Origin of the sequence: Micrococcus sp. Mcc28 (assembly GCF_024519775.1) — a bacterium.
GTDB classification, from domain to species: domain Bacteria; phylum Actinomycetota; class Actinomycetes; order Actinomycetales; family Micrococcaceae; genus Micrococcus; species Micrococcus luteus.
In genome coordinates this window covers 57672-103089 of record NZ_JALJRH010000010.1, presented here as the reverse complement: position 1 = coordinate 103089, position 45418 = coordinate 57672, and the positions used below count along the sequence as shown (strand labels likewise).

The window sequence follows — 45418 nt, the reverse complement described above, 5'->3', positions numbered from 1 at the left end:
CCGTCAGCGGGTCATTCCCTGGCCACCTATGGGCAGCTTTTCATGGCCGCTTACAATCGTCGTCTTGCCGGTCCCGGGTGGGCCGTTCACACCCATCAGACCTGGCCCGCCCGCCTCGACGACCTCGGCCCGCGCGATGACATCAATGCGGGCGGCTTGCAGATGCCCCGTGTGCTCGCGGGCAGTCATATTCGAGGAATTCAGCGGTGACTGCTGTGCCTGGATGGCGCACTTGCCCTCCTCCCCGAGGCTCGGCGGGGGCAATCCATCCCCCCTCCCGTCTGCCCTTCGCTCTCTCCCCCCGGACAACGACGTCCGTTCAGTTCCGGTTCAGCCCGAACCGGCGCGTCATCAGAGCGTCCTTGTAGTGCTTCTCCGCGGCGTCGATCTGGGCCTGCGGGGTATTGGAGCCGAACACGCGCAACAGGCTGAACGTGTACCGCTCCGGCTGGTCGGGGTCGAGCTCCAGGGCATCCCGGAGGGCGACGTTCCCACCATGCCCGTCACGGGCGTAGGCCTCCCACCGTCCGAGCACACCACGCTCACCGTCGGCCTTGCCGACGTGGCACCGGCCCGCGGTCTCGTCGGCGATCAGGTAGATCCCGCGTACGGCCTCCAGGGCGGTGCGCCAGCCTGCGTAGCGAGTCTCGGTCACCATTGACTGCAGGTCCCCGTAGCTGAGCAGCACATGGTCGAAGCCGGGGAACGCCTCGGTGGTGGGGTCGGCGATCTCGAGGACGGGGAAGCGCGCCGCCAGGGGGCCGCGCTTGGCCCAGTTCACGGGGTCTGCGGACCACTCCACCACCAGGCGCTCCTCGAGGGAGGCCAGCAGCGGCACCGGCGCAACGTCGTAGTACCGGTACCGCTCCGTGCGCTCAGCCACGACCTCCCCGCGGTTCTCGTACACGGCGGTGAGGCGAGAACGACGTCCTCCCTCCCCCATGAAGATCAGCCAGTGGCGGGCGGGCTCCTTCGGGAACTTCCCCACGTGGTGCTGCTCCCGTGTGTAGGCGAGCACCCGCTCCGGCGTGGCCGCCGCCCGCGATGGCAGCCCCGACTCCTTGTAGGTGTGGCGGATGGCCAGGATGGTGGATGAACTCATTGACCGGGCCAACGAAAAAAAGACCTCGAGAACCAACGTTTCCTCGCCGGTCTGGCCCACGAGCAAATGCGTGCGGTCCTGAGCACCACGGGCCTAGCCCATTGGCACAGCAGGCATCATCGCAGTCGCCGCCATCACTGGTCCGGATGGGCTCAGACAGATTGGTCAGATGTTGCCCCAGGTCGCTCAGCGCGCCGTCCGCAAGTAGTCCGTCCTCAGGCCACCTTCCCCGCTTCCACCTCGGCCCGCGCCCGCACCTCGGCCAGTACGGCCACCACGGCGTCCGCAGCATCCTGCGGATACACGGCATCGACGCCACCCAGTGCGAGATACGGGTCCTCGTAGAGCCGACCCGGGTCCACCACGCCGTTGCGCACCAGGTCGTCCACGAGCATGCGGGTGAAGCGGATCTGGCGCGTGGTCCACCTGCCCTCGTCCAGGAACGCGGCCAGCGCCTCTTCCGCGGCCCGCCGCTCCAACCCCACAAGACTGCGCACGAAGACGCCCAGCTCGGCGCCGGCGTGCTCACGCACCCAATCCAGCTCCGGCCGGTCAGATCCGCCCGCCGCCACCAGCATGCGACCGAGCTCCTCGAGATCCGTGGCCGTCAGCGGCTGGTTGCCGCGGAGCTTCCGCAACGCCAGGGTGTCCTCCTCGGCGCGCAGGAAGGCCATGGCCTTCTCGCGGTAGCGCTCCCAATTCATGCCCGGCCGTGCCGGCACCACGACCACCTCGTCGATCTCCCCCAGGGTGTCCACGAAGTCCGTGTACACCGGTGAGGAGCTCAGCCTCGGCAGGAACACCACCAGTCCGCGCAGGCTCTCCCGCAGCGCCTCCACGTCAACGACGCCAGCGCCTTCCCACCACAGGTCTTCCGCAACGGAGCGCAGCAGGGACTCTTCCACCTTGACGGCTGGGATAGCCAGCTGACTCAGCAACGCACCCGCGACCTCCTGGACGGATCTGCGGCAACGCTCCGCCAGGGCGGCATCACCGTCCAGGGTGGCCAACTGCCAGCGCAGGGTCACGAGGTCGAAGCGCTTCGCTGCTTCGTCCGGGTCACGCAGCGTGGAGGGCAGTCCGGCCACATGGTCGGCGAGTTCGTCGACATCCTCGGCGGTCACCGCGGCCCACGCATCGGGCTCGGACCAGCGCTCCACGTGGCGCCGGTGCTTGCGCACCAGCAGGTTCTGCATCGGCATGCCCTCCACGTAGGAGTGCAGCCAGGTGGCGTGGGCCTGGCGTACGACGCTGGCCGAGCCCGCCTCCCCATCGCCCTCGCGCGCATCCAGGGCCGCCACAATCCCGGCCCGTGCCTCGAACAACCGCTGGGTAAGGGACTTCTGCACGGAGGACCCCGGCTCGGGGAGATCCTGGTTGAAGTAAGGCAGGTTCTCTCCGAAGTCGAAGACGGTGAAGTTCTTCTTGTCCTGCCCGGGCCCGAACAGATCGGGACACAGGCGGGTGCCGCGGCCGATCATCTGCCAGAACTTGGTCTTGGAGTGGACCACCTTGAACAGCACCAGGTTCACCACCTCAGGGATGTCCACCCCGGTGTCCAGCATATCCACGCTGATGGCGATATGTGGGGCCTTGTCCGAGTCGGAGAAGTCATCCAGCAGTGCGTCGTTGAACGCGGTCTTGCTGGTGATCACCCGTGCGAACGTCCCGCCCAGCTCGGGGAACCGCGCGTTGAATCGACGCTCGATGAAGTCGGCATGATTCTGGTTCTTCGCGAACACGATGGTCTTGCCGAGCCGGTCACCGCCGGCCACCTTCTGACCGCGCTCCATGAGCAGCTCCAGGACCTTGTCCACGGTGTCTTCGTTGAAGAGGAACCTGTTGACCTGCTCGGAGTCCACGCTGTCCGGGGGGCCGTCCTCGCCCCAATCCAGCGCGTCCCACTCGGCCTTCTCCTCGTCGGAGAGGTCGGCGTAACGGATCCCCTGGCGCAGGAACTCCGTCCCCGCGGACACCCCCAGCGGCGGCACCAGGTACCCCTGCTCCACGGCCTCCTCAAGGTCGAAGGCGAAGGTGGGCACCCCGTCCTCGAGGTGGAACAGCCGGTAGGTGTTGTGGTCCACCTCGTCCTTGGGTGTAGCGGTGAGGCCCACCAGCAGGGAGTCGAACCAGTCGAAGATCGCGCCGTACTTCTGATAGACGGAGCGGTGGGCCTCGTCGATGATCACGAGGTCGAAGTACCCGGCGCCGAACCTCCGCGTCCCACCGTCCTGCCCGTCGTGCTCCAGCAGATTGAGCATGGTCGGGTAGGTCGCGGTGTAGACCCGCCCCTCCCCGCGCTTCTCGTCCTGCAGGTTCACGACGGCGGTGTCCGGCAGGTTCGCGGCAAACGCCCGTTTGGCCTGCCGTACCAGGGCCGTCCGGTCCGCGAGGAACAGGACCCGCTTGACCCAGTTCCCCCGAATCAGCTGGTCCACGAGGGCGATGGCGGTCCGGGTCTTGCCGGTGCCGGTGGCCATGACCAGCAGGGCATCGCGCTGGCGGGCGGCGAGGGCCTGCCCGACGGCGGAGATCGCCTCCAGCTGGTATGGCCGTCCCGCGATGTCCACGTTGACCGGCACGTCCGTAAGGTCCTGGCGGACGGTACGCCGCTGGATGAGGCGCTCGAGCTCGTCGGCGGTGAAGAACCCTTCAATCTCACGGGGCGGGTAGCCGCCGGCCTCGCCGAAGGCCGCATCGTCCCAGAACCAGTGGTCATAGCCGTTGGTGTAGAAGATCAGCGGGCGGCGAGCGAACTGCGCTTCAAGGGCGTCAGCGTATCGGCGGGCCTGTTCCTGGCCTTCGAGCGCGCTCTTGGTGGTGCGCTTGGCCTCCACCACGGCCAGGGGCAGACCATCGGCTCCCCAGAGAACGTAGTCCACACGCCCGGTGCCGCCGGGGGTGGGCAACCCGGTGACGGGGTACTCGCGGTCGCGAGCCTGGTCGAGGGGCCACCCGGACTCGGCGAGGAGGAGGTCGATGAAGAGAGAGCGGGTCTCCGCCTCTGCGTAGTCGTAGTCGTGAAGGTCGGGGAGTTCGCTGGTGGTGGCGGCGGCCTGGGCGGCGGCGATCTGCTCCCGCAGGGCCTGGATCTCGGCCTCGTACGCGGCGGCCTGCTGCTCGTTCTGCTCGCGGAGACGGGCGTTGTCCTCGTCCTGCTTCTTGAGCCGGGCAATCACGGCGTCGAGCTGCTCCACGCTCATGGCGGCCTTCTGCGGGGCAAGTGCGTGGTCGAACTGCGCACCGGTGGGCACGGCCTCCGGGTGCGGGCCGTGGTGGAACGCGGCCCAGACGAGCACGTGGAACAGCTCGCGCAGGATGGTGAGGGCGGCGCGGGCATCCAGCACGGAATCCTTGTGAACGGCGTTGTTGCCGGCCTTACGGAGGAAGTTGAGCTTGTCCACCACCGGGCGTCCGGCCAGGCCGGTGAAGGCTACCCCGTTGATGAGGCCGGAGAGGTCGGTCTTGTACGGGTCCTCGAGGCGATGGGTGGCGTAGACGAACTCGACGACCCGTTCGACGCAGCGCCGGGCATAGAACGCGGCCGCGCGCGGGTCGGTGCTCATGTAGCCCTCGGCCTGCGCAGCGTCCTCGTGAGCAACGGGGAGCGCCCGCTCCACCCAGTCCATGTTGCCTGCCATCAACACCCTCTCCGGCAGCTCACCACCGAGCCGCCCACTGTCATCCTGCCGGATTCACAGCTCCCCGCGGAATGCCCTGTGTTGGAGCGACGCGAACAGCTCGTCCTCCAACGCCAGTGCCCGCTCGACACGCGCTCGCTGCACGTCGATCTTCTCGACGACGGCGGCGAATTCTCTCTGCATATCGAGAGACACGTCCGGGATACGCAACTGCAACGTCCGTTTGATGTTGAGGTTGCTGATATTCGTCGTCTTATTGCCAAAGCTTCGCACGGTCGCTTGGACTCTGTCACTGTTGAACCAGGCGTAGAGGAAAGTCGGGTCGACGTCGGGGCCGGGACGAAGCGCTGAAACGAATCCGCCGATAGCCGACGGCTCCGGCAGGGAGTCAACGAAACAGCATTTTCCTACGAGGTTGTAGCTGTTCGCACTGGACACTAAGGTGTCCCCCTCTTGCAGATACTTTGCCTCGTTCTTGATGAGCTCTGCCGGGATGCGAATAAGATCCGAACTGTCCAGGCGCTTCTGCACATTCTTCGTACGCATCACGGGGACACCTGACTCAGCCACATCTTCGGGCTTGAAGGTGACGCCTCGTACGAAAGACGCAAGCTCCGATAGGGGCTGCCCGGGACCGGCCTCCCGGACGCGATCAGCGAACGCCACCTGGACAAGAGCAGCCAGTCGCTCGAGTTGCGCCCGCCGGCGCGACCGCTGCTCGTCAGCCTGGTCCAGAATCGCCGAAATGCGCCTTTGCTCCTTGAGATCAGGAAGCCTAATCGAGAGACGATACACATCATCCCGATTCAATCCTGGCACTGCCGCTGATTTATTCATTCCCTTGAGACCGAGAGCGCTAAGGATCCAATACAGCCACCGAAGATCGACGCCCTCCCCGAGAGGCACCGCCTCGTAGGCAGTATCTATAGGCCAAACATCACCGGGCACCCAGGTGACCGACCCGATTGACCCCTTCCTTCCTACGACAATCGCGGGGCCCGAACTGAGGGCTTGATCATGGAACCCCACGACGCCACTGGAGCCCACGACGGCAACAGGCCCCCCTCGGCGATCACCCTGTTTCAGCGCTTTCCCGTACTTAAGGGAAACAATGTCACCCAGCTTCACCGTCTTCACCGCAGCATCCCCTTGAGCTCCGCAGTCCCAGCGGCAATCTCGGCGTCGAGCTGTTCGAGGTCGACGAGGATCTCCAGCGGGTCCCGGTGCTCGACCTCCTCGATCTCCAACTCCTTGTACCGGTTCAGGGAGAGGTCGTACCCCTGCTCCACGATGTCCGCCTTGGGCACCAGGAAGGACTGCGCGGTCCGCGGCCGGTCCTTCTCTCCTGCCGGGTTCTGCCACCGCTGAACGAGGTCCGGCAGGTCGTTGGCCTCCACCGGCGTGCGCTTGTCGTCCAGCGAGAACCCATCGGCGCGGACGTCGTAGAACCAGACGTCGTCCGTGCTGCCGGGACCGTCGTTGCGGAAGAAGAGGATCGCCGTCGAGACCCCTGCGTAGGGCTTGAACACACCCGCAGGCAACTTCACCACCGCCTGCAGGTGATGGTCCTCCACCAGCATCCGGCGCAAGTCCTTGTGGGCCTTAGACGAGCCGAACAGCACCCCCTCCGGGACGATCACCGCCGCACGACCGCCCGGCTGCAACAGCCGCAGGAACAGGGCCAGGAAGAGCAACTCCGTCTTCTTCGTCTTCACCACGCGCTGCAGGTCAGAGCTGACGCCCTCGGCGTCGAGGGACCCGGCGAACGGCGGATTGGCGAGGATCAAGCTGTATTTGCCAGCGTCGCCGTCGCTAGCACCCTGGGCCAGGGAGTCCCGGTACGCGATGTCCGGGGACTCCACCCCGTGCATGAGCATGTTCATGCTGGCGATGCGCAGCATGGTGCTGTCGAAGTCATATCCGTGGAACATGCGCCGGTTGAAGTGCAGCCGCTGGTTCATGTCAAAGAAAAGTTCCGGGTGTTCCTCCCGCAGATACTCCGACGCGCCGACGAGGAACCCTGCCGTGCCACATGCCGGGTCCACGATCACGTCCTCCGGGGTGGGCGCCGTCATCCGCACCATGAGGTCGATGATGTGCCGCGGCGTGCGGAACTGGCCGTTCCGTCCCGCGGTGGAGAGCTTGGAGAGGAGGTATTCGTACAGGTCACCGGTGGTGTCCCGGTTTGTGAGGGGAAGCTTGTCGATCAGATCCACGGCGGTGGCGAGCATGCGCGCGTTGGGGATGGTGAAGCGGGCGTCTCGCATGTGGTGCGCGTAAGTGGAGTCCTCCCCTCCAATCTGCTGGCCGAGACGGCGCAGGAACGGGAAGACCTCGCGGTCCATGCGGGCGAAGAGTTCGTCCGAGGCGACGTTCTTCAGCTGGTGCCAGCGGAGGTGCTGGTGGTCGGCGTCGAAGATCGTCGTCTCCACCGGTTGGTTCGTGCGGCGCGCCTTGGCCTCGGCTTGCGTCTGTGCCTCATCCAGGCGACGCAGGAACAGCAGGTAGGTGATCTGCTCGATCACCTCAAGAGGGTTGCTGATGCCACCCGTGGCGAAGGCGTCCCAGACGCGGTCAACCTGGTTTTTGAGAGTTCCGGTGATCACGACGCGAGTGTACGGGGTGGGGCTTACAGCGTCCGAGGCGATGACTAGGCTGAGCACAGGGCGACACAAAGTCGCCCCGGCCCAGGGAGGAGGCGGTCCATGCCCACGGTGCGCGTCGACGTCGAGCCGGCCGTCCTGCGCTGGGCCCTCGAACGTGGGGGCATCGACCTGGCCAGCGCTACTACCGCACACCCCGACCTCGAGGCCTGGCTCAGCCGGACGAAGAAGCCCACCATGAAGCAGCTGGAACGGTTCGGGCAGAAGGTCCATGTGCCCTTCGGCATGCTGTTCCTCAGCGCTCCCCCGGCGCCGGCACCCATCCCCATCCCTGACATGCGCACGCCGGGCAGCCAGGGCGTGGATCACCCCTCCGCCGAGCTGGTGGACGTCCTGCGGGAGTGCCAGCTCCGCCAGGACTGGTACCGGGACCACATGCTCGCCATTGGCGCCAGCCCCGTGCCCCTCGTGGGCAGCGCCACGCTCCAGAACGATACAGAGGATGCCGGAACACGCCTCCGGGAGATCCTCCACTTGGACGCCCTGTCCGGCGCCGGTGACGCCTTCCGCAGCGCGCTCGTGGGCGCCTTGGAAGAGGCGGGGGTGCTGGTGATGATCAGCGGCTACGTCGGCAATGAGACCCGAAGGCCCCTGAACCCGGACGAGTTCAGGGGCTTCGCCCTGGCCGACGACCTCGCTCCACTGATCTTCGTCAACGGAACCGAGGCCAAGACCGCCCAGCACTTCACCCTCCTCCACGAGACCGCTCACCTGCTCCTCGGACACAGTGCGCTGTCTGATGCCCGCCCCGGACGCCACGCACCCTACGAGGAGGCCTGGTGCAACCGGGTGGCCGCCGCAGCCCTGGTGCCCCGCGTCGTGCTGGAGCAGCAGCAGGAGCGACTCAGCACGGAGTTCGACGAGGTGGTCGCCGATGTGGCCAAACGCTGCCAGGTGAGCCGCGCCGTCGTGGTTCTCCGGATGAAGACCTGCGGACTGATCACCCCTGCGGCCGCCGACGCGCAGCTCGCAGCGCTGGCCCGCATCCCTCACCCCCAGACCCCGGCGCCGAAGGGCGGAGGGGGCGATTATTACCGCACCGCCCGCTACCGCCTCGGCGTCCCGTTCACCACTGCCGTGGTGGCCAGCGCCCGGGAAGGCGGAACCAGCTACCGGGACGCGTTCCGCCTGCTCGGAACCCACAAGCGTGAGGTTATGGACACCCTGGCTCAGAAGATGGCGGCCGCATGATGTTCCTGCTCGACGCCAACACCTTCATCACGCCGAAGAACAGTTACTACGGGTTCGATCTCGCCCCGGGGTTCTGGACGTGGCTGGAGCGCGCTCATGCGGCAGGCTGGGTCGCCAGCGTGGAGGCCGTGCGGCAGGAGCTATGCCGGGGCGGGGATGAACTCGCCACCTGGGCGTCAAACCATCCGCAGCTCTTCCTCCCACCCACGTCAGAGGTGCCCCAGCGCATCGGCGAGTTGGCCCAGTGGACCCTGACCCGTCAGCCCGCGTATCAACAGGCCGCGCAGGACGAGTTTCTGGATGACAGCGCCGATCTGCTGTTGGTGGCGCAGGCTGCATGCATGGACGCCACCGTGGTCACCTTCGAGGTGCCCGCCCCTCAGGCGCGCAAGCGCGTGAAAATCCCTGACGCCTGTGCCGCTCTGGAGACCCGCTGCGTCGACCTGTGGGAATGCATGCGCCAGACCAGACCCCGGTTGACGCTCGACCTCGTGCCCTGAAGAACGATGCACGTCACTGATGCCGTCAGTCGACACAGTGAGTGCCTCACTCGAGTGAGTGACAGGCTCTCTGCACTCACTGACGGGGCGGTTTGGCGTCAGTGACGGCCGTCAGAACCCACCCGGGCCACCACCCGCATCACTCGCCAGGTTCGAGAACCGCGAATAGTGACCCTGGAACCCCACCACAATGGTCTTCGTCGGCCCGTTGCGGTGCTTGGCCACGATCAGGTCGGCCTCGCCGGCGCGCGGGGACTCCTTGTCGTACACGTCCTCGCGGTGCAGCAGGATCACCATGTCCGCGTCCTGCTCGATCGAGCCGGACTCGCGCAGGTCGGACACCTGCGGCCGCTTGTCCGTCCTCTGCTCGGACCCACGGTTCAACTGGCTCAACGCGATCACCGGCACGTCGAGTTCCTTGGCCAGCAGCTTCAGGGCACGCGAGAACTCGGCCACCTCCTGCTGACGGGACTCGACCTTCTTGCCCGAGCTCATGAGCTGCAGGTAGTCCAGCACCACCATCTTGAGGTTGTTCTTCTGCTTGAGCCGCCGGCACTTGGCGCGGATCTCCATCATGGTCATGTTCGGGGAGTCGTCGATGAAGAACGGCGCCTCGTTCAGCCGCCCCACGGTCGCGGCGATCTTGGACCACTGGTCATCCCGGATGGTGCCCTTGCGCAGGTCCTGCAGCGCGATCGTCGCCTCGGCGCTCAAGAGCCTCATGGCGATCTCGTTCTTGCCCATCTCGAGGCTGAAGAACACGGTGGCCATGTTGTGGTGGATGGCCGCGGCCCGCGCGAAGTCCAGCGCGAGCGTGGACTTGCCGACGGCGGGGCGCGCCGCGATCACGATCATCTGCCCGCCGTGCAGGCCCTGCGTCAGCTCGTCGAAGTCGTAGAAGTCGGTGGGGACGCCCGTCAGGCCCTCCCCCTGGTTGCCGGCCGCCTCGATCTCGTCGACGGCGTGCTCCATGATCTCCGCGAGGCGCACGTAGTCCTCGGACTGGCGGTTCTCCGCCACCTTGTAGATCTCGGACTGCGCCTCGTTGACGATCTCCTCGACCTCGCCGTCGCCCTGATACCCCAGCTGGGTGATCTTGGTGCCGGCGGTGACGAGACGCCGCAGGACGGCCTTCTCCGCCACGATCTCCGCGTAGAAGCTCGCGTTGGCGGCGGTGGGCACGGACTGGATCAGCTCGTGCAGCACGGCGGGGCCGCCCACGCGGCTGAGCTCCTGGCGCTTGTTCAGCAGGTCCGCCACGGTGACGGCGTCCGCGGGCTCACCGCGGCCGTAGAGGTCGATGATCGCCTCGTAGATCATCTCGTGGCTCGGCCGGTAGAAGTCGTGGCCGCGCAGCAGCTCCACCACGTCCGCGATCGCGTCCTTGGAGAGCATCATGCCGCCCAGCACCGAGCGCTCCGCCTCCAGGTCCTGGGGCGGCAGGAAGCGTTCAGAGGAACGGCCGCCGTCGTAGGAGCCCGAGTCTCCGTAGTTCTCAGTCAACGTCCGGAGACTCCCTTCCCACAGCCCGCACGACGGCGGCCCTCGCCGGTCTTCCCGGCCCTGATTCCTCTGTTGTCACCGCCCGTGCCGCCGCACCCTCCTGCAGGCGGACGCTGCGACGGTCCCCGGGGCGACGGTCCGAGCGGATGCGCGCCTGTCAGTGGTCACCTGCGGCCAATACCCGCCCTCGCGTTGGGGATACCACGCGACACTACGCGCGCCGTGGAGGCTGGGCAACCGCGTTTCCCACAGGCCTTGTGGACAACGTGTGGATTCGGCGGCGTGTCGTGTGGATCGCCTGGGGACCACGCTGGGGACAACCGCTCGGCCAGTCCCAGAATCCGGCTCTGACCTGGGACGATGCGATCCCCAGCGCTGTGGAGGAAGATTCTCCGCCCCCCTTTGGCCCCGGCCGCGGGACTTGACAGCACCCTCGTTTGCGCCCTCATCACACCGCCTGGTACATGCCTATCCACACCGTCGTCCACACCCGCCACATCTGTGGACAACTCCTGTGGACAAGGTGTCCGAATCTGGGGACGGCGAAGTTGACAGCCTCTGCCCGCGGCCCCGGGTCCTCCCCGTGCCCACCTCTCCCGGCCGCCCCGGACCGCCCGGCGCCGATGACTCACGCACGTCAGTGACCCGCCCCAGAGTCAGTGGACGGAACGCGAGCACGGTGCTTGGGTGGAACCCGTCGTCGTGTCGTCCGCCACAGTGAGGAGTCCGCCGTGACCCCGGCCACCACCGCACCCTCCCCGGCCTCGCTCCCCCTCGACGGCGTCCTCGTCGCCGACTTCTCCCGCGTCCTCGCCGGCCCGCTCGCCACCATGACGCTGGCGGACCTCGGGGCGCGCGTCATCAAGGTGGAGCACCCCGAGCGCGGCGACGACACCCGCGGCTGGGCCCCGCCCCGCTCGGCGACGGGCGCCACCTACTTCGAGTCCGTGAACCGCAACAAGGAGTCGGTCGGCTGGGACCTGAAGGACCCCGAGGACCAGCGGCGGGCCGCCGCCCTGGCCGCCCGGGCCGACGTCGTGGTCCACAACCTCAAGCCCGGCACCATGGAGCGCCTCGGCCTGGGCTACGACGACGTCGCGCGGGAGAACCCGTCCGTGGTCTACGCCGCCGTCTCCGGGTTCGGCGACCGCGAGGGCCGGGACCTGCCCGGCTACGACTTCATCGTCCAGGCCGCGGGCGGGCTCATGAGCATCACCGGCGAACCGGACGCCCCGATGAAGGCGGGCGTCGCCCTCGTGGACGTGCTCACGGCCAAGGACCTCACCGCCGGCGTGCTCGCCGCCCTGCTGCGCCGCGAGCGCACCGGGGAGGGCGCCCACCTGCGGCTGAACCTGCTCTCCTCGCTGCAGGGGGCGCTCGCCAACCAGGGCCAGGCCTGGCTCGGCGCCGGCGTCGTCCCGCGGCGGATGGGCAACGACCACCCCTCGATCGCCCCCTATCAGCTGCTGGCGTGCCGGGACGCGCTCTCGGCGCAGACGGCCGCCCACTGGCGGGACGTGCTGCAGGCCGAGCGGCTCCCGGTCGGCCTCGTGTCCACCGTCGCCGAGGGCGTCGAGCTGGCCGAGTCCCTCGGCCTCGAGCCGACCGTCGAGGTCCAGGACCGCTCCGGCGCCCCTGCCGGCCGGCAGTTCCGCCACCCGGTGCAGTGGGACCCGCCCGTCGCGCACCCGCGCCACGCGCCCCCCGCGCTCGGCGCGGACACGGCGGCCGTCAACACCTGGCTCGACGCCCGCTGACCACCCCGCAGAGAGGCCCCCCCGCCATGACCACCCCGTTCCACGCCGAAGCCGACTCGTTCCTCGGCCGCGCCGACGTCGTCGGCCTGGACTCCCTGTTCTTCGCCGAGGAGAAGGCCGTCGCGCTGCAGGTGCGCGGCTTCGTGGACGAGCACATCCGCCCGCACATCGCCCGCTGGTACGACGACGCCGTGTTCCCGCGCGAGATCGTCCCCGAGCTGGGCCGCCTCGGCGTGCTCGGCATGCCCTACGAGGGCCACGGCATGCCCGGTCGCTCGGCGGTGGAGTACGGCCTCGCCGCCCAGGAGCTCGAGGCCGGCGACTCCGGCCTGCGCACCTTCGTCTCCGTGCAGGGCTCGCTCGCGATGGGCGCGATCCACAAGCACGGCTCCGAGGAGCAGAAGGCGCAGTGGCTGCCGCGCATGACCACCGGCGAGGCGGTCGGCTGCTTCGGCCTCACCGAGCCGGGCGCCGGCTCGGACCCGGCCTCCATGACGACGACGGCCCGCCAGGAACCCGGCGGCGACTGGGTGCTCGACGGGGTCAAGCGCTGGATCGGGCTGGCCACCCTGGCCGACGTCGCGATCATCTGGGCGCAGACCGGCGAGCCCGGCGACGGGCGCGGGGTGCGCGGCTTCGTGGTCCCCACGGACACCCCCGGCTTCCGCGCCGAGGCGATCACCCAGAAGCTGTCCATGCGGGCCTCGGTGCAGTGCGAGATCCACCTCGACGGCGTGCGCCTGCCCGCCTCCGCGATGCTGCCGGCCGACTCCGCCGTCGGGCTCAAGGGCCCCTTCCAGTGCCTCAACGAGGCCCGCTACGGGATCATCTGGGGTGCGATGGGCGCCGCTCGCGACTCCTTCGACGCCGTCCTCGACTACGCGATGGAGCGGCAGCAGTTCGAGGTGCCGCTGGCCTCCCACCAGCTGACGCAGGCCAAGCTCGCGGACATGGCCGTGGCCATCGGGAAGGGCTACCTGCTGGCGCACCAGATCGGTCGCGCCAAGGACGCCGGCCCGCTCACCCCCGCCATGATCTCGGCGGGCAAGCTGGACAACTGCCGCGTGGCCATCGGCATCGCCCGAGAGGCCCGCGAGATGCTCGGCGGCAACGGCATCACCCTGGAGCACTCGCCGCTGCGGCACGCGAACAACCTCGAGTCCGTGCGCACCTACGAGGGCACGGACGAGGTCCACCAGCTCACGCTCGGCCGGCACCTCACGGGCATCGGCGCGTTCGCCCCGGCCCGCTGAGCCCCGCCCCCGGGCTCAGGCGTCGTCGGCGGGCGCCTCGGGCGCCGGGGCCTCCTCGGCCACGGAGGCGAGGATCGGGGTGGCCGGCAGCTTCCGCACGCGCTTGGGGCGGCGGGCGCGGGCGGGGATGAGGGCGCGCATGTTCTCGGTCTTGCCGAAGCAGAGCAGCCGGTCGCCCTCCTCGAGGACCTTGGTGTCCGCGGGGTTGGGGAACACGGAGGTGCCGCGGTGCAGGGTGAGCACCTGCAGGTCCTTCGCGAGCAGCCCGGAGTCCTCGATGGACTGGCCCACCCAGCCGGAGCCGGCGTGCACGGTGATCTCACCGACCCCGTACCCGGTGGACACGGCCAGGCGCTGGCGCACGTCGATGTCCGGGAAGCCGGCCTGGTCCGCCACGTAGTCGATGATGGCGCCGGCCACGTCCAGGTCCGTGGCGGCCTCGATGCCCTGCAGCCCCGGGGAGGAGTTCACCTCCATGACCAGCGGGCCGTGCTCGCCCTCGAGCATGTCCACGCCGGCCACCCGCAGGCCCATGATGTGGGCCGCCCGCACGGCGGTCTCCGCGTACTCGGGCGAGAGCTCGACGCGCTCCACGGTGCCGCCGCGGTGCACGTTGGAGCGGAACTCGTCCCCCTGGGCCCGGCGGCGCATCGCGGCCACCACGCGGTCCCCCACCACGAGCGCGCGGATGTCCTTGCCCTTGGACTCCTCCACGAACCGCTGGATGAGCACCTGCTGGTTGGTGCCGTGCAGCGTCTCGATGATCGCCTCGGCCACCTTCTTGGTCGGCGCCAGGATCACGCCGATGCCCTGGGTGCCCTCGAGCAGCTTGATCACCACGGGCGCCCCGCCCACCATGTCGATCGCCGTGGAGACCTCGCCGCGGTTGCGCACGAACACGGTGGCGGGCATGTCGATCTCGTGGCGGGAGAGGATCTGGGTGGCCCGCAGCTTGTCCCGCGAGTTCATGATCCCGGCGGCCGTGTTGGGCGTGTAGACGTCCATCTGCTCGAACTGGCGCACCACGGCGGTGCCGAAGTAGGTCACCGAGTTGCCGATGCGCGGCAGCACGGCGTCGTAGCCGGAGAGGGGGCGGCCGCGGAACATCAGATCGGGCTCGTCCGAGCTGAGGTCGATGCCGAAGCGCAGGGTGTCCAGGACCTTCACCTGGTGGCCGCGCTCGAGCGCCGCGGTCTTGAGGCGCTGCGTCGAGTAGGCGCGCAGGGAACGGGAGAGGATGGCGAGCTTCATGACCGCTTTCCTGGGAGGATGAGGGGCGTGTCTGAGTCTAAGCACACGGCCCCGACCCCCCACGGCGTGCCCCCCACCGACGACGGCGCCGCTTGCCCGGGGCTGGTGGGCTGGCGCGAATGGGTCGGCCTGCCCGCCGCCCACACCCCCTGGATCAAGGCCAAGATCGACACCGGTGCCCGCACCTCGGCGCTCCACGCCTTCGGCATCGAGCGGTTCACCCGCGACGGCGCCGCGTGGGTCCGGTTCGAGGTGCACCCGTGGCAGACCTCGGCCGCGGACGCGCGGACGGCCGAGCTGCCGGTGGCCGATCTGCGCACGGTCCGCTCCTCGAACGGCGAGGCGCAGGAGCGCGTCGTCGTCGTGATGCCGCTGACCCTGGCCGGCCGCACGATCGAGGCGGAGGTGACCCTGACCCACCGGGACGAGATGGGCTTCCGCATGCTCGTGGGGCGCACCGCGCTGGCCGCCGGCGGCCTCCTCGTGGACCCCGCCGCCTCGTACGTGGGCGGGCAGCCGCCGCGCGGCGTGCGCCGCAGGAACCGGGGGCGCGCGTGAGCCGTCGCCCCGCCCGCGCCCCCTTCGCGTTCGGCGGGGTCGAGGTGCCGGCCGGCCGCCGCCACGAGCTGTCCCTGCCGATCTCCCAGCTCGTCACCGGCGCGGACGTCACCCTGCCCGTGCACGTGCTGCACGGCCGCGAGGACGGGCCCACCGTGTGGGTCTCCGCCGCGATCCACGGGGACGAGGTGGCCGGCGTCGAGATCGTCCGCCGCGTCCTGGAGCGGCTGCAGCCCAAAAACCTGCGCGGCACCCTGCTGGCCGTGCCCATCGTCAACGTGCTCGGCGTGATGGCCGGGGACCGCTACCTGCCGGACCGCCGCGACCTGAACCGCTCCTTCCCCGGCTCCGCCCGGGGCTCGCTGGCCTCGCGCATCGCGCACCTGATGATGACCGAGGTGATCGCCCGCTGCACCGTGGGCATCGACCTGCACACCGGCGCGGACCGCCGCTCCAACCTGCCGCAGATCCGGTGCGACCTGGAGGACCCCCAGACCCGCGCGCTCGCGGAGGCGTTCGGCGCCCCCGTGCTCTTCCACGCCCGCCTGCGGGACGGCTCCTTGCGCGCCGCGGCCCGCGAGACCGGCGCGCGCGTGCTGCTCTACGAGGCCGGTGAGGCCTGGCGGTTCGACGAGTACGCGATCGCCCCCGGCGTGGACGGGGTCCTGCGCGTGCTCGCCGCCCTGGACATGGTGGACCCCACGGACGTCGGGCTCACCGAGCCCGGGCCGGACGCCGTCGTCGACGCCCCCGGTCCGCTGCCCGGCGAGGTCCCCGAGGAGCGGACCACGGACGTGCCCGAGGCGACCGACGCCACCGGCGAGGACACCGCCGCCGTGCACCCCGACGTCGTCGACGGCGAGCAGGACGCCCCCTACCTGGTGTGGCAGTCCACGTGGGTGCGCGCCCGCGCGGACGGCCTCGTGCACCTGGACGTCTCCCTCGGCGAACGCGTGAGCGCCGGGGACCGGATCGGCGCGCTCTACAACTCGTTCGGCCGCCGCCTCGCGCACGTGAAGGCCGAGCTGACCGGCGTGGTCATCGGCCGCACCGAGGCACCCCTGGTGCACCGCGGCGACGCCCTCGTGCACATCGGGGGATGGGACGCATGAGCAGCCGCGGGGCGTTGGCCGCGCGCCGGAGCCGCCCCGCTCAGGCCGGGGACGGGCGCCGGGCGATGGCCCGGCCGCCGTGCACGAGCCGGTAGTAGAGCAGCAGCGCCAGCACCGCGTAGGAGACCGCCATCCCCGCGAGGATCGGGTAGACGACGGCGTTGTCCCCGTGCCGGTCGTGCAGCACGCCCACGACGGCACGGCCCACGATGGTGCCCGCGGCGAAGAGCAGGAAGAACAGGCTCGGCACCATCGCCGGGTAGCCCTGCTGCTGCGCGAACGTGGCCATGAACGCGAGGATGCCGCCGTACATGAACCCGGAGGCCAGGGCCACGCCCGCCGCCGGCGCCACCTCCGCGGAGAACACGTCCGCCCGGTGCAGCCGGAACCGGCCCGCCAGCGGCGGCTCGGGCACGCGCAGGAACAGGGCGATCAGCAGGGCCATGCCCGTGAAGCCGATGCACGCCCAGAACAGGGCGTCGTAGCCGACGGCCGTGCTCAGCTGCAGGGCCACCATCGGCCCGACGGCGCCCGCGAGCGTCATCGACGTGGAGAACCAGCCGGTGCCCTCGGAGCGGCGCACGGGCGGGACGATCCGCTGCACGGCCGTGGCCAGCACGGTGCCGGCCGCGCCGAAGCACATGCCGTTGAGCAGCCGTACCACGGTCAGTGCGGCCAGGGAGTCCGCCCAGAGGTACGCCGCCGTCGTGAGGACGTAGCAGGCCAAGGCGACGAGCAGGACCCGCCGCCGCCCCCACGCGAAGGTGGCGGGCGTCGTCGTCATGCGGGTGAGGACCGCGCCCAGCACGAACGCCCCCACCACGACGCCGGCCTCCGCGTCCGACGCGCCGAAGGACGTGACGGCGTAGAGCGCCATGGCGGTCATGAGCGTGTAGAAGATCATCGCCACGAACAGGTAGGTCGCGCTGACGAGGATGAACGGGCGCGTCCACAGCGGCGGGCGCGGGACCGCCGCCGAGCCGGCGAGGTCGGAGGGCGGTGGGGCGGAGGGCATGACCTCCATGTTCCCCCACGGCACGAGGCCCCGGCCCGCTCGTGAAGAGCGGACCGGGGCCTCGGGTGCGCGTCGCGGGCGCGACGGGCTCAGAAGCGGATGATCACTTCTTGGCCTTGGCGGCCACGACCTGCAGCTGGACGGTCGCGATGACGTCCTCGTGCAGGCGGACCTGGGCCTCGTGGTTGCCCACGGACTTGATGTGCGCCGGCAGGGTGATCGAGCGCTTGTCCACGGAGCCGAGGCCGGCGGCCTCGATCGCCTCGGCGACGTCGGCGGTCTGGACGGCGCCGAACAGGCGACCCTCCGCACCGGCGGTGCGCTCGAGCTTCACGGTGGCGGACTGGAGCTGCGCGGCCTGGGCCTGCGCGTCCTCCAGGTTCGCCACGGCGCGGGCCGCGCGGGCCTTCTGCAGGGACTCGACCTGCTTCTCCCCGCCCTTGGTCCACACGGTGGCGAAACCGCGCGGGAGCAGGTAGTTGCGGGCGTACCCGTTCTTGACCTCGACCACGTCACCGGAGGTGCCGAGACCGGCCACTTCCTGGGTCAGGATGAGCTTTGCCATCTGGGTGTTCCTTCCTTCGCTCGCTCGATCAGCCGCGGCCGGCGCCGGCGTAGGGCAGCAGGGCCACCTCGCGGGCGTTCTTGACGGCCTGGGCGATCTTGCGCTGCTCCTGGACGGTCACGCCGGTCACGCGACGGGCACGGATCTTCCCGCGGTCGGAGATGAACTTGCGCAGCAGGGCCACGTCCTTGTAGTCGATCTCGGTGATCTTGGCGGCCTTGAGCGGGTTGGACTTCGGTTTGGGCTTGCGGAGTTCAGCCTTCGCCATCGTGGTGCTCCTTCAGAGTTCTCTGGAGCCCGCAGAACGGTTCTGCGGGATGGGATCACGCGGCGTCCCGTGCCGGGCACGGGGCCGTGTGCAGTGCGGCCCGGCGGTGCCGGGTCGCGGGTGGGATGGGCCACCGGGGGGCGGCCCTCCGGGCGACGCGCGCCCGGACGGAGAGGTCCGTGGTGTTCCGTGTCCGTCGCGGCCGTGGGGGCCGCACCCGGTCAGTGCAGGATCAGAACGGGGGCTCGTTGGAGGACGGGGTGTCCCATCCGCCGCCACCGCCGCCGGACCAGGGGTCCTGCGGCGCGGCCTGGCCGCCGCCCTGCTGCTGGCCGCCCCAGCCGCCGCCCTGCTGGGCGCCGCCGAAGCCGCCGTCGTTGTTCCCCCCGAAGCCGCCGCCGGCCGGGGCGCCGCCGAAGCCGCCCCCCTGCTGGCCGCCGCCGAAGCCACCGCCGCCGCCACCGCCGCGCTGGGCGCGGGTGACCTTGGCCGTGGCGAACCGCAGCGCCGGGCCGACCTCGTCCACGTCCAGCTCCCAGCTGGTGCGACGATTGCCGTCCCGGTCGTCGTAGGAGCGCGCCTTGAGGCGGCCCTGCACGATCACGCGCATGCCCTTGGTCAGCGACTCCGCCACGTTCTCCGCGGCCTCGCGCCAGACCGAGCAGCGCAGGAACAGTGCTTCGCCGTCCTTCCACTCGTTGGTCTGGCGGTCGAACGTGCGGGGCGTGGACGCGACGGTGAAGTTCGCGACGGCCGCGCCGTTCGGGGTGAAGCGCAGCTCCGGGTCGGCGGTGAGGTTGCCGACCACGGTGATGACGGTCTCGCCTGCCATGGTCACTCCTGTCTTCGGGGGTTCTGCCGGTCAGTGACCGGATCCGGGGATCCGGGACTGCTCAGCGGGGTTCCGGTGGGGGCGTCGGGGACTGATCCGATGCTCTCAGACCCTCCGGACACGGTACGAGGATCACTCAGCGGTGATCTTCTGCTCCTCCGGACGGATGATCTTGGTGCGCAGGATCGTCTCGTTGAGGTTCAGCAGACGGTCCAGCTCCTGGGTGGCGGCCGGCTCCGACTGGAAGTTGACGACCACGTAGATGGCCTCGGACTTCTTCTGGATCTCGTAGGCGGTCTTGCGGCGACCCCACACGTCGATGTTGTCGACGGTGCCGCCGGCGTTCGTGACGACCTCGAGGTACTTCTTCAGGGTCGGCTCCACGGTGCGCTCGTCGACCTCAGGGTCGATCAGCACCATCAGCTCATAAGCACGCATGCGAACCCACCTCCTCTGGGCTTGCGGCCGCGGTCTCTCCGCGGCAGGAGGTTCTGTGCTCGTCGTCCGTGCGATGCTCCGCGCTCTTCGGCGGCACACAGACAACCTGATCCATCCTAGCAGTTCGACGAAGGGGCCCTGGCGCGGTGCTGGCGCCGCGTCCACGCGCGCGGGCGCCTCCCGCGCCGACGCCTCCCGCGCGTCGAGCCCGCGAGCCAGATGATTCAGTCGTTTTCCGGCCGCTTCTCCGACCGAAATCTCTGGCTCGCGGCCATCCAGGAGCAGAAATCTCTGGCTCGCCCCCGCCCCCCACGCGCAGCCTCACACCCCGCGGAAGAACTCCCGCACGGCCGCCGTCAGGTGCTCCACGTCCCGCACGCCGCACATCTCGCGCGCCGAGTGCATGGACAGCAGGCCCAGGCCCACGTCCACGGTCCGGATGCCCAGGCGGGTCGCCGAGATCGGGCCGATGGTGGAGCCGCAGGGGACGTCGTTGTGGGAGACGAACTCCTGGAACGGCACCCCCGCCACGCCGCACCAGCGGGCGAACGCGGCCTCGCCCCCGGCGTCGGTGGCGTAGCGCTGGTTGGCGTTGATCTTCAGCAGCGGGCCGTGGTTCACGCGCGGGTGGTTCACGGGATCGTGCCGCTCGGCGTAGTTCGGGTGCACCAGGTGGCCGGCGTCCGCGGACAGCAGCCAGGACCCCGCGATCGCCCGCGCCCGGCCCTGCCCGGCCACGCCGAGCGCCTCGAGCACGCGCCCCATGACCTCCTCGAGCAGCGGGCCGGCCGCCCCGGACCGCGACGCCGACCCCAGCTCCTCGTGGTCGAACGCGGCGAGCAGCGGGATCACCGGGGCGCCGGCCGCCACACCGGCCACCCCGCCCGCGACGGTCCCCTCGTACGCGATCGCCCCCTCGGCGCCACCGTGCTCGCGCGCCAGCTCCTCGAGCGCCACGAGGCCCGCGTGCACCGAGCTCAGGTTGTCCAGCCGGCCCGACGCGAAGAACTCGCCCGCCAGCCCGAAGAGTCCGGGCGCCTGGGCGTCGGCCACCACGACGTCGTGCCCGCGCACCGCGGCCGGGTCCACACCGGCGGCGGCCGCGAGCGCGGTCAGCACGTCACCGGGCACGCGGGCGGCCAGACCGTCGGCCTCCGCCTCGCCGGCGCCCTCGCCGCGCGGGACGAGCGCCCCCACGACGGGGTTCGTGTGCCGCTGCCGCTTCAACGTCAGCCCCTCGTTGACCTCGCGGTCCAGGTGGATGGCCAGCTGCGGGATGCGCCCCACGGGCCCGGTCGCGGCGAGCACCTGCGTGCCGTCGTCGAGGGCGAGACGCCCGGCGAACCGCAGCTCACGGTCCAGCCACGAGTTCAGCAGCGGGCCGCCGTACACCTCGACGCCGGCCTGCACCCAGCCGTCGGCCGTCACGGTGGCCGGGTTCGGCTTGAGCTTGAACCCCGGCGAGTCCGTGTGTGCGCCGAGCACGCGGAACACCGGCACGACGCCGGCGCTCTGCCCCGCCTCGTCCGGCCCGGCCGCGCGCGCCTCAGCACCCTCGTGGCGGCCCAGCGCCCGGGCACCCATCGGCACGATCCAGGCCACCGCCGCGCCGTCGCGCACCACCACGTAGCCGCCCGGGGCCGCCGGGAAGTCGGCCGTCTCATCCAGACGGGTGAAGCCCACGGCCTCCAGGCGGCGTGCGACCTCCTCCGCGGCGTGGTAGCTGGAGGGCGAGGCGGTCACGAACTCGGCCAGGTCCCGCAGGTGGGCGGGCAGCTCGGCGACGGTGTCACGGGTCACGGGGGTCATGCCCCGACCGTACCGCCCCCACCACCCCGTCCGACTACCCTGGCCCGAAAGCGGCCCCGGCCGCATCGCCCGCCCGTCAGCGCAGGAGGAGCCCGCCGTGGACATCATGATCGCCGTCGCCGTGGGGGTCTTCCTCCTGGTGGCGTGGACCGTGGGCGGCTGGGCCATCGTGCGGATGGGCTTCACCCGGGACGGGGACGCGGCCCGCACCCCCGCCCACGACGACGGCGCCGCGCGTCCGGCGCACCCCGGCGCGGCCGCGGACCCGGCCACCGACCCCCACGTGATCTGGCGCGAGCAGATGAAGGCGGCCACGGCCGCCTCCGGGGCGCCGTGCGTCTGTCCGCCGCCGCCCCGCGAGGGCGGCGCCGCCGAGGCGGGGACGAGCGCGCCGCCGTCGTCCCCGGACTGCCCGATCCACCGCTGGGACTACGCCTGAACCGCGGCCGGCCGGCCTGAGCGCCCCCGGGCCGGGCCGGCGTACGCGCCGGCGAGCGGGTCGGCGTCCGGGTGGCCGCCGTGGTCGCGCTTCACGAGGTCCTCGGCCGGGTGCAGCATCTCCCACACGACGCGCCCGCACAGCCACAGCACCGCGAGGATGTGGGCGAGGATCGCGGCCACGTAGACGGAGTCGTCCATGGAGTGCTGCGGCGGGGTCTCGGCCACCCCCTTGGCCAGGTACATCCACACGGCGAAGAAGTGCAGCGCCTCCACCGTCTGCCACACCCAGAAGTCCCGCCAGCGCGGCAGGGCGAGCGCCAGGAGCGGGATCAGCCAGACCACGAACTGCGGTGAGTACACCTTGTTGGTGAGCACGAACGCCGCCACCACCAGGAACGTCAGCTGGGCCAGCCGCGGGGTGTGCCGCACCCGCACGCCGAGCACGAAGATCCCGAGGCAGCACACCGCGAAGGTCCCGTAGGCCAGCAGGGTGAGGGAGTCCTCCGGCACGAACGCCCACCCGGCCTGCGCGGCGGTCACGTCCCACGCGTGCCACACGCTGGACAGGCCCGGCCCGCGCTCGCCGGAGAAGGTGAAGAACACGGACCACGCCTGGAAGTTCACGGCCATGAGCGGCACGTTGACCGCCGCCCACGCCGCCACCGTGCCCCCGGCCGCGAGCAGGAACGGCCGCCACCGCCGCGAGCGCACCGCCAGGATCAGCAGCGGCCCCAGGATCAGCAGCGGATACAGCTTCATGGCCGCGCCGAGGCCGAACAGCACCCCCGCCGTCAGGGACCGGCCGCGCGACCACGCGTACATGCCGCACGCCAGCAGGGCCACGGCCCACAGGTCCCAGTTGATGGTGCCGGCCAGCACGATCCCCGGGGCCACGGCCACCATGAGCCCGTCCGTCCACCGGCGCCCCGCCATCCGGACGGTCAGCACCGCGACGACGGCCCACAGCACCACCACGAACCCGAGGTTCACGAGCCAGAACACCACCGTGCCCTGCTCCGGCGAGAACGGCAGCGCCTGCGTGATCCAGGCCGCCACCGAGCCCACGACGGACATCAGCACGGGGTACTCGAACGTGGAGCCCGCCCGGAACGGCGCCCACGGGTCCGCCGCGAACCCGCGCCCGCCGTAGAGCGCGGCCCAGTCCGAGTAGCAGCCCGCGTAGTAGACGTCCGGGGCGCCCCAGCCGTGCAGCAGGCACGGCGACTTCTGCAGCACGGTCACGACGGCGGCCAGAGCCACCAGCAGCCCCGTCAGCGCCACGGGCCCGGCCCAGGAGCCGGTCCCCCGTCCGGGGCCGTTCGCCGCGAGGCCGCCGGCGAGCTGGAAGCGGCCGCCGCGCTCGCCGGGGGCGGGCAGGGTCCCGGACGGTGCGCTGTCAGCGGAACGCCCGGCGGGGGCGCCCGGGGCGGTCACGGCGTCGCTCGGGGCGCCGTCCGCGGCGTGAGTGGGCGGCTCGCTGGGGGTCGCGGCGTGCGCGGGGGCCGGTCTCATGCCCCCATCCTAGGAAGCCGCCCGGACACCGGACGGGCGGGGCCGCCGTCGTCGGTCGTAGACTGGCGTGGTTGATCCCCGGGTGAGCGCCCCGCCGGACGGTGTGGGCCCCCCTGCGCGCGCCGCGTGCCCGCACCCGTTCCGGACAGTCGAGGAGAGAACCAGACCGTGGCCACCAACCCCATCCGCGTCGCCATCGCCGGCGTGGGCAACTGCGCAACATCCCTCATCCAGGGCGTGGAGTACTACCGCGAGGCGAAGGCCACGGACACGGTCCCGGGCCTGATGCACGTGCAGTTCGGCGACTACCACGTGTCCGACCTCGAGTTCGTGGCCGCGTTCGACGTGGACGCGAAGAAGGTCGGCCTGGACCTGTCCGAGGCCATCACCGCCTCCGAGAACAACACCATCAAGATCGCGGACGTGCCCCACGCGGACGTCACCGTCCAGCGCGGCCCCACCCTGGACGGCCTCGGCAAGTACTACGCCGAGACCATCGAGGAGTCGGACGTCGAGCCCGTGGACGTGGCCCAGGCCCTCCGCGACGCGAAGGTGGACGTGCTGGTCTGCTACCTGCCCGTCGGCTCGCAGCGGGCCACCGAGCACTACGCCCAGGCCGCGATCGACGCCGGCGTCGCGTTCGTGAACGCCCTGCCCGTGTTCATCGCCGGCACCCCGGAGTGGGCCGAGAAGTTCACCGCCGCGGGCGTGCCGATCGTGGGCGACGACATCAAGTCCCAGATCGGCGCCACCATCACCCACCGCGTGATGGCCAAGCTGTTCCAGGACCGCGGCGTCACCCTGGACCGCACCTACCAGCTCAACGTGGGCGGCAACATGGACTTCAAGAACATGCTCGAGCGCGAGCGCCTGGAGTCCAAGAAGATCTCCAAGACGCAGGCCGTCACCTCCAACACCTCCGCGCAGCTGGGCGAGAAGGACGTGCACATCGGCCCGTCCGACTACGTGGCCTGGCTCGACGACCGCAAGTGGGCGTTCGTGCGCCTCGAGGGCCGCAACTTCGGCGACGCCCCCGTCTCGCTCGAGTACAAGCTCGAGGTGTGGGACTCCCCCAACTCGGCCGGCGTGATCATCGACGCCGTGCGCGCCGCGAAGATCGCCCTGGACCGCGGCATCGGCGGGCCGATCCTCTCGGCCTCGTCCTACTTCATGAAGTCCCCGCCCGTGCAGCACAACGACGACGCGGCGCACGAGCTTGTGGAGGCCTTCATCCGCGGCGACATCGAGCGCTGACGAGCCCGGTCCCCGCGGACCGTGCACGACGCCGGCCCGTCACCTTCCCCGTGGAGGTGACGGGCCGGCGTCGTCGTGGGGGCGCGTGCCGCCCCGGCCACCGCGCTCAGCGCCGCGCGCCGAGCCGGTCCTCGATGGTGAGCCGGACGAGCTGGGCGTACATGGCCTGGCCGTCGGCGCGGGGGTGCACGCCGTCGGCGGAGAAGTCCGTGACGTGCTGCTTCGCCGCGGCGTCCCAGTCCGCCAGGACGATCCGGTCCGGGTGGGCCTTGGCCTGCGCCGCCATCTGCACCTGCACGTCCGCGATCCAGTCCATCGGGCCGTGCGGCACCACGAGCACGAGCAGCCGGTCCTCGCCGACGGCCGCCAGGATCTTCTCCCAGTCGCCCCGATGGGTGGTGCCGTTGGCGCCCAGGGCCACCACGACGACGTCGCTCAGCTGGCCGTCCGCCTTGAGCTTCTCGAGCTCGTCCGCGGCGTCCCAGATCTGGTAGCCCACCTCCGCCTCGAGCAGCATCCCCGGCAGCTCCTCCATGAGCGTGGGCGCGGCCGAGAGCGAGACGGAGTCGCCGATCAGGGTGACGTCCGTGCCGAGCTCGGACGGCGGCAGGGCCGCGGTGAGCTGCTCCTTGGAGTACGTGGGGCGCGTGACGGCCGGGTCGCCGAGCCCGAGCCCGGACGGCTCGGCGGACGACCCGGGCGAGGACGTCGCGCCGGCGGAGCCCTCCGCGTCCCCGGGGGCGGCCGAGCCGGGTGCCCCCGAGGCCGACGCCTCGGCCCGCTTCGACTGCTCCGCCGCGCGGGACTCGCGGGCCGCCTGCTGCGCCGCCTGGGCGGCCTTGAGGGACTCCTCCGCCCGAGCGATGTCCTGCTCGAGCTGGGTCTGCGCGGGCGAGTGCACCACGGCGGCCACGGCCGCCGCGGGCACGGCCACGAGCCCCAGCGCCGTGGCGGCGGCCGCGAGCCGGCCGATCGGCCCGGCCCCGCCCGTGAACGCCCGCCGCGCGGCCGCGCCCCAGCGGCCGAAGGCGCCCCTGAACCCCTCGTGGAGGATGGGCTCCTCGATCAGCCGGGTGCTCAGGTCGGCGATCAGGGCGGTCAGCAGCAGGATCGCGCCGGCGGCCACGGGCTCGACCCACCCGGGGGCGTCCACGGGCACCATCACGCGCATGATCACGAGCAGCGGCCAGTGCCACAGGTACGCGGCGTAGGAGCGGCGCCCCCACCAGCGCAGGAACCCGTTGCCCAGCACGCGCGAGAGCGAGTCGCGCCGGTCGCCCTGCACCACGTGCCAGACGATGAACGCGACGACGGCGGACAGGCCCGCCAGCACCCCGCGGTACGTGCTCGCGTGGCCGCCGTCGACCAGGGCGAAGCCCGCCGCGAGCACCGCGACGGCGCCCCACGCGACGGCCACCCGCGGGGCCGAGGTCCGCGGCGCGGGGCCGCCGTGCTCGGGCCGGGGCACATGGGCCAGGCCGATCGCCACGCACGCGCCGAACAGCAGGCCGAAGGCGTGGGTGTCCGTGCCGAAGTAGAGGCGGGCCTGCTCGAACCCGTGCCACGAGCCCCAGGCCATCCACGCCGCGGAGGCCACGGCCGCGACCGCGACCGCGAGGATGCGACGGCGGTCCGCCACCCGCCCCGAGTTCACCGTGCTGCGCGGCGGCCAGGTGAGCAGGAGCAGCCCCCAGAGGAGCAGGGGCCAGAGGATCTAGAACTGCTCCTCGATCGCCAGGGACCACAGGTGCTCGAACAGTGGCGGCGAGGCGCGGTTGAAGTAGTCCCCGCCCTCGAGGATCATCACCCAGTTGCTGGTGTAGGTCAGGGCGCCGAACCATTGGCGGCCCAGGCCCGCGGGGAACTCGTCCACCGCCAGCCACGCGAGCGCGGTGGTGCCCACGAGCGCCATCAGCATGGCCGGGATGAGGCGTCGGACGCGCTTCATCCAGAAGGTGCCCAGCGCCACGCCCCGGCCCGCGTCCACACCGCGGACCAGGCCGGTGGTGATGAGGAAGCCGGAGAGCACGAAGAACATGTCCACGCCCACGAACCCGCCGCGCAGGAAGGTGGGCCAGGCGTGGAAGACGAGCACGGCGAGCACCGCGATCCCCCGCAGCCCGTCGAGGGCGGTCACCCGGCCGGGGCCGCGGCTGACCCGTGTGCCGACCTTGACGGCGGGCGCGCCGTCCTGGGGCGACAGGGCATGGCGGGGCACGGGCGCGGTGCGCTGGTCGGAACTCACAGCGGTCGATCATCCCATCCGGACCTGGATGGGCCAAAGCCTCCGGCTATCCCCACCCACCCACCGCGTTGGGGGCGGTTTCCGGCGGTATTCCGCTCCCAAAGCACCGGGTTCCGCCCCCGGAAGCGGGGGTGCGGGCGCCGGTCAGTGGTCGCGCAGCGCCTCGATGAGCTCGTCCTTGGTCATGGTGGAGCGGCCCTCGATGTCGAGTTCGCGGGCCCGCTTCGCGAGCTCGTCCTTGGTCCAGTCCTCGTAGGAGCCGGCCTCGCCGCCGCGCTCGGCGACCTCGTCCCGGCCGTCCCGGGCGGACGCGTTGGCGATCCGCGCGGCCTTCTCCTCACTCGCGCCCTCGCGGCGCAGCGCCTCGTAGACCTCGGGGTCCTTGATGCTGGAGGTGCCGGGGCCCATGGGGGCACCGTTCTTCTCGGTCTTCTTCTCAGCCATGCGGCCAGTGTGGTCCCGGCCCGACGACGGGTGGAAGGCCCGCCGCGCCGCCTCAGTCCTGCCGGGCCTCCGGCTGCTCGGCCCACCAGCGCCGCAGCTCCGCCTCGGCCTCGGCCGGCTCATGCGGGCCCTCGTCGAGGCGCCACTCGAGCAGGTGGTTGTACGCCCGGCCCACCACCGGGCCCGGGCGGATCCCCAGCAGCGCCATGATCTGCTGCCCGTCCAGGTCCGGCCGCACGGCGGCGAGCTCCTCGGCCTCGGCGATCTCGGCGATGCGCCGCTCGAGGTCGTCGTACGCGTGGGCCAGCCGCTCGGCCTTGCGCCGGTTGCGGGTGGTCACGTCCGAGCGGGTCAGCGCGTGCAGGCGGGGCAGCAGGTCGCCGGCGTCGTGGGCGTACCGGCGGACGGCGGAGTCGGTCCAGCCGGCGTCGCCGTAGCCGTAGAACCGCATGTGCAGCTCCACCAGACGGGCCACCGCCTTGATGGTGTCGTTGTCGAACTTCAGGGCACGCAGCCGCTTGCGGACGAGCTTGGCCCCCACGGTCTCGTGGTGCCGGAAGGTGACGGCCCCGCCCTTCTCGAAGCGGCGCGTGGCCGGCTTGCCGACGTCGTGCAGCAGCGCCGCCAGGCGCAGCACGGGGTCGGGGGTCGACGGCGCGTACTCACCCTCCAGCTCCATGGCCTGCTCCAGCACGGTCAGGGAGTGGGCGTAGACGTCCTTGTGGCGGTGGTGCTCGTCCGACTCGAGCTGCAGGGCGGGCAGCTCGGGCAGGACGTGGTCGGCCAGGCCGGTGCGCACGAGCAGGTCGAGGCCGGCGCGCGGGTGCGCCCCGCAGACGAGCTTGACGAGCTCCTCGCGGACGCGTTCGGCGGAGATGATCGTGATCCGCTCCGCCATCGCGGTCATGGCCTGCTCCACCTCGGGGGCCACGGCGAAGCCGAGCTGGGAGGCGAACCGGGCGGCGCGCATCATGCGCAGCGGATCGTCGGAGAAGGAGTCCTCAGGGGTGCCGGGGGTGCGCAGCACGCCGGCGTGCAGGTCCCGCATGCCGCCGAAGGGGTCCACGAGCTCGAGGGCGGGCAGGCGCAGGGCCATGGCGTTGACGGTGAAGTCGCGGCGCAGCAGGTCGTCCTCGAGGCTGTCGCCGAAGGCCACCTGCGGCTTGCGGCTGGCCGGGTCGTACTGCTCGGCCCGGTAGGTGGTGACCTCGAGCTGCCAGCCGGCCTTGCGGAAGCCGATAGTCCCGAACCGCCGTCCCACGTCCCACGTGGCGTCCGCCCAGCCGGCGCCCACGGCCTCGGACGCGTCCGGGTCGGCGTCCGTGGTGAAGTCCAGGTCCGGCGACGACCGTCCCAGGAAGAGGTCGCGGACCGGGCCGCCCACCAGGGAGAGCTCGTGGCCGGCGGCCTCGAACCTCCGCCCCAGCTCCACGACGACGGCGGGCAGGGTGGCGTCCGCGGGGAAGCCGGGGGGCAGCGCGTGGGTGGCGGTGGTCAGATCCATGATGCCTACAAGGGTGCCAGACGGTCCCGGCACGGGCCCGCGCGGGCCGGGCTAGAGTTGACGGCATGACCCGCCCCGATCCCTCCGCGCACCGGGGCGCCCCCCTGCCCTCCGCGCTGGGGGCGTGGCGTCGCCGGCCGCAGCCGCCTCTGCGCCCCGTCACCCCGGCCCCCGCGGGACCCCGTTCCGCCGCTGCCGCCTCCCTGCCCACGGTGGAGGAGGTCTCCGCCGGCGGCGTCATCGTCCGCGAGCACGACGGCGGCCTCGAGGTGGCCGTGATCGCCCGCTACAACCGCGGTGGCCGGCTCGAGTGGTGCCTGCCCAAGGGCCATCCCGAGGGCGAGGAGGACCACCGGCAGGCGGCCGTGCGCGAGGTGGAGGAGGAGACCGGGATCGCCGGCCACATCCTCGAGCCGCTCGGCGCGATCGACTACTGGTTCACGGTCGCCCGGCACCGCGTCCACAAGACCGTGCACCACTTCCTGCTGCGCGCCACGGGCGGCGAGCTGACCACGGAGAACGACCCGGACCACGAGGCCGTGGACGTCGCGTGGGTGCGCCTTGAGGACGTCGCGCGCCGCCTCTCCTTCGCCAACGAGCGCCGGATCGTCGACCTGGCCCGCCAGGTGGTCGACCAGCACTTCCCCCCGGGCGGCGCCCGGAGCCCCCGCCCCTGATCCACCGCCCCCGGCACGGGGCCTTCCGACCACGATTGGGTGACCCTTGAGCAGCAGACCCGCCCCGCGCCCAGCGCAGGACCCCGCCCACGCCGGCGTCGCCGACGAGGAGCCGACGACGACGGACCCCGCCCCCGCCACGGATCCGGCCGCCGTGGACCCCGCGGACGAGACCCCCGAGGGCGAGCGCCGCGCCGGCCGGTCCACCGCGATCATGGCCTCCGGCACGCTCCTCTCCCGCGTGCTGGGCCTCGTCCGTGCGACGCTGGTGACGGTGGCGATCGGCCTGTCCGCGGACATGGCCGACATCTTCGAGATCGCCAACTCCCTGCCGAACGTGATCTACCTGCTCCTGGTGGGCGGCGTGTTCAACGTCGTGCTCGTGCCGCAGCTGATCAAGCACGCCCGCGACGCCGACCGGGGCGCGGACTACACCTCCCGCCTGATGACGCTCGGCACGCTCGTGATGCTCGCCGGCACGGTGGTGGTCATGCTGGCGGCGGCCCCGCTCATGACGGCCCTGACCCGCGGCTGGTCGCCGGAGAAGCTCGAGATGGCCACCGTGTTCGCCCTGTGGTGTCTGCCCCAGGTGTTCTTCTACGGCATGTACGCGCTGGTGGGGCAGGTGCTCAACGCCAACGGGCGCTTCGGTGCCTACATGTGGGCGCCGGTGCTGAACAACGTCGTCGCGATCGGTGCGATCGTGCTGTACCTGGGCATGTTCGGGGCGTACCGGGCCGGGGACGACCTCGCCGGGTGGACGACCGCGCAGACGGTCGTGCTGGCCGGCGGCCACACCCTGGGTGTCGCGCTGCAGGCGGTGATCCTCTTCCTGCCGCTGCGCGGGCTCGGCCTGGGTCTGCGCCCGCGGTTCGGATGGAAGGGCATCGGCCTGCGGGACACCGGCCGGATCGCCGGGTACACCCTGGTCACGATGGTCGCCACGAACGTGGTGCTCCTGCTGTGCCAGCGGTACGTCACCTCCGCCACGGAGGCCCGCGACCGCGGTGAGCTGCGCATCCCAGGCACCGAGACCTGGAGCGCCGAGATGGCGCAGGCGGCCATCCCCGGTGTGGCCGCGTACAACATGGCGATGCTGATGGCCGTGCTGCCCCATTCGGTGTTCGTGCTCTCCCTGGCCACCGTGCTCTTCAACCGGCTGGCCCGCGCCATGGGCCGCCAGGACATGTCCGCGGTCCGGCGCACGACGGCGCAGGGTCTGCGCGCGTTCACCGTGCCGCTGATGTTCTGCCTCGCCGGCGTGGTGGTCCTGGCGGGCCCCCTGGGCCGCGTCTTCGGCTCGACGGCCGAGACGGCGATGGTGGCCGGCATCGCGGTGGGCTCGGTCCTGCTCGCGCTGGCGCTGTCCATTCCGTTCCGCTCGGGCTCCTTCTATCTGCTGCGCGTGTTCTACGCCGCCGAGGACGCCAAGGTGCCGATGGTGGTCCAGGTCAGCGGCTCGCTCCTGATGCTGTTGCTCTCCTGGGCGGGCGCGATGCTGCTGCCGCTGTGGTCCATGGCCCTGTGGGTCGCGTTCGCCTCGTCCGTCTCGTACGTGTACCAGTTCGTCCTGACCCATGTGCTCACCGTGCGCCGGTTCGGGGACTACGGCCTCGCGTCCGTGCTGCGTGCCCACGTCCAGACGGGCCTGGCCGCGCTGGCCGCGGCGGCCGCGGGCGTCGTCGTCGTGTGGCTGCTGGGCGGGTACACCGGCGGGTTCGCGTGGAACTCCATCGGGACGGCGCTGCTCACGTGCGCGGTGGCGGCCGTGGCGATGGGTCCGGTGTACCTGGTGGTGCTGCGGGCCATGCGGTTCCCCGAGCTGGACGACGCCCTCCGGCCGCTCGTCGCCCGCGTGCCGGCGCTGGGTCGTCTGCTGCGCGTCGGCTGATCTCTGGCCGCGACGGCCACGCCACGTATCATCGGATTCCGACCCCGTCGTCAGGAGAAGAGCCCGTGCCCCAGCCCATCGCCGTCGGCGCCGTCCTGGGCGGCCGCTATCGCATCACCCAGCACGTGGTGACGTCCGCGGACCAGGACATGGTGTTCCTGGGCACGGACCAGGTGCTCAACCGCCGCGTCACCGTGCTCGTGGCCTCACGTGAGAACGCCACGCAGGTGGCCTCGTCCGCGCGGGAGCTGGCCACGGGCGAGCGCACCGACGACGTGCAGGTGCTCGACCTGGGGCTGTCCGAGGGCCGCACGTACCTGATCGCCGGCGGGGACCCCGACCCGGACGTCCTGCTGGGTCTGGCGTACCCGCAGGAGCTGTACGTGGAGCCGTTCCAGACGGACAGCCTCGGCTCCGAGCTGTTCGGCGAGTCGCGGACCGGAGACCCCCACGCCTACGACGACGACGAGGCGTACTACACCGACCTCGACCGCCGGCTCCGCGCGGACGAGGACGAGGCCCAGCGTCGTCCCGGGTTCCTGAACCGCCTCTCCGAGCGCCTCGCCGAGCGGGTCCGTCCCTCCGACGGCACCGCGGCGAAGGCGGCCGCCGGGGCGTCGGCCCTGGCCGCGGCGGACGCCGCCACCCGGAAGCAGCAGGAGGAGCGCGAGCGGGCCGAGCGGGAGGCCGCCGAGCGGGCCGAGCGGGAGCGCAAGGAGGCCGCCGAGCGCGCAGAACGCGAACGTCGGGAGGCGGAGGAGCGTGCCGAGGAGGAGCGCCGCGCCGAGGCCGAGCGCGCCCGTCGCCAGGCGGAGCAGGAGGCTGAGGAGCGGGCCGCGCGCGAGCGGGAGGCCGAGCAGGCCCGGCTGGCCGCGGAGCGGGAGGAGGCCGAGCGCCGCGAGCTCGAGCGCCGGGCCGAGGCCCGCCGTCGTGCCGAGGAGGAGCGCGCCCGGGAGGCCGAGCGGCGCGAGGCTGAGAAGCGCGCGGCCCAGGAACGCGAGGCCGCGGAGCGCGAAGCTGAGAAGCGCGAGGCCCAGGCGGGCACCGCCGCACTCCCGGCTGTCGCGGCGGGGGCCGCCGCCGCGCAGACGACCGACGCCGATGCCGACGGGGCTACGCCACCCACCGAGCCCGTCGAGCCCGTGGCGGCCGAGAAGACCGACGCGCCGGAGCCGGTCGCCCCGGACACCGAGGCGATCCCGGTGCGGCGCCAGCGCCCCGTCCCCCGCCGAGCGATCGTGGCCGAGTCCGCGCCCACCGTCCGTGAGGAGTCGCGCGGCACGGCCGCTCCGGTGGCTGCCGCGGCCGGGGCCGCAACGGCGGCGGGTGCCGCGGCTGCCGGTTCGACGGCCGCCGCCGCGGCTCCGAATGCTGAAGCTGCCCCGGCCACCACCGGGGGCGACGACGGCGCCACGGTGGCCGACCCGGGCGACGGCAACGGCCGCACGCGCGGCGGCGGTCCGCTGGCCCTGCTCCTCGTGCTCGGCCTGCTGGCCGCACTCGTCGTGGGCGGGGTGCTGCTGGCCCAGAACCTGCGCGGCGGGCCGGCCCCGCAGGCCGCGTCGTCCGAGTCTGAGTCTGCGTCGTCCGAGTCCGCATCGGACACCCCGTCGCCGTCGGAGAGCACCAGCCCCTCCCCCACCCCGTCCAGCGAGAGCGCCGCGGCCGCCCCGCAGCCCGTCCAGGCCCTGCGCTCGGTGCCGGACCTGCCGGAGCACGAGGCCGAGCACGACGCGGACCTGAGCAACCTCATCGACGGCGACCCCACCACCGTGTGGCGCACCTTCGCCTACGCACGGCCGAACTTCGGCGGCTATGTGGAGAGCATGAACCTCGTGGTCCAGCTCGAGGAGCGCACCGAGGTGAACGAGGTGACCCTGCAGAGCACGGGGGCCACCGGTGGCGCCTGGTTCGCCTACATCGCCGACTCCCCCGAGGGCGCGAACGCCAAGGAGATCGGCAACGGCACCTTCGACCAGGACACCGTCTCCATCCCCGTGCCGTTCGAGGGCACCGAGGCCGAGGCCGAGTACGTGATCGTCAGCCTCACCTCGCTGCCCCAGCTGGAGGGCACGACGTCGGACCTCCCGTTCGGCCTGCGCCTCGGCGAGATCGCCGTCCGCTGACCCCGCGCCCGGGCGACGGCGCGCCGGACCTTCCGGCCGCCGTCGCCGGACGTCGTCGCACCGCGGCCCCGGCACCGCGGAATACCCGCCCGTGGCTCCGCCGTTGTCCTGGAGGAGCGTCCACCACCCCGATCCACTGGAGGAACCCGTGGCCCCCACCGCCCAGGACCAGAGCGTCCACAACGTCGTGATCGTCGGATCCGGCCCCGCCGGATACACCGCGGCGATCTACACCGCCCGCGCCGAGCTCTCCCCGGTCCTGGTGGCCGGGGCGGTGACCGCGGGCGGCGAGCTGATGAACACCACCGAGGTGGAGAACTTCCCGGGCTTCCCGGAGGGTGTGCAGGGGCCCGAGCTGATGGCGAACCTCGAGGCCCAGGCCCGCCGGTTCAACACGGAGGTGGTCTACGACGACGTCGTGCAGGCCGACCTGACGTCGAACCCCAAGGTGCTCACGCTCGGCGACGGCACCCAGCTGCGCACCCACGCGGTCATCCTCACGACCGGCTCCGCCTACCGGAAGCTCGGCGTTCCCGGCGAGGAGCGCCTCTCCGGCCACGGCGTCAGCTGGTGCGCCACGTGCGACGGCTTCTTCTTCCGCGAGCAGGAGATCGCGGTCGTGGGCGGCGGCGACTCCGCCATGGAGGAGGCCCTGTTCCTCACGAAGTTCGCGTCCAAGGTGACCGTGCTGGTCCGCAAGGACGAGCTGCGCGCCTCCAAGGTGATGGCCCACCGGGCCATGGAGAACGAGAAGATCGAGTTCCGCTGGAACACCGAGGTCACGGAGGTGACGGGTGACGACAAGGTCAACACCCTCCGCCTGCGGGACACCCGCACCGGCGAGGCGTCCACGCTGGACGTGACCGGCCTGTTCGTCGCCATCGGCCAGGACCCGCGCACGGACCTGGTGCAGGGCCAGGTGGAGCTCACGGAGCACGGCACGATCCGCATCGACCATCCGTCCTCGCGGACCTCCCAGCCGGGCGTCTTCGCCGCCGGCGACGTCACGGACCACACCTACCGCCAGGCCATCACCGCCGCCGGCTCGGGCTGCGTGGCCGCCCAGGACGTGGAGCACTACCTCGCGACCGTGGCCGACGTGGAGGAGGCCGCGCCGGCCGGCCCGGAGTCGGACGCGGTTCCGGCATGAGCCACTGACTCATGACCCCTGACAGAGCGTCATGAGTCATGTCGATAACACCCCTGTCCACCCTCGTCAGACACAGAACGACCCCCAGGAGGCTGCCATGAGCACCATCACCGTCACCGACGCCGACTTCGACCAGAAGGTCCTCCAGTCCGAGCTGCCCGTCCTCGTGGACTTCTGGGCCGAGTGGTGCGGCCCGTGCCGCATGCTCGGGCCCGTCCTGGAGGACATGGCCGTGGAGCACGAGGGCAAGGCCGTGATCGCCAAGCTCAACGTGGATGAGAACCCGGCCATCGCCGCGCGCTACGGCGTCACCTCCATCCCGCTCGTCGTGGGCTTCCAGAACGGCGAGAAGGTCGTCGAGTCCGTGGGCGCCAAGCCCAAGGCCGCGCTGGAGAAGGAGTTCTCGGCCCTGCTCGGCTGAGCCCCTCCCCCACTCACCACGACGGCCCCGTCACCCGAGAGGGTGACGGGGCCGTCGTGCGTCGATCTTCAGGACCAGCGGCGGGTGCCCGTGGACGCCGTCCGCGGGAAGTCCGGATCAGGACTTCTTGCCCTTCCCCTTGCCGTCCTGACCGCCCTGGATGAGGTCCATGATGCGGTTCAGGTCCTCCACGGTGGTGAAGTCGATGGCGATGCGACCCTTGCGCGCGCCGAGGGTGATCTTCACGGCGGTGTCCAGGCGGCTGGTGAGCGCGGTGGCGTAGTGATCCAGGCGCTCGTGGCGGGCGTCGTCCGTGCTGCGCCGCGGCGTACGGCCCGGCCGGAGCCCGCCCTGCAGCTGCGCGACAGCCTCCTCCGTGGCCCGGACGGACAAGCCCTCCGACTGGATCCGCTGCGCCAGACGCTCCATGTCCGACGGGTCCGTGAGACCGAGCAGCGCGCGAGCATGACCGGCCGAGAGCGTGCCGGCGGCGACGCGGCGCTGCACGAGGGGCGGCAGCTTGAGCAGCCGCAGCGTGTTGGAGATCTGCGGACGGGAACGGCCGATGCGCTGGGAGAGCTCTTCCTGCGTGCAGGCGAAGTCCTCCATGAGCTGCTGGTAGGCGGCGGCCTCTTCGAGCGGGTTCAGCTGGGAGCGGTGCAGGTTCTCCAGCAGGGCGTCCCGCAGGAGGTCCTGGTCCGGAGTCTGGCGGACGATCGCCGGGATGGTGTCCAGGCCGGCCTTCTGGGTAGCGCGCCACCGGCGCTCGCCCATGATCAGCTCGTAGGGGGTGGGGCCGTCCACCTCGCGCACGACGATCGGCTGCAGGATGCCGACTTCGCGGATCGAGGTGACCAGTTCCGCCATGTGGTCCTCGTCGAACACCTCACGCGGCTGCCGGGGGTTGGGGTGGATGTCCCCCACCGGGATCTCCCGCAGGACCGCGATGTCCGCGGACACGGTCCCCTCGGTCGCGGCGGACTCAACGCTCGAGTCCGCCGGTTCCTTCCTCGACGACGTCGCGGAGGTGGGACGCTTGCTGGGCGCCTTCACCGTCGGCATGGCCGGACGCCCGTTGCTCGAACGCGCCGCAGGTGCGTCCTCGGAGTCTGCGGAGAAGAACACGTCGACGGGACGCTGCGCGGGTCGCGAGGCACGCTTCGATGAGGTGGGCCCTGCCTTCGTGGCGGACGCGGTGCCCCGGCCAGTCGTGGACGTTGATTTCGAGACCTGAGCGGCGCCGCCCGTGGTCTTTCTCTGGGAGGCCGACGGGGCAGGATCGCTGGACTTCCCTGACGTCTCGGTCGTCGCGATGCTCCGCGTCGATGTCATGGTGGTCTCCGCTGCCGCGTCGGCCTTCGGGCCGCTCTTCGCCGGCGTCGGAGAGTCCTTCGGGGAGGGTGCCTCGGCGTTCTCTTCCGGGGCTTCTACAGTGCTCTGGATCAGGGCGCCGAGGCCTCGCCCCAGGCCTCCTCGACGGCTCGTCTTCAACGGGTCCTCCTGCAGTGAGTGGGTCTGCGATCAGTGTAGGTGAGCGGCCTGGTCTCGATGATCCCGGGCGACGGAAAGACAGTCCTCGAGGTGCTCTGGCCCTGACTGGCGGGGGCGTGCGAGGGTCTGGCCTGCACGGGGTCGGCGATGCCCTGCTCTCGGTTCTGGCGTGGACGCGCGTGCTCGACTCGGACGGCTGAAGGTGGATGTGCGGGCCATCCACCTCCCGTGAGGGTGGGCGTTTCACGTGGAACGCTTCGTGGGTGCGCCCCAGAGCGGCCTCGCTGGAATCCTCAGGGCCCTCTCGGCCTTCCTCTGGCGGTTCACCCGTTTCACGTGAAACACGATGTCTGAGCTAACGAGTGAGCGGCAACAGAATCGCAGTTGCAATCGCTAGTGTTACATCTAAGCACTCCCGGCCAAACTTCCGTGTGGATGGTCCTCAGATTGCGGGTCACCCCCATGATGTTGTGCGCCATGAGATGCGGAATGGGGGAGCAGCAGCGGAGTGCTCATGCCACTTCCCCTCAGAGCTATGCGGACACTCAAATCTTTGAGCAGGTCGGTTTGGATTTCTCTAGTTCCTGTATTCAGTGCCTCCGCTCTCCGCAGCATCCTCGGGCGATGTCTTGGCGTCGATGTTTCACGTGAAACAGGATGAGTCTGCCGGCAAGAGCAGGACGTACGCCCCGTGGAGCACGAATCAGATCCATCGTGAGCGACTCCCACATTCTTGGACCGCTCCTCGGCACGTAGTCCCAACACGGAATCGTTTGCTCGCGGAACAGCCCCGGATGCTTACGCCGCGGCACGGTGCACTCACCCGGGGTTCGTTTCACGTGAAACGTCCCGTTCGAAGATTTGACCGTGCACTGGTGCCACGGAAGTCCGCCCACGAACGGGTTGCATTCAGATGCCGGCGTCCATAGGGGCGTGAGATGCGTTCGAGGTTCAGACTCCTCGCGTTGCTGACGTCGTGACCCGGGCGCGTCGAGCGCCGGACGTCGGTCGTTCGGTTTCACGTGAAACGTGGCGGCGTACTGGGCGCGAACGCCGGGTCGCGGGTCCCATGTCGCGCAGCTTGCACCGACTTGTGCCGTTGACCGTACTGTTCGATGCAGTCGCTGCCGTCAGCAGCGGCCGTACAGTCATATGGCAGGCCCTTCCGCCCGACAGACCGGACCCATTCCTCCCGTCTGCCCATTCCGCCCATTAAGGTTCACGTCCGACTCGTGTGGAACCGGGTCTTCACCCGTCCGTCCGCACGCGACTCCCTCCAGGGATCGACGCTAGATCTACGCGCGATCATCGTGTTTCACGTGAAACCCCCGGCCACCACCTGAGTGATCGACGTCCTGCTTCCACGTCGTTGCAGGGGTCAAAACCGTGCGGCCTGACCGTCCCGCACTGAGCTGATGGGGGTTTCCCGGGGGAGGGGACCCAGACTGACTCAGCATTCCCCTGCCGACCCCGTACCTAGCCGTCGGGCCGCGCTGGGGATTCGCCAGACCAACCAGCGCCATGGTGGCACCCACGGCCACCTACCCACGGCGTCCCCTTGTCCACAGATCTTGTCCACATATCAACATCGACGATAGCCGCTAACCACTGCTGACTCCGCAAAGTGCCAGCTCACATGCTTGTCCTTGTATACATTGGGGGCGCGCGGCCGCCCCTCTTCGCCGGAATCTTTTCTACTCCGCACACAGGAATGCACAGTAGAACTGTCCTTCTGGCGCCGCCGTTCGGCCCCTCCAACTCAGACGAATCACAGCAGCCCACCATCGCCGCTGACGTCTGCTCTCGCACACGCTCACGGCAGACCGGCCGCGCGCCTCGCGGCGACACCACAGCTCGAGCTCCGCTCTGGCCCCGATTCCCTGAACGTCACCGACGGGGAGGAGGGCTGACCGTGGGGGAGAGGGAACACCCAGTCACAGCACCCGGCCTGCTCGCTGGCTGCATCCTCGAGGCTGCAGCGCACCCGGGTGAAGGTGGAGGGACGGACCATGCCCTGCACGGCCGCGCCCGGCGGCCAGGACGTTCCCCACGCATCGCGCAGCTCCCGAGGAGCACTTCAACGCAGGGTGCACCACCGGCCCTCACAGCCGCCGTCGCCGCCCCGCCGCCATGCCGTCCACCCCGTGAGTTCGTGCGTCGCCGCCCGCGGCTGCTCCCAGGCCTCGCGACAGGTGCGCCTGGCCGGCGGCGGAGGGGCCGGCCCAGCGAAGGAGAGGGGAGCGTGTCAGACGGACGCAGTCCACCACGGGCACCCCTCCCCATCGTCCCGCCGCGGCGGCACCACGCGCGCACCCTCGGAGAAGGTCGTTTCACGTGAAACACGAACTTCCGATATGCCCAGCGTTTCCGCTTGTCTTTTCACCCCCCATCTTCCGGGCCACGCTCACTCACGACGAAGCCCGCCGGGGGGATCACTCCCTCCGGCGGGCTTCGTCGTCGCCAGCAGCGCCACCCGGCGACCGCCGCAGCGGCCGGCTGGGCGTCAGCCCTTCAGGGCCGTCGGCGCCCCGCGGCCGGCGATCTCCGCGGCCGCCTCCCGGTACGCCATGGCGCCGGCCGAGGCCGGGTCGTACGTCAGCACCGTCTGCTGATAGCTGGGGGCCTCGGAGATGCGGACGTTGCGGGGGATCGCGGTGCTCAGCAGCTGCTCCGGGAAGTGCGTCCGGACCTCCTCCGCCACCTGCACGGCGAGGTTGGTCCGCGCGTCGAACATCGTCAGCAGGATGGTGCTCACCTGGAGACGCGGGTTCAGGTGCTTCTGGATCATCTGCACGTTCTTGAGCAGCTGGGAGAGGCCCTCGAGGGCGTAGTACTCGGCCTGGATCGGGATGAGCACCTCCTCGGCCGCCACGAACGCGTTGACCGTCAGCAGGCCCAGGGACGGCGGGCAGTCGATGAACACGTAGTCCAGCCGCTCCTGCCCGACCTCCTCGCGCCAGGCGGTGTACGCCTCGAGCGCCCGCGACAGTCGCTGTTCGCGGGCCACCAGGGAGACCAGCTCGATCTCGGCACCGGCCAGGTCGATGGTCGCGGGCACCACCTGAAGGCCATCTACGTCCGGGGCGTCCTGCACCACGTCCTGGATCTCCATCTCGCCCAGGAGCACGTCGTACACGGAGGCCACGTCTCCGGTGTGGGGGATGTTCAGCGCGGTGGACGCATTGCCCTGCGGGTCGATGTCCACCACCATCACCCGCATGCCCGCGCGGGCGAGGGCCGCGGCCAGGTTGACCGTCGTCGTCGTCTTGCCGACGCCGCCCTTCTGGTTGGACGTCGTGAACACGCGGGTGCGGTCGGGGCGCGTCAGACGGCGACGCTGGAGCCGCGCGGGCTCCTCGGCGTCGGCGCCGCCCTTCTCGGCGGTCCGGCCGGTCCACTTCTGGCGCAGGGCCCTCCAGGCCCCACCCCGGCTCTCCTGCTCCTGCGCCATGCGGCTCTACCTCCTGGGTCGCGGGTGTGCGGATCTGCTGCCGCCCGGCCCGTCCCGTCCCGGTGGGGGAGGGGTCAGCGGGGACGCGCGCTGACGCGCACGACGGTGGTGGTCTCGGGCAGCAGGCCCTCGCCCACCGTGAGGATCTCGGGCTCGGCACCACCATACTTGCGCAGGACCTTGCGGGCGGCGGCGATCTCGTCGGCCGCGGAGCGGCCCTTGATGGCCAGCAGCTCCCCGGCGCCCTGCAGCATCGGCATGGCCAGCGGCACGAGGGTCTTCAGCGCGGACACGGCGCGGGCGGTCACGACGTCGACGTCGAGGTTCCCGGAGACCTGCTCGGCACGGCCGCGGATCACGTCCACGTTCTCCAGGCCGAGGTCGGCGACCACCCTGTCCAGCCACTCCACGCGCCGCTCGAGCGGCTCGATGAGCAGGAACTGGCAGTCGGGGCGCGCGAGCGCGAGGCACAGGCCGGGCAGGCCCGCGCCGGAGCCGACGTCGGCCACGAGCGCGCCCTGCGGGAGGAGCTCCTCGACCACGGCGCAGTTCAGGACGTGGCGCTCCCAGAGACGGGGTGCCTCGCGCGGGCCGATCAGGCCCCACTCGATGCCGGTGTCCGCCAGGTGGGCCACGTATGCCTCGGCCCGGGGGAGGGCCTCGCCGAACAGCTCGACGGCGGCCGGCCGCAGCGCGTCGGTCAGCGGCGGCGCCGGCTGCCCCACGGGCGCGGGGCGGTCGCCCCGGTCCTGCGGATCCAGCCCGGGGCGCCGCTCGTAGGCCGAGCCCCGCTCAGTCATCGGCGGAGATGACCACGTGCCGGCGGGCGCCCTCGCCCTCCGACTCGGAGGTCAGGCCGGCGTCCGCGACGACGTCGTGGACGATCTTGCGCTCGTACGCGCCCATGGGCTCGAGGTGCACGGGACCCTCGCCGGCGCGGACGCGCTCGACGGCCGCCTGGGCGGCGGTGCGCAGGGCGACGTTGCGGCGCTCCCGGTGCCCGCAGACGTCCAGGATCAGCCGGGAGCGGTGCCCCGTGGCGGCGAGCACGGCCAGCCGGACGAGCTCCTGCAGGGCCTCCAGGGTGCGGCCGTCGGGGCCGACGAGGCCGTCCAGGCGCTCATCGTGGTCCTCGGAGACGACGGACACGTACGTGCGCCCGTCGCGGACCTCGATGTCGATGTCCCCGTCCAGGTCCGCGATGTCGAGCAGCTCCTCGACGTAGTCCGCGGCGACGTCGCCCTCCTCCTCGAGGCGGCGCACCGCCTCCGAGACGGCGGCACCGTCCTGCTCCGCGACGCGAGAGCCCTGGCCCACGGGGGTCTCGACGACGGCGTCCTCGGCCTCGGGGGCCGGGGTCACGTTCTCGGCGGACATGCTCACTTCCTCCTGCGGTTCTTGCGCTGGGGCTGGACGCGCTGACCCGACTGGCGGACGACCTCACCGTTCAGCACGGCACCGCCGCGGCCCGCCTGGGTGTGCGCGGACGAGGGCGTGGCCTCGGCGTTCGACACCTTCTGGCCCACGGGGGGCAGGCCCTTGGCGGCGCGGCGCTCGTTGAGCTCCTTCTCGGCGAGGGAGCCCGGGGTCGGGTTGTTGCGGATGATCCACCACTGCTGGCCGACGGCCCAGAAGTTGGAGTAGGTCCAGTACAGGAGCACGCCGATCGGGAAGTTGATGCCGCCGATGCCGAAGATCAGGGGCATGGCGTAGAGCATGATCTGCTGCGTCTGCATCATGGGCCCGGAGAGGGCCTGCTGCGTCATGTTCTTCGTCATGAGCATCTTCTGCATGAAGAACATCGAGCCCGACATGAGCAGGATCAGCACGATCGCCGTGACGATCACGGGCCCGCTGCCCGGCGCGCCGAGCGAGTTCATGAAGGTGTCCGACATGCGGGCGCCGAAGATCGTGGAGCCCTCGAAGGAGCGGATCTGGTCCGCGGACAGGGCGTCCATGGCCTCGCCGCGCTCCGCCGCGCCGCGGGCGCCGATCAGCACCTGGTAGAGCGCGAAGAAGAACGGCATCTGGATCAGCAGCGGCAGGCAGGCGGCGAACGGGTTCGCCTTGTGCTCCTTCATGAGCGCCTGCTGCTCCATGGCCATGGCCTGGCGGGAGAGCTGGTCCTTCTTGCCCTTGTACTTGGCCTGCAGCTTCTGCAGCTCGGGCTGGATGGCCTGCATGGCGCGCTGCGCCTTGATCTGCTTGACGAACAGCGGGATCAGCAGGGTGCGGATGAGCACCACCAGCAGGAGGATGGACAGGGCCCACGTCCAGCCGGAGTCCGCGGGCAGGCCCGCAAACTCCAGGATGCTGTGGAACGCCCCGAGCAGCCAGGACATCAGCCAGCGGAACGGGGAGAGGATGGCTTCGAACATGGGGGTCAATCCTCCTGCGGGAGATCAGGTGGGATGGGAGGGTGGTTCAGGGTGAGGATGCGCGGCTGCCGGCCCGGCGGCCAGCGTCGGTGCCCGGGCGGGACCGGGTCCACGCCGCCGTCGTTCCAGGGATGGCACCGGCCGATGCGCCGCGCGGCGAGCCACGACCCCTTGACCGCGCCGTGCACGTGCACGGCCTCCAGCCCGTAGGCGGAGCAGCTGGGGAAGAACCGGCACACGGGTCCGTACAGCGGGGAGACCACGGCCCGATAGACCGTGAGCAGGCCGGCCAGCAGGGCGGACGGCAGCGCGCGCAGCGGCCCCCACTCACGGGAGGGCTCGAGCACGACGAAGGGCGAGGGCGTGACGGTCATCTACGCGGGCTCCGAGGCGGCGGGCAGATGCGGCTTCAGGGCCTTGCCGAGCGCGCCGACGGTCTCGCGGCGCAGCAGCGCGTAGTCCGCCTCGGCGGCGGCCGGCAGCGCGCGGACCTGCACCAGAACCGGCAGGTCGCGCAGCGGGGGCAGGCGCATCTGATCCGCGACGACGGCGCGCAGCCGCCGCTTCACCCGGTTGCGGGTCACCGCGTTCCCCACGGCCTTGGACACGACGAACCCGGCCCGCGGCCGAGGGGCGCTCGGCGACGTGGACCGGGTCTGATCGGGGTCCGTGGCGACGCTCACCACGACGGTGCGCCGACCCGCCCGGGTGCCGGTGCGACCGAGGTGACGGAACTCCGCGGGCGTGCGGACGCGACGGTCACGGGGCAGCACGGGGCGCGCCGTCCCTGGACCGAGGTCCTCAGGCGGACAGCTCGGCGCGGTTCTTGCCGCGGCGAGCGGACAGGATGGCGCGGCCGGCGCGGGTGCGCATGCGGGCACGGAAGCCGTGCTTGCGGGCACGACGGCGGTTGTTGGGCTGGAACGTGCGCTTGGTCACTGTGATCTCTCCACGACGTGTTGTGTGCCTTCGACCGTCGACCTGAGCAGGTGGACCAGGGGGAAGGACCGGTGAGGCTCTGACATGAAATCCCCGGCGGGCACGATCAACCGACACCCGGGGGACCAGACAACTCTAGTGGCCGGGGTACGCAGGGGTCAAACGGGTGCGCGCGGATCCCGGACGCCCGTGGGCGCCCGGGACGGTCGTCCACAGGATGATAGGGGTTGTCCACCGTCTGTGCACAACCCTGTGGACAACCGTTAGACTCCGAGCACCGTCGTCCGTCTCGCGCAGCCGCCCCCGTCCTCGGGGACGTCTGCCCCAGGAAAGGAAGCCTCCGTGGTGGCAGACCAGGCCGTGCTCAGCTCGTGGCGCTCCGTCGTGGGCTCCCTCGAGGACGACGCGCGGGTCAGCGCCCGCCTCATGGGCTTCGTCTACCTGGCCCAGCCGCAGGGCCTCATCGGCAACACGCTCCTGCTGGCCGTGCCGAACGAGACCACCCGCGAGACGCTCCAGGGCACCCAGGTGGCCGACGCCCTCACGGACGCCCTGACCAAGGAGTTCCGCGAGGAGATCCTGCTGGCCATCTCGATCGACGCGAACCTGCAGCCGCCGCGGACCCCCTCGTCCGAGGCCCGCCGCTCCTCCCTCGCGGGCGGACCGGCCGCCGCCGCGGTGCCGGACGTCGAGCTGCCCCCGGCCGCGACCGCCGCCACCTCCCGCCGCGCCGTCGCCGAGGAGCTGCCGGGCTTCCGCATCGAGCCGCCGGCCGACGTCGCGCCCGCTGCGACCGCGGCCCCGAGCGGGAACGGCAAGCCGACCCCCGCGCCGCCGTCGACGTCCGCGGAGACCAGCCGCCTCAACGACCGCTACCACTTCGAGACGTTCGTGATCGGCTCGTCCAACCGGTTCGCGCACGCCGCCGCGAACGCGGTGGCCGAGGCGCCGGCGAAGGCGTACAACCCGCTGTTCATCTACGGCGAGTCCGGCCTGGGCAAGACGCACCTGCTGCACGCGATCGGGCACTACGCCCGTCGCCTCTACCCGGGCCTGCGGGTGCGGTACGTGAACTCGGAGGAGTTCACCAACGACTTCATCAACTCCATCCGCCACGACGAGGGCGCCTCGTTCAAGCAGGTCTACCGCAACGTGGACATCCTGCTGATCGACGACATCCAGTTCCTGGCGGACAAGGAGGCGACGGTCGAGGAGTTCTTCCACACCTTCAACACGCTCTACAACAACAACAAGCAGGTGGTCATCACCTCGGACCTGCCGCCCAAGCAGCTCTCCGGGTTCGAGGACCGGCTGCGCTCCCGCTTCGAGTGGGGGCTGATCACGGACATCCAGCCGCCGGACCTCGAGACGCGCATCGCGATCCTCCGGAAGAAGGCGGAGGCCGAGGGGCTCGTGGCCCCGCCGGAGGCGCTGGAGTACATCGCCTCGCGCATCTCCACGAACATCCGCGAGCTCGAGGGCGCGCTGATCCGCGTGACCGCGTTCGCCTCGCTCAACCGGCAGACCGTGGACATCGAGCTGGCCGAGCATGTGCTCAAGGACCTGATCACGGACGAGACGGCGCACGAGATCACCCCGGAGCTGATCCTGCACGCCACGGGGGAGTACTTCAATCTCACCCTCGAGGAGCTGACCAGCAAGTCCCGCACCCGCACGCTGGTGACGGCGCGGCAGATCGCCATGTACCTGCTGCGCGAGCTGACCGAGATGTCGCTGCCCAAGATCGGTCAGGTCCTGGGCGGCCGCGACCACACCACCGTCATCCACGCGGACCGCAAGATCCGCGAGCTGATGGCCGAGCGGCGGACGATCTACAACCAGGTCACCGAGCTCACCAACGAGATCAAGCGGAAGCAGCGCGGCGCCTGAGCCACCCGCTGTCCCACCCTCGAGTCCCGGTTCGAACCTTCGACCGGGACTCGAGCCTTCTTCCACATTGTCCACCGGTGTGGACAACTCTGTGGAGAACCCCCGGTGCTGTGGACAACCTCCGCCCCTGTGGATGGCGGAATCAG

General features: G+C 71.1%; 40 protein-coding genes. 15 read left to right on the top strand and 25 right to left on the bottom strand.

Annotation, left to right across the window (positions count from 1 at the left end; translation table 11 throughout):
• Nucleotides 1-210: hypothetical protein (locus NR073_RS07135; RefSeq protein ID WP_230956189.1), on the top strand; the 210-nt coding region annotated here is incomplete at its 5' end.
• A gap of 109 nt (nt 211-319) precedes the next feature.
• Here NR073_RS07135 and NR073_RS07130 read toward each other — a convergent pair.
• The 4 genes from NR073_RS07130 to NR073_RS07115 form a co-directional block, all read right to left on the bottom strand.
• Nucleotides 320-1102, bottom strand: a complete 783-nt coding sequence (locus NR073_RS07130; RefSeq protein WP_044659829.1) for a GIY-YIG nuclease family protein — start codon at nt 1100-1102, stop codon at nt 320-322.
• 215 nt (nt 1103-1317) lie between these two features.
• Nucleotides 1318-4743, bottom strand: a complete 3426-nt coding sequence (locus NR073_RS07125) for a DEAD/DEAH box helicase family protein (protein ID WP_228070676.1) — start codon at nt 4741-4743, stop codon at nt 1318-1320.
• A 54-nt stretch (nt 4744-4797) separates the two neighbouring features.
• Nucleotides 4798-5880 carry a restriction endonuclease subunit S gene (locus NR073_RS07120; RefSeq protein WP_080981675.1) on the bottom strand — a complete coding sequence of 361 codons (1083 nt, stop codon included), beginning with the start codon at nt 5878-5880 and terminating at the stop codon, nt 4798-4800.
• Entirely contained in the window at nt 5877-7349 is a 1473-nt protein-coding gene (locus tag NR073_RS07115) for a class I SAM-dependent DNA methyltransferase (RefSeq protein ID WP_002857768.1), read from the bottom strand. Before NR073_RS07115 ends, NR073_RS07120 begins: the two co-directional genes overlap by 4 nt.
• A 99-nt stretch (nt 7350-7448) precedes the next feature.
• Between NR073_RS07115 and NR073_RS07110 the strand changes: the two genes are divergently transcribed.
• Together NR073_RS07110 and NR073_RS07105 are read left to right on the top strand one after the other, a co-directional pair.
• The gene (locus NR073_RS07110; protein WP_044659831.1) at nt 7449-8597 is read left to right on the top strand and encodes an ImmA/IrrE family metallo-endopeptidase; all 1149 of its coding nucleotides are present in this window, start codon (nt 7449-7451) and stop codon (nt 8595-8597) included.
• The gene (locus NR073_RS07105; RefSeq protein ID WP_044659832.1) at nt 8594-9097 is read left to right on the top strand and encodes a DUF4411 family protein; all 504 of its coding nucleotides are present in this window, start codon (nt 8594-8596) and stop codon (nt 9095-9097) included. The genes NR073_RS07110 and NR073_RS07105 overlap by 4 nt, the downstream gene beginning before the upstream one ends.
• Before the next feature lie 111 nt (nt 9098-9208).
• Here the strand turns inward: NR073_RS07105 and dnaB are convergent, their stop codons facing one another.
• A complete protein-coding gene (dnaB, locus tag NR073_RS07100; RefSeq protein WP_044659833.1) occupies nt 9209-10600 on the bottom strand; it encodes a replicative DNA helicase in 1392 nt (463 codons plus the stop codon).
• A gap of 731 nt (nt 10601-11331) precedes the next feature.
• Here dnaB and NR073_RS07095 point away from each other — a divergent pair.
• Together NR073_RS07095 and NR073_RS07090 are read left to right on the top strand one after the other, a co-directional pair.
• Entirely contained in the window at nt 11332-12357 is a 1026-nt protein-coding gene (locus NR073_RS07095; RefSeq protein ID WP_144786616.1) for a CaiB/BaiF CoA-transferase family protein, read from the top strand.
• Nucleotides 12358-12383: 26 nt separating this feature from the next.
• The gene (locus NR073_RS07090; protein ID WP_036384480.1) at nt 12384-13610 is read left to right on the top strand and encodes an acyl-CoA dehydrogenase family protein; all 1227 of its coding nucleotides are present in this window, start codon (nt 12384-12386) and stop codon (nt 13608-13610) included.
• A gap of 15 nt (nt 13611-13625) precedes the next feature.
• On the opposite strand, the gene rimK is transcribed toward NR073_RS07090, so the two are convergent.
• Complete coding sequence (rimK, locus tag NR073_RS07085) at nt 13626-14861, bottom strand: 30S ribosomal protein S6--L-glutamate ligase (RefSeq protein WP_010079801.1); 1236 nt, start codon at nt 14859-14861, stop codon at nt 13626-13628.
• Between the two features lie 27 nt (nt 14862-14888).
• Between rimK and NR073_RS07080 the strand changes: the two genes are divergently transcribed.
• Together NR073_RS07080 and NR073_RS07075 are read left to right on the top strand one after the other, a co-directional pair.
• Complete coding sequence (locus NR073_RS07080) at nt 14889-15419, top strand: ATP-dependent zinc protease (protein WP_036384478.1); 531 nt, start codon at nt 14889-14891, stop codon at nt 15417-15419.
• Nucleotides 15416-16531, top strand: a complete 1116-nt coding sequence (locus NR073_RS07075; RefSeq protein WP_159228226.1) for a succinylglutamate desuccinylase/aspartoacylase family protein — start codon at nt 15416-15418, stop codon at nt 16529-16531. The genes NR073_RS07080 and NR073_RS07075 overlap by 4 nt, the downstream gene beginning before the upstream one ends.
• A 40-nt stretch (nt 16532-16571) precedes the next feature.
• Here NR073_RS07075 and NR073_RS07070 read toward each other — a convergent pair whose 3' ends face one another.
• From NR073_RS07070 to NR073_RS07045, 6 genes are all read right to left on the bottom strand, one after another.
• Complete coding sequence (locus tag NR073_RS07070) at nt 16572-17546, bottom strand: MFS transporter (RefSeq protein ID WP_237069393.1); 975 nt, start codon at nt 17544-17546, stop codon at nt 16572-16574.
• Between the two features lie 103 nt (nt 17547-17649).
• Nucleotides 17650-18111 carry a 50S ribosomal protein L9 gene (gene rplI, locus NR073_RS07065; protein WP_002857787.1) on the bottom strand — a complete coding sequence of 154 codons (462 nt, stop codon included), beginning with the start codon at nt 18109-18111 and terminating at the stop codon, nt 17650-17652.
• A gap of 28 nt (nt 18112-18139) precedes the next feature.
• A complete protein-coding gene (gene rpsR / locus NR073_RS07060) occupies nt 18140-18379 on the bottom strand; it encodes a 30S ribosomal protein S18 (RefSeq protein WP_002857788.1) in 240 nt (79 codons plus the stop codon).
• Between the two features lie 232 nt (nt 18380-18611).
• Nucleotides 18612-19211: a single-stranded DNA-binding protein gene (locus tag NR073_RS07055; protein ID WP_135039565.1), complete on the bottom strand. Its 600-nt coding sequence runs from the start codon at nt 19209-19211 to the stop codon at nt 18612-18614.
• A 132-nt stretch (nt 19212-19343) separates the two neighbouring features.
• Complete coding sequence (rpsF, locus tag NR073_RS07050) at nt 19344-19649, bottom strand: 30S ribosomal protein S6 (protein ID WP_002857790.1); 306 nt, start codon at nt 19647-19649, stop codon at nt 19344-19346.
• A gap of 321 nt (nt 19650-19970) precedes the next feature.
• Entirely contained in the window at nt 19971-21458 is a 1488-nt protein-coding gene (locus NR073_RS07045) for a M18 family aminopeptidase (protein WP_256748701.1), read from the bottom strand.
• Between the two features lie 106 nt (nt 21459-21564).
• On the opposite strand from NR073_RS07045, the gene NR073_RS07040 reads away from it, so the two are divergent.
• Complete coding sequence (locus NR073_RS07040; protein ID WP_220478892.1) at nt 21565-21897, top strand: hypothetical protein; 333 nt, start codon at nt 21565-21567, stop codon at nt 21895-21897.
• On the opposite strand, the gene NR073_RS07035 is transcribed toward NR073_RS07040, so the two are convergent.
• Complete coding sequence (locus tag NR073_RS07035; protein ID WP_078025345.1) at nt 21888-23411, bottom strand: glycosyltransferase family 87 protein; 1524 nt, start codon at nt 23409-23411, stop codon at nt 21888-21890. The genes NR073_RS07040 and NR073_RS07035 overlap by 10 nt on opposite strands.
• Nucleotides 23412-23579: 168 nt before the next feature.
• Here NR073_RS07035 and NR073_RS07030 point away from each other — a divergent pair, with 168 nt between their 5' ends.
• Nucleotides 23580-24665 carry an inositol-3-phosphate synthase gene (locus tag NR073_RS07030; RefSeq protein ID WP_041102498.1) on the top strand — a complete coding sequence of 362 codons (1086 nt, stop codon included), beginning with the start codon at nt 23580-23582 and terminating at the stop codon, nt 24663-24665.
• Nucleotides 24666-24771: 106 nt separating this feature from the next.
• On the opposite strand, the gene NR073_RS07025 is transcribed toward NR073_RS07030, so the two are convergent.
• The 4 genes from NR073_RS07025 to NR073_RS07010 form a co-directional block, all read right to left on the bottom strand.
• A complete protein-coding gene (locus tag NR073_RS07025) occupies nt 24772-26304 on the bottom strand; it encodes an acyltransferase family protein (RefSeq protein WP_256748700.1) in 1533 nt (510 codons plus the stop codon).
• A 75-nt stretch (nt 26305-26379) separates the two neighbouring features.
• Nucleotides 26380-26910, bottom strand: coding sequence for an acyltransferase (locus tag NR073_RS07020; protein ID WP_235186526.1), 531 nt, complete (start codon nt 26908-26910; stop codon nt 26380-26382).
• Nucleotides 26911-27054: 144 nt separating this feature from the next.
• Nucleotides 27055-27354 carry a Rho termination factor N-terminal domain-containing protein gene (locus NR073_RS07015; RefSeq protein WP_070708933.1) on the bottom strand — a complete coding sequence of 100 codons (300 nt, stop codon included), beginning with the start codon at nt 27352-27354 and terminating at the stop codon, nt 27055-27057.
• Between the two features lie 52 nt (nt 27355-27406).
• The gene (locus NR073_RS07010; RefSeq protein WP_256748699.1) at nt 27407-28858 is read right to left on the bottom strand and encodes a CCA tRNA nucleotidyltransferase; all 1452 of its coding nucleotides are present in this window, start codon (nt 28856-28858) and stop codon (nt 27407-27409) included.
• Nucleotides 28859-28923: 65 nt separating this feature from the next.
• Here NR073_RS07010 and NR073_RS07005 point away from each other — a divergent pair, with 65 nt between their 5' ends.
• The 5 genes from NR073_RS07005 to trxA all read left to right on the top strand — a co-directional run bounded on the left by NR073_RS07005 (nt 28924) and on the right by trxA (nt 35123).
• Entirely contained in the window at nt 28924-29535 is a 612-nt protein-coding gene (locus tag NR073_RS07005; RefSeq protein WP_069941261.1) for an NUDIX hydrolase, read from the top strand.
• Between the two features lie 46 nt (nt 29536-29581).
• Nucleotides 29582-31426 (top strand): murein biosynthesis integral membrane protein MurJ, encoded by a 1845-nt coding sequence (murJ, locus tag NR073_RS07000; RefSeq protein WP_256748698.1) that lies wholly within the window; start codon nt 29582-29584, stop codon nt 31424-31426.
• Nucleotides 31427-31491: 65 nt separating this feature from the next.
• Nucleotides 31492-33552 carry a hypothetical protein gene (locus tag NR073_RS06995; protein ID WP_256748697.1) on the top strand — a complete coding sequence of 687 codons (2061 nt, stop codon included), beginning with the start codon at nt 31492-31494 and terminating at the stop codon, nt 33550-33552.
• Between the two features lie 148 nt (nt 33553-33700).
• A complete protein-coding gene (gene trxB, locus NR073_RS06990) occupies nt 33701-34702 on the top strand; it encodes a thioredoxin-disulfide reductase (RefSeq protein ID WP_044659947.1) in 1002 nt (333 codons plus the stop codon).
• Nucleotides 34703-34733: 31 nt separating this feature from the next.
• Entirely contained in the window at nt 34734-35123 is a 390-nt protein-coding gene (gene trxA, locus NR073_RS06985) for a thioredoxin (protein ID WP_326847851.1), read from the top strand.
• A 117-nt stretch (nt 35124-35240) separates the two neighbouring features.
• Here the strand turns inward: trxA and NR073_RS06980 are convergent, their stop codons facing one another.
• From NR073_RS06980 to rpmH, 8 genes are all read right to left on the bottom strand, one after another.
• On the bottom strand, nt 35241-36614 hold the full coding sequence (locus NR073_RS06980) for a ParB/RepB/Spo0J family partition protein (RefSeq protein ID WP_082067648.1): 1374 nt from the start codon (nt 36612-36614) through the stop codon (nt 35241-35243).
• A 2503-nt stretch (nt 36615-39117) separates the two neighbouring features.
• Nucleotides 39118-40065, bottom strand: a complete 948-nt coding sequence (locus tag NR073_RS06975) for a ParA family protein (RefSeq protein WP_256748696.1) — start codon at nt 40063-40065, stop codon at nt 39118-39120.
• A gap of 74 nt (nt 40066-40139) precedes the next feature.
• Nucleotides 40140-40865, bottom strand: coding sequence for a 16S rRNA (guanine(527)-N(7))-methyltransferase RsmG (gene rsmG / locus NR073_RS06970; RefSeq protein ID WP_020628388.1), 726 nt, complete (start codon nt 40863-40865; stop codon nt 40140-40142).
• Entirely contained in the window at nt 40858-41442 is a 585-nt protein-coding gene (locus NR073_RS06965; RefSeq protein ID WP_043282880.1) for a R3H domain-containing nucleic acid-binding protein, read from the bottom strand. The genes rsmG and NR073_RS06965 overlap by 8 nt, the downstream gene beginning before the upstream one ends.
• Nucleotides 41443-41444: 2 nt before the next feature.
• On the bottom strand, nt 41445-42443 hold the full coding sequence (yidC, locus tag NR073_RS06960) for a membrane protein insertase YidC (RefSeq protein WP_010079777.1): 999 nt from the start codon (nt 42441-42443) through the stop codon (nt 41445-41447).
• Between the two features lie 5 nt (nt 42444-42448).
• Nucleotides 42449-42817, bottom strand: a complete 369-nt coding sequence (yidD, locus tag NR073_RS06955) for a membrane protein insertion efficiency factor YidD (protein WP_020628390.1) — start codon at nt 42815-42817, stop codon at nt 42449-42451.
• On the bottom strand, nt 42818-43216 hold the full coding sequence (gene rnpA / locus NR073_RS06950; RefSeq protein WP_020628391.1) for a ribonuclease P protein component: 399 nt from the start codon (nt 43214-43216) through the stop codon (nt 42818-42820).
• A 28-nt stretch (nt 43217-43244) separates the two neighbouring features.
• On the bottom strand, nt 43245-43382 hold the full coding sequence (gene rpmH, locus NR073_RS06945) for a 50S ribosomal protein L34 (protein WP_002856443.1): 138 nt from the start codon (nt 43380-43382) through the stop codon (nt 43245-43247).
• Nucleotides 43383-43724: 342 nt separating this feature from the next.
• On the opposite strand from rpmH, the gene dnaA reads away from it, so the two are divergent.
• A complete protein-coding gene (gene dnaA / locus NR073_RS06940) occupies nt 43725-45272 on the top strand; it encodes a chromosomal replication initiator protein DnaA (RefSeq protein WP_044659943.1) in 1548 nt (515 codons plus the stop codon).
• The last annotated feature ends 146 nt before the right edge of the window (nt 45273-45418 follow it).

Excerpts from the sequence above, each read along its gene's own strand:
- rpsR (WP_002857788.1), bottom strand. The coding sequence starts at position 18,379 with ATGGCGAAGGCTGAACTCCGCAAGCCCAAACCGAAGTCCAACCCGCTC.
- rpsF (WP_002857790.1), bottom strand. The coding sequence starts at position 19,649 with ATGCGTGCTTATGAGCTGATGGTGCTGATCGACCCTGAGGTCGACGAG.
- NR073_RS07010 (WP_256748699.1), bottom strand. The coding sequence starts at position 28,858 with ATGGATCTGACCACCGCCACCCACGCGCTGCCCCCCGGCTTCCCCGCG.
- rsmG (WP_020628388.1), bottom strand. The coding sequence starts at position 40,865 with ATGACTGAGCGGGGCTCGGCCTACGAGCGGCGCCCCGGGCTGGATCCG.
- yidD (WP_020628390.1), bottom strand. The coding sequence starts at position 42,817 with ATGACCGTCACGCCCTCGCCCTTCGTCGTGCTCGAGCCCTCCCGTGAG.
- NR073_RS07105 (WP_044659832.1), top strand. The coding sequence starts at position 8,594 with ATGATGTTCCTGCTCGACGCCAACACCTTCATCACGCCGAAGAACAGT.
- NR073_RS07045 (WP_256748701.1), bottom strand. The coding sequence starts at position 21,458 with ATGACCCCCGTGACCCGTGACACCGTCGCCGAGCTGCCCGCCCACCTG.
- NR073_RS07040 (WP_220478892.1), top strand. The coding sequence starts at position 21,565 with ATGATCGCCGTCGCCGTGGGGGTCTTCCTCCTGGTGGCGTGGACCGTG.
- NR073_RS06975 (WP_256748696.1), bottom strand. The coding sequence starts at position 40,065 with ATGGCGCAGGAGCAGGAGAGCCGGGGTGGGGCCTGGAGGGCCCTGCGC.
- NR073_RS06965 (WP_043282880.1), bottom strand. The coding sequence starts at position 41,442 with ATGTCCGCCGAGAACGTGACCCCGGCCCCCGAGGCCGAGGACGCCGTC.
- NR073_RS07070 (WP_237069393.1), bottom strand. The coding sequence starts at position 17,546 with ATGCCCTCCGCCCCACCGCCCTCCGACCTCGCCGGCTCGGCGGCGGTC.
- NR073_RS07055 (WP_135039565.1), bottom strand. The coding sequence starts at position 19,211 with ATGGCAGGCGAGACCGTCATCACCGTGGTCGGCAACCTCACCGCCGAC.
- trxA (WP_326847851.1), top strand. The coding sequence starts at position 34,734 with ATGAGTCATGTCGATAACACCCCTGTCCACCCTCGTCAGACACAGAAC.
- NR073_RS07035 (WP_078025345.1), bottom strand. The coding sequence starts at position 23,411 with ATGAGACCGGCCCCCGCGCACGCCGCGACCCCCAGCGAGCCGCCCACT.
- rimK (WP_010079801.1), bottom strand. The coding sequence starts at position 14,861 with ATGAAGCTCGCCATCCTCTCCCGTTCCCTGCGCGCCTACTCGACGCAG.
- rplI (WP_002857787.1), bottom strand. The coding sequence starts at position 18,111 with ATGGCAAAGCTCATCCTGACCCAGGAAGTGGCCGGTCTCGGCACCTCC.
- NR073_RS07005 (WP_069941261.1), top strand. The coding sequence starts at position 28,924 with ATGACCCGCCCCGATCCCTCCGCGCACCGGGGCGCCCCCCTGCCCTCC.
- yidC (WP_010079777.1), bottom strand. The coding sequence starts at position 42,443 with ATGTTCGAAGCCATCCTCTCCCCGTTCCGCTGGCTGATGTCCTGGCTG.
- NR073_RS07015 (WP_070708933.1), bottom strand. The coding sequence starts at position 27,354 with ATGGCTGAGAAGAAGACCGAGAAGAACGGTGCCCCCATGGGCCCCGGC.
- NR073_RS07090 (WP_036384480.1), top strand. The coding sequence starts at position 12,384 with ATGACCACCCCGTTCCACGCCGAAGCCGACTCGTTCCTCGGCCGCGCC.
- NR073_RS07110 (WP_044659831.1), top strand. The coding sequence starts at position 7,449 with ATGCCCACGGTGCGCGTCGACGTCGAGCCGGCCGTCCTGCGCTGGGCC.
- NR073_RS07130 (WP_044659829.1), bottom strand. The coding sequence starts at position 1,102 with ATGAGTTCATCCACCATCCTGGCCATCCGCCACACCTACAAGGAGTCG.
- NR073_RS07125 (WP_228070676.1), bottom strand. The coding sequence starts at position 4,743 with ATGGCAGGCAACATGGACTGGGTGGAGCGGGCGCTCCCCGTTGCTCAC.